Source organism: Scandinavium sp. (assembly GCF_036271055.1).
Lineage (GTDB): Bacteria > Pseudomonadota > Gammaproteobacteria > Enterobacterales > Enterobacteriaceae > Scandinavium.
This window is the reverse complement of sequence record NZ_DATBBJ010000027.1, coordinates 230687-278908: the sequence shown is the minus strand read 5'-3', so window position 1 is coordinate 278908 and position 48222 is coordinate 230687. Positions and strand designations below refer to the sequence as shown.

The window sequence follows — 48222 nt, the reverse complement described above, 5'->3', positions numbered from 1 at the left end:
ACTAAAAGACATCCGTATCAGCAGTAGCGAGGGAAAGCTGATTATCAGCGCGAAACAGGAAATCATTCTGACCAGCGGTGGTGGCTATATCCGCATTGCGGACGGAACAGTGGAGTGTGCGGCACCGGATAAGATAATTGAGCGTGGTGCGGTGTGGCAGAAGTTTGGTGGGCGAAGTATGAGCCAGGCGGCACAGTGCTGGGAGAGCAGCGAATTTGAAATGGGGCCTGAAGTAATGTGGCCCTATTCTGATAAACCTGTCGCAGGCCAGAAAATCAGCCTGACGCACAGCGATGGCACCGTGCAGGAGTTAATGACCTCTGCATCTGGTCGTGGGGAAAAACAGAGTGTAATGGATCCTGCGTCAATACAGATAAACTTGAAGGATGAGGACTAACGGATGAGTGAGACCACTGAAAATAATAACGTCCTGCTGGGCTACGATAAGTTCGGTCATCCCCTCTATAAGGTCATTGCTACTCCAAAAGACAAGGAGCAATGGCTCAAACTTTATAAGATGCCGGACAGAGTCATCCCGGTTGTGTTTCTACCGGGGGTGATGGGGAGTAATCTGATGAACCCCGATGACAATCAACCCGTCTGGACCGTCAACGGGGAGGCAAGCATGCTACCCTGGATGGGAAGAGGGCCAGCGAAAAGAAAAAAATTACTGGATCCCACCAAAACCGTTGTCGATCCCAGCGGGAAAATTGAGACCGAAAGCCCTGAAGAATATCTGCTTTTTAAATCCCGCCGGGAGAGGGGCTGGGGCGAAGTGGGGGCGATGAGCTACGGCACCTTCCTGCCTTGGCTCCAGGGGGCGCTGAACGATAACCAAACAATGTTAAAAAATAAGACCAGTAAAAATGGTAGCCTGACCTTGCGTGAGAGGCTGCTGGATAAAGCATTGGGGGCAGAAATCGGTGAGAGTAACCTAACCCCAGCGGAAGTGGCATTAAGCTATCAGTACCTTTTTCCGGTCCATGCGGTGGGTTACAACTGGCTGCAGTCGAATGTGGATTCTGCAAAAGCGCTGGTCGAGCGTATTGATAAGATCATTAACGATTACAAAGCCAGCGGGCGCAAATGCGAAAAGGTTATTCTTGTGACCCATTCGATGGGGGGGCTAGTCTCCCGCTACTATTCGGAACTGCTGAAAGGTAATTACGGGCAGAAAAATATCCTGGGCATTGTGCACGGGGTGATGCCGGATCGTGGTGCCCCAATGGCCTATAAGCGGATGAAAGCCGGTGAGGCGGGGCCGATAGGTTTGGTGATTGGCAGCAGCGGCGCTGAAATGACCCCTGTACTGGCGCAATCGCCGGGCCCTCTACAGCTCCTGCCTGGCAACGGATATGGTATGGGTTGGTTTCACGTTGAGGGTCTTCAGCAGCCGTTGCCCCAGACAGATCCGTACACGGAAATCTACACTAAGAGATCGGAGTGGTGGGGTTTATGCGAGGAACGCTTTATTAATCCAGAGAATAAAAGCGGGGATAAGGTATTGCTGGAACAAGATTGGAGACGTTTCAAAAATATTATTAACAATCATGTCAGTAAGTTTATAGATAAACTTAATGGGCATTACCATGAACATACCTATGCCTTTTATGGAAATGACGGGAAGAAATACCCCTCGTATGCAGAACTGCACTGGAAGGACATAAGTGGAAAACATACCCCGGAAGCTTACCGTTCGCAGGTCAGCGAGCAGGGGGAAGTCTTCTACCCGGCAGACAAATTTAACAAGACCATCCGTTATGCAACGCTGGAAACGCCCGACCAGGGTTATGTTACCCGCAAATATGAATTATTGCCCCCGGCGGAAGACGGCGACGGTACAGTACCGGTAAGGGCGGCGGTGATCAGCTCTCCTGGGTTAAAGGCTCAATTGGGGGTGGGCGTTGACCATGAGGGTGCGTATAAATCTGACAACACCATGGATGCGCGCTGGTTTACCCTGCGGTCAATTATCAGAATTGCACAACAGGTAAAGAATACGGGGCTGGCATATCGTGAATAATATAAAGAGCAAAGCCATCATCCTCGCTGCTTTAATTGCAGCGGGTTATGGGGGGTATCAATATTTTCGTCCTTACAATCCATCATCGCAGACACTGACGTCAGCACAGCAGGTAGCCATGAACAAAATTAACTCTGAAATGAAACCCTACTGCGTCGGACGCTATATGCTCGATCTGCCATCTTCCTTTACGGCTTATAATGACGCGGCGTCTCTGGATAAAAATATCTGGGCGGCGGTGATTTCCCGACCAGAAGATATGTATAAAACCTATCTGGCAACAAAGAAGATGTATCATCCGGGTTTTGTGCAGTTAATCACATTGCGTGAAAAGACTCTGCGAGAAAGCGAAACTATTGATGCTCAGGATATGCCCTTTTTGAAAAAGGTCTGGCCGTTGCCGGATGGTATGGACGGTGTGATTTTTGAAAGAAATGAAAATGAAGGCGCTGCGGATGCAATGCGTATTCTGGAAGGGTATCTGTATACTAACGGCGTAGTCATTAAGCTACAAAAACAGACTGTCAATGATTCAGCGTCACGTTATGAAAGGCAACGCAATGGTGATCCAATTCAGAACTATGTCGCAAGTAATGTCAGCCAGATGCAGTCGCTGATGGTGAGGATTAGCGGTAGGGATAATGACGTCATTCCGACAAAGCCTGGCTCCTGTATCACCCATGCGTTTATTGCCACCGACCCGATGGCAAGGGATCGGGAGGATATTAACATAGGACTCATCAGTAATACTTTCGACAATATACGCGTTTCGGTTTCCAATGATAACTTTACGCGTGAAGAAAACACGGTGCTGGACAGAATGGGAGAAATAAAAAGCAATATTTCCCGTTCACGGGGGGAAATAGAAAGAAAAGGGGCATTTAGTGTTAACGGGCTGCAGGCTCAGGAGTTTCTGGCAACAGGCTTGCAGGAAGACAACAATGAACCACGATATCAATTTGAAATGTATATCAATGAAATGACGGCCAGTTACAAGACTCCGGGTTTTATGCTGATCCTGGATAATCAGCGCATGTCACCAACCTCCTACAGCAAGGAGGAAATTATCGCCTTCTGGGACACGATCAGCCGTAGTGTACGCCTGCGCCCCGGAGCGTTTTAACCGGTCGGAAAGGATGGCAGATAAATAACAGGGAGGCTTCACAATGGATAAAATAAAACGGAATGTCATTTTTTTGCTGTTTGGGTCGCGCTGGGGGTCGGGGTATATCAGTATTTCCGTCCTTACAACCCTTCGCCACAAACACTGACGTCAGCACAGCAGGTAGCCATGAACAAAATAAACTCTGAAATGAAACCTTGCTGCGTCGGACGCTATATGTTCGATCTGCCATCATCCTTTACGGCTTATAATGACTCTGCTCCGTTGGATAAAAATATTTGGGCGGCGGTAATATCCAGACCAGAGGATATATATGTCACCTATCTGATGACAAAGAAAATGTATCGACCTGCATTTACTCAACTGATTCAGCGTCGCGAAAAAGAACTCAGCCAATTGACATTAAAAATATGCCATATTTGAAAAAAGCATGGGTTTTAAAGGATGGAATGGATGGGGTCATTTTTTAAAGAAATGAAACTACAGGTTCTAACGATATGGGAAGGATTCTGGAAGGATACTTATATAGTGACGGGGTAGTCATTAAGCTACAAAAGCAAACTACCAATGACTCATCTCCTCGCTACGAAGAAATGCGAGACGGAGATCCTGTAATAAATGATATTGCTAAAGATGTTAGTCAAATACAGTCATTAATGACAAGAGTTCGTGGTCGAAAAAGCGATGATACTCCGACAACGTCTGGTTCCTGTATTACAGACGCTTTTATTATGGTTGATAATACAGAAGCAGGTAGAGAGAAAAATTCGGAGCTGTTGGTCAGCCCCAACTTGACAATATTAGACTTTTTGCTGAAACGGATAACTTTATTCGCGAAAAAATACTGCTCTGGAAAGAGTTAGTGGTTTGTCCAGCCTTCTGCTGCAAGGGCATATAGAAAAGAAGGGGACCATGAATATTAATGGTCTTAACGCTGAGGAGTTGTTGCTTGTCGGAGTGCAACCATCAAAAGATCAACCGCGTTATGGATTTAGTTTATTTATTAACGAAATGACTTCAAGTTATAAAACTCCAAACTTCATACTAAACCTAAACAACGAAAGCAATCCTCCTACTTCATCAAGTAAAGAGGAGATAATCGCTTTCTGGGATGAAATCGTTCGTACTATTTGTTTACGGCCAGGGGCTTTCAAATAAAATTTTGCTAATAGGATATATTATGTCTGGAATGGTTTGTTTAGGCGATGCAACTACGCATGGCGGTAAAGTGACTACAGCATCGTCTACGATGTTTATTAATGGGTTACAGGTGGCTTTGGTCGGAGATATGGTCTCTTGTCCGGAACATGGTTTTAACGCGATAAAAGAAGGTGACCCAACCTCATCAGAAAATGGACGACAGATTGTTGTTAATAACTGCCTTTGCGCCTGCGGATGTCGTGTGATCAGCTCTCAACCTAAAACGACAATCGAGTCATAATATGGGCTGGCCTATACCTGAGATTCCCAGACAATATGTGATTGCAAAGCCACGCTATTGGTTTTGGTTCATGATGTTGCTATTGATGCTGGCTGTAGGGGCACTTTTTAGCTTGCTGATTTTCAATGTTACTACTTACGTTCAGGCATTGTTGTATGGTGCGCTACCGGCGCTATTTCTCTGGTTTTGTTTGTTTGGGATTGTATTAAACCGCTATGAACAATCTGTGGCCGGAAGTGTGAGCTGGGATGCCGAGACAAAGCAAACCAAAAAGCATTGGCAACACTGGAGTCGCAGGCAATTGGCGATCGTTGGCAATGTCCTTCTTTCGCCAGAAGAACATGGAATGGATGATTTATTGGGGGATATTGCTGATATACCAGCTTATCCTGAAAAGGCACGACCGTTATTCGGTTCACCTCAAACGCTCTCGACATTGCTTAATAACATCGATCAACAACTCGAGCAGCAACACCCTCACTATCGTCAGTTTCTGCAAACTATTTATGTCCTCGCCGCCAATAGTGCCACTGGTGTTAGCATCGAAAAGTCAGTTTTTGAACAATGGGATTTAGTGTCTGAACGAATTGATTCCATTGAGGATATTCAATCGTTTTATGATGCTGAGAACAGCGATGGGTTATTCCTGATACTGTGTTTTCAGCATTGGCCTGGTGGTGAATCCAGAGAATACAGTGAGCTTATTTCAGCGCAATTGATAGCTTCCACTGTATTTGCTCGCCAGCATGCGATGCCAGTGATAGCTGGGTTAGGACGCATGATGCCGCTGGAAGCAAAAAAGCTTAGTCATGATTTGGACATGTTATTTGAATATAACCAGCTGAATAAGCAGAAATTACAATATGTCTGGCTGTCAGGGGATGTAGAGAAAACGCCTGTTGAAATCATGCAATATGCCGAGCAGCATCAATGGTCGCTACCTGTGAAGAAACCTCTGTATTCGATTGATTACTCTTTTGGGCCAGCAGGAGGGCTGATTTTTCCTCTGTCTTTAGCGATGTTAAGCGAAGCCGCCAGGAAAACAGGGAAAGATCAGTTGATCATTTATCAAACGCCGCAGCAAACAGGGACACTTTGCTTGATCAGTCAGGAGCTTTATTCATGACCCAAGAAAAAACAGAACAACCAACTCGCCACGGCTTTTGGGGCTATTTGATCCTGATCATAGGATTAGCTGGGATAAGTGCATTAATTCTGTTTGTTAACCAGGAAGCATTGGAGAGAAAAGGTTTTTCATTCCGGTTGATTTGGTCAGTCTGGGGGGGGATATTTTCTGTCCTGCTGTGCGGATTGGTCATTTCTCCTTTTTGGTGGCGTTGGAAAAACAGAAAAAAACAGGTTGTCTATCAACCAACATCGTCAACAAAAAATATCGCACCCTCAGCCCAGAGTCATCGTCTAAAAAACCGCTACGCTGATCTGAAACAGCACCTCCGCCGCCGCTACAACCTCTTCTGGCGTCGCAAGGTTCGCCTGCTGCTGGTTACCGGTGACGACGCTGCCATTGAGCAACTGGTGCCGGGCCTGCAGGAACAGCAGTGGCTGGAAGGCAACCGTACCGTTCTGATTTACGGCGGCAGCCTGACGGCGGAGCCGGACCGCGAAAAATACACCGCATTGCGTAAACTGCGTCGCGGGCGTCCACTGGACGGCATTGTCCGGGTAATGCCGCACTCGCTGAACCTGACGCCACGGATGAGCGATAACGATTTACGCGGGCTGGAAAAAATCAGCGAACTGCTGCATTACGCCGCGCCGGTCTGGTTGTGGCAGTTGTGTGACAGTGACTGGTCGCAGGCGAAACGTACAGAGCAGGCGACAGGTGCCGCCTTCCCGCTGCGTGCTGCGCCTGAAGATATTAGCAACCAACTGGAAAAACTACTGCCTGGGTTGCGCGCGCAGGGCATAAGCCAGGTGCTCGAAAACAACAACCACGACTTCCTGTTACGTCTGGGGCAGAGCCTGAAAGAAGGCGGCATCGCCCGCTGGGTTCAGCAACTGACGCCCTGGCTGCATGCCTCTCAGCAGCGTATTGCGCTGCGCGGTCTGATGTTCAGCTTGTCGGAAAGCAACGCGGCTGAAGTGTCTGAGTCAAAATCAGGTATCGCGACCGATGCCCATGACCCGCAAAATTATGTACCTGAATCACAACGTCATGCTGTGACCCTGCCGGCGACCTGGCAGGGGATTGTCAATGACTGTACCCGCATCTGCGGTCGGCGGGTTGGCATGGCCTGGGAGCAGACGCTGGCCTGGACGTTGATGGCCATTATCGGCGTGTGGGGCGCGGGGATGTTGCTGTCATTTGCTGTGAACCGCCTGCAGATTGCGTCGGTCGCGGAGCAGGCCCACGCTCTGGTCGAACATCCTTCTGTTTCGGATTTCCAGTTGACCGCCCTGCATACCTTGCGCAATGACGCCGGCCGTCTGCAGCACCGTGCTCAGGATGGCTCTCCGTGGTATCAGCGTTTCGGCCTTGATCATAACGCGCAACTGCTGAACGCAATGCTGCCGTGGTATGGCGTGGCAAATAACCGCCTGATACGTGACCCGGCGAATGCTGCACTGACCCAAAAACTCAGTGCGCTGGCTAATTCCGCGCCTAACAGCGACCAGCGTGCCGCACTGGCAAAGCCGGGTTATGACCAGCTGAAGGCCTGGATGATGATGTCCCGTCCGGATAAAGCCGACGGCGCGTTTTATGCCAGCACAATGAAGACCTTACAACCTGTCCGCCAGGGTATCTCCACCGGTCTGTGGCAGAGCCTGTCCCCGGACCTGTGGGCGTTCTATATCAGCGAACTGCCGAAACAGCCGCAGTGGAAAATCACCCCGGATGCGCAACTGGTGAGCCAGAGCCGTCAGGTCTTGTTGCAGCAGATTGGTCGCCGCAATGCCGAAAGTACCCTGTATGAAAACATGCTCAAATCGGTGCGCCGCAACTTTGCCGATGTGTCTCTGGAAGACATGACTAACGGGACCGATGCGCGTCGCCTGTTCACCACCGACGAAGTGGTGCCGGGGATGTTTACCCGTCAGGCGTGGGAAGGCGGTATTCAGCAGGCGATTGATAAAGCAGCGAACTCCCGCCGGGACGAAATTGACTGGGTGCTGAGTGATTCCCGCAAAGCCGTCTCTGCCGACCTGTCGCCGGAAGCACTGAAAGCGCGTCTGACACAGCGTTACTTCACCGACTTCGCTGGCAGCTGGCTCAGTTTCCTCAACAGCCTGCACTGGAATCCGGCGCACAACATTGCCGATGTGACTGACCAGCTGACGCTGATGAGTGATGTGCGCCAGTCGCCGATGATTGCCCTGATGAACACGCTGGCGTGGCAGGGGCAGACAGGGCAGAAGGGCGAAGGGCTCTCGGACTCTATTATCAAATCGGCCAAAGGACTGATTGGCAATAAAGACAAACCGGCTATCGACCAGAGTGCGACCGGGCCGCAGGGGCCGCTGGATGAGTCCTTCGGGCCATTGTTGACTCTGATGGGCAAAAACAACGCCAGCAACGTGATGTCGGCAGACAACTCGCTGAGTCTGCAAACGTACCTGACCCGTATCACCCGTGTACGCCTGCGTCTTCAGCAGGTGGCGGGTGCCTCTGACCCGCAGGAGATGATGCAGTCCCTGGCGCAGACCGTGTTCCAGGGGAAAAGCGTCGACCTGACCGATACCCAGCAGTACGGCAGTCTGGTGGCGGCAAGTCTGGGCGAAGAGTGGAGTGGCTTTGGCAACACCATGTTTGTGCAGCCGCTGACCCAGGCCTGGGAAACGGTGCTGCAGCCGTCCGCGGCCAGCCTCAATGACCGCTGGAGCCGCTCTGTGGTGGCGAACTGGCACACGGCGTTTGATGGTCGTTTCCCGTTTGCGGCCAGCAAAAGTGATGCATCCCTGCCGATGCTGGCCGAGTTTGTGCGTAAGGACAGTGGCCGTATCGACCGCTTCCTGAGTGCTGAACTCAGTGGTGTACTGCACAAAGAGGGCAGCCAGTGGGTGCCGGACAGTGCCCACAGTCAGGGGCTGACCTTTAATCCGGTGTTTCTGAAGGCGGTTAATCAACTGAGCCAGTTGTCCGACATTCTGTTTACCGACGGAACCCAGGGCATCAGCTTTGAACTGCAGGCGCGTCCGGTGCCGCAGGTGGTGGAAACCCAGCTGACCATCGACGGACAGCAACTGCATTACTTCAACCAGATGACCGACTGGCAGTCCTTCCGCTGGCCGGGCGATACCTTTAAACCGGGCACCATGCTGACCTGGACCTCAACCAGTGCCGGCGCACGCCTGTTTGGTGACTACAGCGGGACCTGGGGCTTTATACGCTGGCTGGAGCAGGGCAAGCGCGTACAGCTTGACCGCAGCCAGTGGATGATGAGCTTCACCGCGCCGGACGGACGTACCCTGCAGTGGGTGCTGCGCTCACAGCTGGGCAAAGGCCCGCTGGCGCTGTTGTCGCTGCGAGGATTTACGTTGCCGGACCAGATATTCATGGTGGATGCAGCCGCCAACGCGCAGGCGATGGCGGCCAGAACGAACGATGACGGAATGGACGGGCTTGAGTAATGACCACACTGCATAATTTAGTCTCTGCCTGTCAGGCTGATGACACTCAGTTGCGACAGCAGGCACAGGCACGTACTGAAAACTGGCGTCACTGGCTTGCGTCGCTAAGCGATGCCACCCCGACCGGAGAAGACCCCGGTTATGACGATGATTTTCAGCGTATTCGCGAAGAGGTCAACAAACTCTCCGGTATCGATACCGGGCTGATTTGCCAGCTGGCGGAAAAGCTGCTGACCACTGCGGCGAAAGATATCCGGGTTGCCACCTATTACTGCTGGGCCCGTCTGCATCAGGACGGTGAGGCTGGCTTCGCGGAGGGGCTTGAACTGCTGGCCGGATTGTTGCAGCGCTACGGGGCACAGCTTCACCCGCAACGTGACCGCAGCCGTAAGGCCGCACTGGAATGGCTGGCAGGCTCACGTGTTCTCGACAGCCTGTCACTGTACCCGGAAGTGGTGCGCGAGGATGCACAGCATACCGCCGGGGCACTGTTGCTCATCAGTGACAGCCTGGATGCTGAACCGGAAGAGACGCGACCGGAGCTGAATGCCCTGTACGCCGCGCTGGAATCCCGTCTGATGAAAGCCGGCGGTGTCGATGCCGTGGTGCCGCAGAACGCCGGAGGCAATGCGCAGACCTCACATGTGACCGACAGGGATGCACCGGTCCTGAGTCGTATAACCTCCGGACAGGATTTACTGGCCCAGGCGCGCACTCTGACGGAGTACCTGCGTGAACAACCAGACGGCTGGCTGGCCGCCCATCGGTTAATGCAAAGTCTGCGGCATGACACCCTGAGCGCCATTCCGGCGCCGGATGCGGAGGGGAAAACCCGCATTGAGCCGCCCCGGGCCGACCAGCGGGCAATGCTCAAACGCCTGTATCTGCAACAGAGCTGGTCAGAAATTCTGGAGCAGGCAGACAGTACCTTCTCACGCGGCGCCAACCATCTCTGGCTGGACCTGCAGTGGTACAGCTGGCAGGCGCTGAAAAAATCAGGAAAGGATGTGCTGGCCGACATCATCGCCGCCGACCTGAAAGGGCTGCTTCGCCGCCTTACCGGACTGGAAACCCTGGCCTTTAACGACGGCACGCCGTTTGCTGATGAGGTCACGCTCAACTGGATTAAACAGGATGTGCTGGACGATATGCCCGGCTGGCGTGATGAACCGGTAAACGCAGCCAGTGCGACGGACAGTGACATTCTGGCGCTGGAGCCGGAAGCGCTGGAAAAGGCAGACAGCGAGGGTCTTGATGCCACACTCAAATGGCTGCAGACCCGTCCCGGTACCGATTCCGCGAAGGATAAATGGCTGCTGCGTCTGTTGATGGCCCGCGTGGCAGAGCAGAAAGGCAAAAACGAACTGGCGCTGCATCTGCTGGGTGAACTCGACAGTGCGGCGCAGGGTATCACGCTTACGCAGTGGACCCCGGCGTTGCTGTTTGAAGTCAAATCACGCCGTCTCAGACTGCTGCGCATGAAAGCCACCCGCAATGACAGCGACAAAACCCGGCTGCAGCCGGAAATGGACCAGTTGCTTGCAGGACTGATAGCCCTCGATCCGGCCAGTAGTGCCGTGCTGTGCGGTTAATCGCACGCTACTGTTACCGCTAAAACAACAATAATCAGGTATTTATGGATGACTTAACCCTGCGTTATTACGACGCCGAAATGCGCTACCTGCTTGAAGCCGGTGAAGAGTTTGCCCGGGCACACCCGGAGCAGGCCGCAATGCTCAACCTTGATAAAGCGGGTGCACGTGACCCGTATGTGGAACGTCTTTTTGAGGGCTTTGCCTTCCTGATGGGGCGGCTTCGCGAGAAGCTCGATGATGACCTGCCGGAGCTGACTGAAGGGCTGGTCAGCCTGCTGTGGCCGCATTACTTGCGTACTATTCCGTCAATGTCAGTGGTGGAGTTCACTCCTGACTGGCGTGAAATGAAAGAGCAGATGCGCATTGCCAAAGGTTTCGAAGTTAACTCGCGGCCGATTGGTGAGAAGGGCACGCGTTGCCGTTACACCACTACCAAAGAGATTAATCTTCAGCCGCTGTCGCTGGATCAGGCTCGTCTGACCACCGACCCGGAAGGACGCTCGGTAGTGACGCTGCGCTTTAACTGCAGCCACCTTGCCGACTGGAGCCGTGTCGACCTCAGCAATATCCCGTTCTACTTCAACGCTGATGCGCCGCTGGCCTGCGCCATGCATGAAGCCTTCACGATGAATACCGACCGCTTATGGCTGCGGATGCCGGGCGATGTGGACAGAAGACCGCTGAAGGGGCATTTCACTGCCCTCGGGTTTGGTGATGATGACAGCCTGTGGCCGAAGGGCAGCAGCAGCTTCAGTGGCTACCAGCTGCTGCTGGAGTACTTCACCTTCCGTGAGAAATTCATGTTCACCGGGCTGCGTGGCCTGGAGACGGTCATCTTCCCAGAGGAGCTTCCGTGGTTTGAAATCGACGTGGTGCTGACAGAGCGCTGGGAGCATGATTTCAGCTTTACCGAGAAGCACCTGCGTCTCAACTGCGTGCCGGTGATAAATCTCTTCCCGCTGGAATCTGACCCGCTGACGCTCAACTCGCTGCAGACCGAATACATGCTGCGCCCGATGCGTGTGCAGGATGGGCATACCGAGATTTATGCCGTCGATTCGGTGATGTCCTCCAGCCAGCACACCTACGTGCCGTTCTCCAGTTTCCGCCATAAAGGCGGGATGATGCGCCACGATGCGCCGGAGTATTATTACCATACCCGCGTGCGTCGCGGACCGTCCGGGCTGCACAACACCTGGCTTATCCTCGGCGGCGAAGCCTTTGATGACCACACCGTACCGGAAGATGAAAGCCTGTCGCTGACGCTCACCGGCACCAACGGTCAGCTACCCCGCCGCGCGCTACAAAGCACGGTGCTCGATACGGTGATGAAAACCACCTCGGCCAGTATTGCCGTACGTAACCTTTGTGCGCCGACGCTGCCGTGTTACCCGCCTGCGCAGGACCGTTTTCACTGGCGCGTACTGAGCCATCTGGGCAGTGGGTTTCTGTCGATGATGGACAATGCCGACGTACTGCGCGGCACGCTGGCGCTGTATGAGTGGACGGACAGTGAAATGAACCGCCGCCGCCTCGAAGCGATTATCGATGTGAAGCACAGTGAAACTGAACGTTTTGAACAGGGGTATCTGGTGCGTGGCGTACAGATTGAGGTGACGCTGGACAGTCACGGTTTTGCCGGCAAGGGCGATATCTGCCTGTTCGGCGAGATGCTGAGCCGTTTCTTCGCCCTCTACACCGACATCTATCTGTTTAACCGCCTGATTATCATCCTGCAACCGACCGGAGAGCGCCTCGAATGGGAAGAGAAGCACAATCGCCGCATTCCCGGCTGAGCCCGCGACTGGAGGCGGAACTTAACCGGATCAACTTTTACCGCTTCTGCCAGTTGCTGGAGAAGCAAAATCCGGGTAAGCCCCTGATGGGCTCAACCAGTCATCCGACGGACGATGCGGTGCGCTTTGCACCGCATCCGGGGATGGGTTTTCCGGTCAGTGAACTTAAAGCCGTCGAATACGATGAAGATGACGACAGCAAGCCGCCGGTCATCCGCACGACCTTCATGGGGATGTATGGCGTTGATTCTCCGCTGCCGACCGCGTATCTCGATGACATTACCCAGCGTCGGGAAGGGCATGAAGCGCTGCAGGGTTTTCTGGATATCTTCAGCCACCGCATCCTGACCCAGTTTTACCGTATCTGGCGTAAATACTCCTATCCGGCAACGTTCGAACCCGGTGGCACCGACAGCATTTCCCAGTCGCTGCTGGGTCTGGTGGGGCTGGGTATTCCCGGTACCGCAGAGCATATCGCCACCCCGGTATCACGCTTTTTGTCGCTGCTGGGCGTACTGCAGCAGCCGGGAAAAACGCAGGAAGGGATGCAGGCGCTGGTGACATTACTGGCCCCGGGCACCCGGGTCCGGGTCAGTCCGTACTGCCTGCGCCCTATTGAAGTCAGCAAACCGCTGGGATTCTTCGGCGATGATGATTTTGTGCTCGATGGCAACACGCCGCTCGGCGATGAAGCGATGGATGCCAACAGCCAACTGCTGGTTGCCCTGAGCACCGATGACGAGCGGGAAGCCCTGGGCTGGAAACCGGACGGCCTGCTGTATCAGGACTTTCTGGTGATGCTGCGGGTCTATCTCGGCTGGCGCTTTAAGGCAAAAATCACCCTCACCACCACCACCCGTCTGCTGGCGGTTCCGCCGCTTGGCGAAGGGCCGTTCTGGTTGGGGATGAACGGCGTGCTGGGTGCCGAAAGCGACGCGCTGGCGGATGATATTCCACCGACCTTTACGACGGAACTGGGCTACTACACCGGAATGGAGCCTGCCACACCACAACAAGGAAACCGACGTGTTACGTACAAGTTTGACTAAAAATACACGCTGGCTGTTACCGCTGCTGGCCATAAGTCTGTCCGGCTGCGGCCTGACACAGAGCGTCAGCGATGGCACCAAATCGGCCTTTACCGCCGTGTTCTACAAGAAAATTAAAGTACTCCATCTGGACTTCACCGCCCGTGAGGCGCTGAACACCGATGCCCGCGAAAGCAACTCGCTCTCGGAGCCGGTGGTGGTACGTGTCTATCAACTGAAAGACCGTAAGACGTTTGACAAAACGGTCTATCAGCAACTGCTCAAGGATGGCGACACTATTCTGAAAGCAGACCTGCTGGCGACCCGCGACGTGGTGGTGAAACCGGGCGGAGATGCGACTCTCGACATGCCGATGGAAGCTGACGCGCAGTTCGTCGCGGTCGTCGGGCTGTTCCGTCATCCGGATATGGTGAATAACACCTGGAAGCAGATTATCCAGCGTGAAGACCTTGACCCGGATAAACCGCGTATTCTGGAAGCCGGGAACAATCACCTGACATTGCAACCGCTCAAGGATGACTGATGCCACAGGGACACAACACACCCTCATTGTATGAAATGCTGGCCGGCAATTTCACCGGTGGTCTCGACCTGCACCAGGTCAGCGAGCAGAACCAGGTCATCATGTCGGTGCTCGACAACATGCAGCGGATCCTTAATTGCCGTGCGGGTACGCTGGCGCATATTCCTGATTTTGGCTTGCCGGATATGACGACTATTTTGCAGGGGCTTCCAGGCACCGCGCATCAATTGATGCGCGTGCTTTCAGACGTCCTGCTTAAATATGAGCCGCGTCTTAAAAGAATTGACGTGGTGATGCAGGAGCAGTCGATCCCCGGCGAACTACGCTACGCCATTGATGCCGAACTGAAAGGCATCGGACTGGTGCGTTACGGCACTGAGTTTATGCCGGAAGGGCGGGTACTGATTCGCCATATGCGTCAACAGAACTATCTCGATCCGCATAGCCATTTATAAGATTTCAGCGGCAGGAAAACATGTCAGCAAAAGCACGGTTTCTAAAAAAACTTCAGGAAAACCAGCCCCGCAGCGGTGCATTTCGTTCCCGGTATGAGGCGGATATCGCTGAGTTTTGTGAACGAATGGAGCAGTTGCGGGGACAAATGGCCGAATGGCTTACAGACACTGGGATCCAGATTGAAAATAGTGTCGTCCCTGTCGTTGAGTTACTTGTGGGCGGAACACCGTTTAACGTGCCGGGGGTTGTCCTTGTCTGGGAAAGCAGAAAGATAAAGTTCACCCCGCTGTTTTTATACGGGCAGGGTGTGACCGGCTGCGTGGAAGCGAGTCTCTTTGCCGAGGGAGATACGTGGGCGCAGTGCCGTTTGTTTATGCGATCAACCGAGAATAGCGGCTGGACATGGCAAAAAATGGGCCCCGTCCAAGGCCAAAGAAGAGTATTCAGTGAGGATGCTTTTTTCGACATGATTGACGGGCTCCTGGCTTAATCCCTGCTCACTTGTGCTGTCGGTGCCTGGCAGGATGAGGCCAGAGAAAGAATCAGAAAACCCTGGAAGCGTAAGGTTATAATATTGCCCCCGGGATCCAGCACAACGGCATTCTTTACCGGATAGCGTAGACGGACGAAAGCAGGGTCAGGAGGACGACATCTTTTTATATTTTTATCTGGGGGCGGGATTCTGGTCTTTGTCTCTGGTTGTTTCACTATTTTTTGATTTCTTTACTGCATGCCTGGTTGCGGCATTGTCAGTGAGTTCATTTTTTGTACATTTTATGAAAGAAGGGAAAACGGATATGTTCGGGAAAAAGAATACGGAAAAAGAGACAATTCGCCTTACTACTGCATCAGCAGTACCACCTGCAGCGACGGTTTCAATATCGAATAATAACGAAACAGACAATACCTGCCAGAACACGGTCATTGCACGAGATGTCTGCGTTGAAGGCAATATTCGCACAACCGGGCTGGTCTATATTTACGGTGAATTTAAAGGTGATATCCACGCAGCGGACGGCCAGATACATGTTATGCGCAGCGGCAAAGTAACGGGGAATATCACGGCACCAGTGCTGATTGTTGACGGGCAGGTAGTCGGTGAATGTTGCGTTGAAAAAGTTGATATTTGCAGACACGGCAATGTGCAGGGTGTGCTCCAGTATTCCACGCTATCGGTGGCAACCGGTGGAGTATTTACGGGGCGAGCAGAACAATTGTGTGAAACGCAGGTTCAGGAAACAAATGTCGTAGATTTTGCCCTCGAGATTGACCCGCGCGAACTCCATTCAGCCAACGAGCAATAATCTGCAAAAATGCAGCTGAGCTGTTCGTGATTTTATTTTTTAATTTTCAGGGATATGAAGATGTTTGATACCGATTCCCGGCACATCCGAACCGGCGCTGATCCTCGCTCGTTGCCTGATTTTTCCGCACTTCGCGAGGAGATGGGCAAGCTGACACACCCCGCGCGGCCTGATGTGAATTGGGCGCAGGTAGAACGCTTATCGCTGGCGCTATTTAAGCAAAATGGCGTGGAACTGCAAACAGCCGCCTGGTACACGCTTGCTCGTAGCTATCTTGCGCGAGTCAATGGTATGAATGAAGGCCTGACAATTCTTAATGCCCTTTTAAGCCATCAGTGGGTACAGCTTTGGCCGCAACAGACTCACGCTCGCGCTGAAATTATCAGCGGTCTGAGTCAACGCCTGCAAAAGACGTTTCGCACGCTGACTCTGGACCATGATGACCTGCATCCGCTGTACGAAGCTGAGACGTTGTTGCGTTCGCTGGATGACATTCTCGGGCGTCAGGAGCTTAAACAGGTCTGTCAGTTGGCCCCTCTTACTCAGCAAATTACGGCTGCCACGACACGTCTCGAAAACAGCGCTCCGCAAAGCATGACAGCGCCAGCCATTGCTTTACCGGAACAGGCGCTGGTGGAGCAGGGCGCTGCGCGTTCCCATCCTGCTGAAAACAGACTGGTTTACGTGATACGCCCGGAACCAGAGGTCAATGTCGAGGTGATACACGATGTGCCACCCCCACCCAAACGCTGGCCCATTTTTGTGGCAGGCATGTTGGCAGCATTCCTGGTGAGTGGGGTGACCTGGTGGGTCAATGGCTGGCTGCACAAAACGGATGTGGCGGTGCAGGCGCTGACAGACTCTGTAGCGCCATTGCCCCGGACGTTAACCGCCGATGAACTCCAGACGCTGCAACGCTCGGATAAACTCCCGCAGGATGCAAACAGTTGGTTGAAACAGGCATCGGCGCAACTTGAAGCCATGGCTGCCTTACCGTATGACTGGCAGCAGCAATATGCCGGGCAACTGATCACGCAGGCGGAAATGTTGTGGCCGGGCAATGTGCAGGTCGCAGAGATGAAATCTGAGTGGCAAAAGAAAATGGCGATGGAGACTCTGCCCGACAGCGCGTTGAATGGCTGGCATGACGGGATGCAGCAGTTACAGGCTTTGTCCGACAAACTGAATGCGCTGGACGGTCAGAAGGGCAAATACATCACCGTCAGCGAGTTAAAATCGGCCGTTTTTGGCATGATCACCAGTTTTCGGCAAACGGTGCCAGTCGAAGAACAGCTCCGACAAACTCAAGATCAGGCTACCCCTGGGCAGATACAGCAACTGGAAAAGCATATCAGTGGGTTAAGTGTCGCCGTGGGGAATGTAAAGCAATCTTCTTCTGAGAAATAATGCTCCACTGCATTGCAGATGAAAAAAGGGGTTAGCCTTTCGGTTAACCCCTTTTTTTATCTGAAAATTTGGTCGGCACGGAGAGATTTGAACTCTCGACCCTCAACACCCCATGCTGATGCGCTACCAGGCTGCGCTACGTGCCGATGCAGGAAAATTATACTACCGTTTCCCAGACTGAATGCAAGACGGTTTTCACCAAGTGATTCATAAATAATCAATCAGTTAGCGATGAACCGTTTCTCTTCGGTCAACACCTGAAGCAGCAAGCTGAGCTGCGGTTTTTGGTTGTCAATTTTCTCATCGTTGCGATCCCACGTGCGGTAATTACCGTTGTGATTCAGCACGACGGTCACCTGTGGAGTCGTGATTGCCAAATCGGTGCTGCTCGCCGCAGTAACCCAGTTATGTCGGCGTGTGGCGCTGAACAAGTCCTGGCCTTGTGAGTATTCATTCGCAGGCGTGCTGACGTGTAACAGGCGTTGCATCAACGTTGTCATCACATCTTTATGATCGGTCAGCGTAGATATTTTCTGGGCAGGCGTACCTGGCCAGTGAACGATCAACGGAACCTGAAGCTGTGAACGTGACCAGTCAAAATCAGCGCCTTGTTTATCCAGCGGCACACCGTGTGCGGCTGTGATGATGACCACCGTTTTATCGAGTTTGCCCGATTCTTTCAGGGCAGTCAGCACCCGATCAATTTGCTTATCGACATCAGCCGCGGCACGCGCGTAGCGACGATTAAAACTTTGCTTCTGACTATCAGCAAGCGTGGTGCCATTGAAGGAAATCCACGAGAACCAACGGTTTTCTTCCTGCGCGTAACTTCCCAGCCAGCTAATCCACTGGCTTGCAGTATCCGCATCTTTCTGAGATTTAGACGGCGGCAAGGAGAAATCTGAGAGCAGTGCCTGTCGGTACATCGGGCTGCTGAAACCATCAGACGAGAATAACCCAAGCTGATAACCCTGCTGGTTTAGCGAGGAAATCAATGCCGCAGGCACACGCGCAGACAGCACGCCATCCATATAGCTTGGGGAAATACCGTAGAACAGCCCGAAAATTCCGCTGTCAGCGGCATTACCGGCGCTCATATGTTGGGTGAAATTGATGTTCTGCTGGGCGAAATCGCTCAGCGCAGGCATCTGTTTTTCAAAGCGTGAATAGTTGAGCGCGTCAACGGTGATCAGCAGCACATTCTGTCCTGTGCCCAGATCGCGGAAGCGCAGGTCACTTAACGGATACTGCACAGATACGGCTTCCGGATCGCCTTGTTCCACCAAACGACGCTGATAATCTTGTGCATCCAGCAGACCGTGTTTTTCCAGAAAACGACGCGCGGTCATTGGATACGAGAGCGGTAAATTCGCGCGCTGCATGGTGATGGGGCGATAGAAATTCGCATCGGCCCAAATGTACATCACATGGGTAGCGACAAACGCGGTAAACAGAAACCATGCCACGGGCCGCGCATAATGGCGGCGGCGTGTAAGACTGCGCAGCTTTTGCCAGCTCCAGGTGGCGAATAACATCTCAATCAACAGGATAACCGGCACGCTGATAAACATCAGCTGCCAGTCACGAGCCATCTCATTCTGATCGGGGTTGATGACCAGTTCCCAGACCACGGGATTGAGGTGCAGGTGGAAGCGGGTAAAGACTTCGCTGTCGATGAGCAACAGCGTCATGCCGACGGTAGCAAGGATGGCGGATAAGAACCGCATCAGCCTCTGCGACATGACAATAAACGTGAGCGGGAAGAGGATCAGCAGGTAAGTGGCAAACACCAAAAAGCTGAAATGCCCGACGAGGCTGATATACGAGTACACGCGACCCGAAAGCGTCGTCGGCCAGTCGGCGACAAACAGATAACGGCTACCGAGAACTGCGGCCAGCAGAATGTTGAACAGGGCAAACCAGTGCCCCCAACTGACCATCTGGGACACTTTTTCTCGATAGGGCTGACGATGAGTCACCATAAACTGTTTGTCGTCTTCCTGTAGTCGCTTAGTGCGCCGAATCGTCGCTAATAGAGGATTGCAGCGCCTGAGCAAACGAGCGAGCAATCGCCGAACGCTGGGCTGGCGCGACGCTTGTGTTAATCAGGTTAGTCACCATATTGCCCAACACCATCAGTGAAAGGTCGGTCGGTGTCTTATGTTTTTCGAGCACGTTGGCAAGCTCTGTCAGCAGTTGTTCAACGTGTTCATCACTGTAGCGGGAGATTTGCGGCATAAATCCAGAATCTGTTTGTTCATGAAAGGGCAACATATTACCGTAGCAGCAGCTTTTTTTCCGCTTTTTTTCGCCTTTACACAGTTGCGTCTGCGGTGGTTGAATACCGTCGAGTCTAAAAGGAGAGTTTAACATGAGTCTGGATATCAACCAGATTGCCCTGCACCAGATGATCAAGCGTGATGAACAAAATCTTGAGCTGGTGTTGCGCGATAGCCTGCTGGAGCCAACGGCAACGGTCGAAGAGATGATGGCCGAGCTGCATCGTGCCTACAGTGCGAAGAACAAAGCCTATGGTATGTTCACTGAAGAAAGTGAGCTCGCCCAGTCTCTGCGCCTGCATCGTCAGGGTGAGGAAGATTTCCTGGCCTTTAGCCGTGCGGCCACCGGTCGTTTGCGCGACGAACTGGCGAAATACCCGTTTGCCGACGGTGGCATCGTGCTGTTTTGCCATTATCGTTATCTGGCGGTGGAATATCTGCTGGTGGCGGTGCTCAATAACCTGAGCAGCATGCGTGTGAACGAACAACTGGATATTAGCTCTACGCACTATCTGGACATCAACCACGCCGATATCGTTGCGCGCATTGATTTGACCGAGTGGGAAACCAATCCGGAATCGAGCCGTTATCTGACATTCCTGAGAGGGCGTGTCGGGCGCAAAGTATCCGATTTCTTTATGGATTTCCTTGGCGCGGGAGAAGGGCTGAATGCCAAAGCACAAAACCGGGGTCTGTTGCAGGCGGTGGACGATTTTACGGCCGAAGCCCAGCTCGACAAATCGGAACGCCAAAACGTTCGCCAGCAGGTGTACACCTACTGTAACGAGCAGTTGCAGGCCGGGGAAGAGATTGAACTGGAGTCGCTGTCCAAAGAGCTGTCAGGCGTCAGTGAAGTCAGTTTCCATGAGTTCACCGCAGATAAAGGCTATGAACTGGAAGAGAGTTTCCCGGCGGATCGCAGCACATTGCGTCAGTTGACCAAATACGCCGGAAGCGGCGGTGGACTGACTATCAACTTCGATGCGTTGCTGCTCGGTGAACGAATTTTCTGGGATCCCGCGACGGACACACTGACCATCAAAGGCACACCGCCAAACTTGCGTGACCAGCTCACGCGCCGCACCAGCGGAAAATAAGCCATAAAAAAACCCCGCCGAAGCGGGGTTTTTCACAACTTGTCAGCGATTAAGCGCGAACGAAGTCGATGTGAGTCAGTTTTGGCTTGAACGGGTGACGCTGAACAGCCTGAACCTTCACTTTTTCTTCTTTGCCATCAACAAGAATGGTCAGAACTTCGCTGTAAAATTCAGCGTTATTCTGCTGGTTCCATACTTTGTCGTGATCCAGTTCCAGAGCAACAGGAGCTGCTTCGCCACCGTAAACGATAGCTGGGAACTTGTTGGCAAGACGCAGACGGCGGCTCGCACCCTTACCCTGCTCTTTACGTACTTCAGCGTTAATAGTAATCATTGACTTCTCTCTATATGTAATCCTGTTACAGGCGACCCAGCAACAGGCAAATGATCTGCTTTGCACATGCAAAAGCGGGCGGCATTATATCCCCCAATCCCTATTGGGGCAATGGAAACAACACCTCAGAACCGGCTAATTGCGGCTTTTCGCATTAAAGCAGGCTGATTTTCCCCTGGAATACGACCGGTCCGGAAGGGCCCGCCAGTTTCGATCCGCCAACAGGTTCGAGGCTTATCGCCAGCACCGAATGATTATCAAGCGAGTCTGAGCCCAGCCTGAATTCGTTGTGATCGCTATGGGTAATCAGGCCCAGCGAACGCGGTGGATTGTTGCCTTTAATCAGCCACAGCTGAAGATTCTTGCTCTGCGGCAGCGTCACGTTGAGCGCCGAAACCTGAATCAGCGACGCCGATTTATTCACGCTGACTACAAATTGTTCATTAGACTGCGCGCCACTCAGTACGGCAACGGGTTGCATCGGCGATGCTTGCTCCGGTTTCACCACATAGGTGAAGACCAGCACGCCAGCCAGTGCGGCGGCAAAAGCCCAGCCAAGCCAGGTTGCAGGGCGCAGGCGGGAAGGGGCTTTATGCAACGAATGAACATCCTGATGTAAACCGCGCTCGATACCCCGCCAGATTTCTGGCGCAGGTGTGACATCTTGTGTTGTCACGTCGATAGCGCTAAACGCTTTTTGCCAGCGGATAACCTGGGCAGCAAACTCAGCATCGTCAGCCAGACGTTTGTCGAGCCGCTTGCGTGTCATTTCATCCACCACGCCAAGCACGTATTCGGCCGCGAGAAGGTCATCATTTTCCTGAATGTTCATAGGCCCACACACTCCCTGAGATGTGCCAGCGCACGACGGATCCAGCTTTTCACGGTGCCTTCCGGTTGACTCATCGACAGCGCGATTTCGGTTTGCGACAGCCCACGGTAGTAAGCCAGCGCAATGCTTTGCCGCTGCTCCGACGGCAGGTGTTCAAGGCATTGCTGTAAGCGTCGGGCTTCCTGATGAATATCTTCCGCAGGCAGCGGTGCCTGAAAACTTTCTTCTGCTTCGGTAATATCCTCCACCGAGCAGCAGCGATTTTCATGTTTTCGCAGGTAATCAATGGCCCGATTGCGGGCGATATGGCTGAGCCAAATCTGTGGCTCGCTGCGCTGTTCGTCGTAATAGGTCGCCGACTGCCAGATTTGTATAAAGGTGTCGTGCAGGATTTCTTCTGCCCAGTCGCGACGCCGGACCATGCGCAAAATAATCCCAAACAGGCGGGGAGAAATCGTGTGATAGAGCTGCGCCAGGGCGTCTTTATCGCCACAGGCTATTTTCGTCATCAATCCGGCATGAATATGCGGCGCGTGGGTTGTCATCAGTGTCCCTGTTAAAGGTGCAGCCACACCACCGTGGCTGCACACAGTATAGGCAACGCTTTACGGCATCAGCACAGTATCGATCACATCAATGACGCCGTTACTCTGGTTAACGTCATACGTGGTGATATTGGCGATGTTACCGCGAGCATCTTTCAGCTGAATATTATGCGGCCCGTTCGCCATCACCCACAGCGAGCCTCCGTTAACGGTTTTCAGCTCCGCTTTACCGCCACCGGCTTTGATTTTTTTCTCCAGCGCTTTCATATCGTATTTACCCGCCACCACGTGATAGGTCAGAACGGCGGTGAGTTTTTGTTTATTTTCGGGTTTAAGCAGGGAGTCAACGGTCCCTGGAGGCAGTTTTTCGAAGGCCGTATTTGTGGGAGCAAAAACGGTAAACGGCCCGGTGCCCTCCAGTGTTGGCACCAGACCGGCTGCTTTCACTGCCGCGACGAGCGTGGTGTGATCTTTGGAGTTCACCGCATTTTGCACGATGTTTTTAGATGGATACATCGCCGCACCACCTACCATCACGGTGTCATTGTCCATCATTGCGGCCTGAGACACGCCGCTGAAAACCAGAGCAGAAAAAAGCAGAGATGGCAGAAATTGTTTCATTTTCACTTCCCTCATTCACGTTTTCGGATCGGGCTGATATGTGCCCTCAACTGTTAATACGAATGAGCGAAGAAAACGGATGCAAGAAAATGAAAATAATTAACGCAACTCGTTCGCCCGACGGAAACGGCCTTCATAATCAAAGACTTTTTCGCGCACTTGCCAGAAGTGTCCTTTCTTGCGGGCGACCACGAAATCGGGATGGCGCAGTAAAACCTGTTGGGCAAGAATGTCGGCTGGCGTTATCCAGCGCAGCGGAATACCGGGCGTGCGGGTATGCGGGCGCATAAACAACTGTTCAAAAGCGGTTTTCTGTGAGGGCGTTTGCAGACGGAAGCGCTCACTCACATCGGCACCGTCTTCGTCGAAATAGGTCACTTTCAGCCAAGGGCCTTTTTCATCGGAACCGTCCTGTAACATCATGCCGCTACAGCGCAATACCAGCGCGTCTTTCAGCTTCAGCGCCGCTTTCAGCATATCGTCCGGGTCGACGAGAATCGTGTCGCACTCGCGGCAGCGACGGGCGGCGATGTCATTTTCCGCATTACATTGCGGGCAGTTTTTAAAGCGGAAGCGGAAATCACATTGTTCACGATGGCCTTCGTCGTCTTCCAGCCAGCCCTGACAGCGGCGGCCAAAATGCTCGATAAGCGTGCCGTCCGAGGTGGTTTTCCCCCAGAACGTATTGGCGAAACCACAAGACGGGCAGAACACCTGCACCGGAACGTTGTCACTTTTGCCTTTTGGCGAGCCCACTTCCGGGGAGAACAAGTCATGCGGATTTCCGGCGTAATCAAGGATCAGGCAATCTGTCTTACCCGGCGATAAACGCAGCCCACGGCCCACAATTTGCTGATACAAGCTGACGGATTCGGTCGGGCGCAGGATCGCAATCAGGTCAACGTGCGGGGCGTCGAAGCCAGTGGTCAGTACGGCGACGTTCACCAGATAGCGAAACTGCTGCGCTTTAAACGCTTCAATCAGGCGGTCACGTTCCGGCGTAGGCGTTTCCCCTGTGATCAGTGCCGCGTCCTGTACGGGCAACAGGCCAGTGATTTCTTTGGCATGTTCGACGGTTGAGGCAAAAATCATCACTCCTTTGCGATCCTGCGAAAACTCAACAATCTGGCTGATGATGTGCGGCGTCACGCGCTGCTGTTTTTTCAGTTCGCGGTTCAGGTCCGCTTCACTAAACAGGCCGTTGCTTTGCACCTGTAGGCGGCTGAAATCGTACTGCACGACGGGCATGTCGAGTCGTTCCGGCGGCGTCAGGTAGCCGTGTTTAATCATATAGCGCAGCGGCAGTTCATAGATGCAGTCGCGAAACAGTGCCTTCTCATCACCACGCACCATACCGTGATAATGGAAGTGATAAATCCAGCCTTTGCCCAGCCGAAACGGCGTGGCGGTCAGCCCCAGCAGACGTAAGTAAGGGTTCACCTTTTTCAGATGCCCCAGGATTTGCTGATACTGGCTGTCATCGTCGTCGCTGATACGATGACATTCGTCGACAATCAACAGCGAAAATTCAGCCTGAAACTGTTCAAGATTACGCGCCACCGACTGCACGCTGCCAAATACCACTTTGCCATGACTTTCTTTACGTTTTAGCCCGGCCGCAAAAATGTCGGCCTCAAGCCCCAGTGCAAGGTATTTGGCGTGATTTTGCGCCACCAGTTCTTTGACGTGAGCAAGCACCAACACACGTCCACGCGCCAGACGGGCGAGCTCGGCGATCACCAGACTTTTCCCCGCACCAGTGGGCAGAACAATCACCGCGGGCTGTTGGTGTTGGCGAAAATGGGAGAGGGTGGCGTCCACCGCTTCCTGCTGATAGGGGCGAAGAGTAAAGGTCATGGTTCCGGCGTCATTAAATACAGACAAATAGTATGCCACGAATCTTTTCACTTGAGTGGCTTAGCAGGGCCGTTATACTTGAACCCTGATATCGCTTCATTTTCGGGCTATGCCCGACACCGCACTCTTACAGGCAAAAAATACTTCATGCGACTCGATAAGTTTATCGCTCAGCAACTCGGCATCAGTCGTGCCATTGCTGGGCGTGAGATTCGCGCCAGCCGCGTTACCGTGGACGGCGAGATTGTCAAACTCACCGCTTTTAAGCTCCTGCCGGAACACGATGTGGAATATGACGGAAATCCGTTGACCCAACAAAACGGCCCGCGCTACTTCATGCTCAACAAGCCTCAGGGTTATGTGTGCTCTACCGACGACCCGGATCATCCGACGGTGCTCTATTTCCTTGATGAGCCGGTTGCGCACAAGCTGCACGCCGCAGGACGCTTGGATATCGACACCACCGGCCTTGTGCTGATGACCGATGACGGACAGTGGTCGCACCGCATCACTTCGCCGCGCCATCACTGCGAGAAGACCTATCTGGTCACGCTGGAATCTCCGGTGTCCGATGACACGGCAGAACAATTCACCCGTGGCGTTCAGTTGCATAATGAGAAAGATCTCACGCAACCCGCTGTGCTGGAAGTCATCTCCCCGACGGAAGTGCGTCTGACCATTACCGAAGGCCGCTATCACCAGGTGAAACGCATGTTTGCGGCGGTGGGGAACCACGTGGTTGGCCTGCATCGCGAACGCATCGGTGAGATTAAGATGGATGACGACTTAGCGCCGGGCGAATACCGCGCGTTAACCGAAGAAGAAATCGCCAGTGTAGGTTTAGCGCCACGCTGACTTAAGGAGTGAATTTGTGACCACCAGGCAGCAATCATCGCTGGGAATTGTGTTCATCCTTGGCTTATTAGCCATGCTGATGCCGCTTTCAATTGATATGTATCTCCCGGCGCTGCCGGTTATCTCTGCGCAGTTCGGCGTTCCGGCGGGCAGCGCACAGATGACGCTCAGCACCTATATTCTGGGGTTCGCTTTTGGTCAGTTGCTGTATGGCCCAATGGCCGACAGCATAGGGCGTAAGCCGGTTATCCTCGGCGGGACGCTGGTGTTTGCCGCAGCAGCCGTGGCCTGTGCGTTGTCACAAACTATTGATCAGCTGATCATCATGCGCTTTTTCCACGGTCTGGCTGCCGCCGCCGCCAGCGTGGTGATTAACGCCCTGATGCGCGATATTTACCCGAAAGAAGAGTTCTCCCGCATGATGTCTTTCGTCATGCTGGTGACGACGATTGCACCGCTGGTGGCGCCGATGGTGGGTGGCGCAGTGCTGGTGTGGTTCAGCTGGCATACGATTTTCTGGATCCTGGCGATTGCCGCACTGCTGGCTTCTACGATGATCTTCTTCTTTATTGATGAAACGCTGCCGCCAGAGCGACGTCAGAAATTTCACATCCGTACCACCATCGGTAACTTTGCCTCTCTGTTCCGCCACAAACGAGTGCTGAGTTATATGCTGGCAAGCGGTTTTAGCTTCGCCGGGATGTTCTCATTCCTCAGCGCCGGGCCGTTTGTTTACATCGAACTGAACCACGTTTCCCCACAGCATTTTGGCTATTACTTTGCGCTGAACATCGTGTTCTTGTTCATCATGACCATCATTAACAGCCGTTTTGTTCGCCGGGTGGGGGCATTGAATATGTTCCGCATCGGGCTTTGGATCCAGCTCGCCATGGCTGTGTGGATGGTAGTTTGCGCCTTGTTCGGTGTCGGCTTCTGGTCGCTGGTGTTGGGCGTGGCGGCGTTTGTTGGCTGTGTATCGATGGTGTCATCCAATGGGATGGCGGTCATTCTTGATGAATTCCCGCATATGGCGGGAACTGCGTCGTCGCTGGCGGGTACTTTCCGCTTTGGTATTGGCGCTATTGTTGGCGCATTGCTGTCGATGGCCACCTTCACTACCGCGTGGCCGATGCTCTTTTCCATCGCCTTCTGCGCAACCTGCTCGATCCTGTTTTACCTCTACGCCAGCCGTCCTCGCAAAGCAACACGTTAAACCTCTTCTTAACATCAGCAACAGAGGCCGCATTCGGCCTCTTTGTTGATGTATATCAATCAGTAAGCGTTTCGTACTGCTCATCAATGTTTATTTTGTGTAAAATTAATTGATGTATAAAGTCACTGCTTTGTAGATAAAAAGGTTGTTTTAGATCACATAAACGGGTACATATAGCGCCGTTATGCCTCCTGGCATGCGAGTGACGATAAAAACGTACGTACCCTTTGCTGGATGCAGGACGATTTGTCAACAATGTGTTAATATGGATGTGAAATATTTGTGAAGCGTTTTGCTTCCGGGGAAATAGACGTGAATACACTGCAACTTTCTATCGTACACCGACTGCCTCAGAGCTATCGCTGGTTAACCGGTTTTGCAGGTTCAAGAGTTGAACCGATTCCGCAAAACGGTAACGCTGATGATAATTCATTGGTGGCACTAAAATTATTGAGCCCGGACGGTGAAACGGCGTGGCCCGTAATGCAGAAGCTGAGCCAGGCGTTAACCGATATCGAACTCTCCAGTTCCGTGCTGGAATGCGAAGGCGAGCCGTGCCTGTTTGTGAACATGCAGGACGAATTCGCGGCAACCTGTCGCCTGAAAAACTTCGGTGTAGCTATTGCTGAACCCTTCTCTGGAAACAACCCTTTCTGAGCGTTAGCTTAGCGTAATGAGCTGACGAGTATATTCATGCGCAGGGGTGGCAAACACGCGCTGACACTCTCCCTGTTCAACCACTTCCCCTTGTCGCAGCACAATCACTTGATGACACAATGAACGCACGACGTGCAGATCATGGCTGATAAAAATATAGGCCAGCTGGTACTTTTGCTGAAGTGATTTCAGCAACGCGAGAATTTGCGCCTGCACGGTCCGGTCCAGAGAGGAAGTCGGTTCATCGAGCACGATCAACTGAGGTTTCAGGATCAACGCGCGCGCAATGGCGATACGTTGACGCTGGCCGCCTGAAAACTCCGCCGGATAACGCCAGCGAGACTCAGGATCAAGACCGACTTCTTTCATCACTCTCACCACTTCGTCTTCACGCGCCACCGCAGAAAGTGCAGGCTGATGCACCCGCAGCCCTTCCTCGATAATTTGCAGTACGTTCAGTCGCGGGTTCAGTGATGAATTCGGATCCTGGAACACCACTTGAATACGATGACGCAGCGGTAGCATCTGTTTGCGCGAACGACCCTGGATCTTCTGTCCATCAAACGTGATGTCACCCGCCGAGGCGATCAGCCGCAGCAGCGCCAGACCGGTCGTGCTTTTCCCTGATCCTGATTCTCCCACCAGACCCAGCGTTTCACCGGTTTTCAGGGTGAAGTTAATGCCGTTCACCACTTTATTTTCAGCGACCACGCGACGGAAAATGCCTTCTCGAATCGGGAAAGCCACTTGCAGGTTTTCAACGTGCAATAACGGCGTACTCTCCGGCGGGAGGGGAACTGGCGAGCCTGTCGGTTCGCTGTCGAGCAATTTGATGGTGTAAGGATGCTGCGGTTGGGCGAAAAGCGTCGCGGCAGCGTTCTGCTCCACGCATCGCCCGTTCTGCATCACCGCCACGTTATCCGCTAGTTTGCGCACGATGCTCAGGTTATGGGTAATAAACAGCAGACCCATGTTGAGCTCTTCACGCAGTTCGCGCAGCAGTTGCAGAATTTGTGCCTGCACCGAAACATCCAGCGCGGTGGTCGGTTCGTCGGCGATTAATAATTCAGGGCGCGTCAGCAGCGCCATCGCGATCATCACACGTTGGCGTTCGCCGCCGGATAGCTGATGCGGGTAATCGCTCAGACGCAGGCGAGCGTTGCGGATCCCAACGCGATCCAGACAGGTGAGAATTTCGCCCCGCGCCGCTTCTTTGCGCATTCCTCGGTGAATCGACAGCACCTCATACAGCTGTTTTTCCAGGGTGTGCAGAGGATTGAGTGACACCATCGGTTCCTGAAAAATCATCGCAATGCGATTCCCCCTGATCCCGCGTAATACTCGTTCGTCAGCGTGTAACAGCGATTCACCGTGAAAACGAATATCACCAGTCGGGTAGCTCACGGGTGGGGTAGGCAGCAGCCGTAAAACAGATAAAGCCGACACGCTTTTACCGGAGCCAGATTCTCCCACCAACGCCAGCGTTTCCCCGGCTTCCACCTGGAGTGACAATTCGCTGACCACGGTACGGGTTTCGCCGCGAGCGGTGAAGGCAACAGAGAGATTATCGATAGCCAGCAACGGAGTTGTCATGTCACACCACCTTGCTCGGGTCGAAGGCGTCGCGCACGGCTTCACCAATGAAAATCAGCAACGACAACAACACCGCGACGGATAAAAAGGCGGTAATGCCGAGCCACGGTGCCTGCAAATTGTTTTTCCCCTGCAACAGTAATTCACCGAGCGACGGTGAGCCGAGCGGCAAACCAAAGCCGAGAAAATCGAGCGAGGTGAGGGTGGTGATTGAACTGCACAGAATAAACGGCAAAAACGTCAGGGTCGCCACCATCGCATTTGGCAACATATGGCGGAAGATAATGCCGCTGTCGCTCACACCCAGCGCTTGTGCGGCGCGAATGTAATCAAAATTACGCGTTCGCAAAAACTCCGCGCGCACCACGCCGACCAGGGTCATCCAGCCGAACAGCACAGTGATCGCCAGCAACCACCAGAAATCAGGCTGGATCACGCTCGAGAGCAGAATGATTAAAAACAGGGTCGGCATACCGGACCACACTTCAATAAAACGCTGGCCCCATAAATCAATTTTACCACCGTAATAGCCCTGTAATGCGCCCGCCAGCACGCCCATGACGCTGGAACAAAGCGTCAGCATCAGGCCGAACAGCAATGAAATGCGCGTGCCATAGAGAATTCTCGCCAGCACGTCACCGCCGTTGGCGTCGGTGCCAAGCCAGTTTTGTGCGGAAGGCGGGGAAGGGAACGGGCGATCGGTGGAGAAGTTAATGGATGTTGCGCCAAAGCGAACCGGTGCCCACAGCACACGCCCATGCTCGCTCAGCTGCTTTTGCAGCCATGGATCCTGATAATCCGCTGCGGTGGCAAACTGTCCACCGAAATCTTTCTCACTGTAGGTTTTAAGCGCCGGAAAATAGACTTCACCGTGATATTCAACGATCAGCGGGCGATCGTTGGCAATCAGTTCTGAACAGAGACTACAGACAAAGATGATCAGAAACAGCACCAGCGACCAAAAACCACGGCGGTTGTGACGAAAACGAGCCCAGCGGGCCTGATTGACAGAGCTTAAACGTGGCATCAGCGGCCCTCAAAATCGATGCGCGGATCGACCAGCGTATAGCTGATATCGCTGATGATATTCAGCAGCAGGCCAATCAGGGTGAAGATATACAGCGTGCCGAACATCACAGGGTAGTCGCGGGAAACGGTGGCTTCATAGCCGAGCAGCCCCAGCCCATTGAGCGAGAACATCACCTCAATCAGCAGTGAACCGGTGAAAAACATGCTGATAAAAGTGGCCGGGAAACCGGCGATCACCAGCAGCATGGCGTTGCGGAAAATATGTTTCCAGAGAATATTTTTCTCGCTCACGCCTTTGGCTCGCGCGGTGACTACATATTGCTTACGAATTTCATCAAGGAACGAGTTTTTGGTCAGCATCGTCAGCGCCGCAAAGCCGCCAATCACAGTTGCAAGCACCGGCAACGTGATGTGCCATAAATAATCGGTGATTTTTTGATACCACGGCAGGATGTCGAAGTTGGAAGAAACCAGTCCACGCAGCGGGAAAAGATCGTAGTAGCTGCCGCCTGCAAACAACACAATCAGCACAATAGCGAACAGAAACGCCGGGATTGCGTAGCCACTGATGATAAAGGCGCTGCTCCAGATATCGAACCGACTGCCGTTATTGACGGCTTTGCGGATGCCTAACGGAATCGACACCAGGTAGATAATCAGCGTGCTCCATAACCCGAGCGTGATGGAGACGGGCAAACTTTCTTTGATCAATTGCAGAACGGATGAACTGCGGAACAAGCTGTCGCCAAAGTCGAAGCGTACGTAGTTCCAGAGCATGTTGAAATAACGTTCATGCATCGGTTTGTCAAAGCCATAACGATGGGTGATTTCGGCGATCACTTCCGGATCCAGTCCGCGTCCACCTCGATACTGACTTTCATTAATATTGCCCACGCCAGTTCGCGCGTGGGAGGCGCCCATGCCTTCAGCACCACTGCCCGGCATCCCGCCTTTGTTACCGAATTCTATCGCTGCAATGGCCTGATCGACCGGGCCGCCAGGGGCAATTTGCACGATAAAAAAGTTGATGGTGATGATGGCCCACAACGTCGGGATAACCAACAGCAGCCGGCGAATCAGATAAGCGCCCATCTTGACTCCTTAACGCCGGGCTTCGGGCAGTTTCGCCGCTTTATTCACGTCGTACCACCAGTTTTCAAAGCCCAGCGAATAAACAGGGCGAACGGTCGGATGAGAGAATTTGTCCCAGTAGGCCATGCGATCGGAAGCCATAAACCACATCGGCAATTGGTAGTCATTCCAGGTTAACACGCGGTCAAGAGCGCGTCCAAGCGGCAGAAGTTTCGTTTTGTTGCCTTCCGCTTTAATCATTTGCGCGATGAGATTATCAATCACCGGGCTACTGACGCCGGGTCCGTTGTAGGATGAGTTGATGTACGCTGAAGCCCAGGAAATTTGCAGGTCGCTGCCGCTCGGCCAGGGCATTGCCCGAACCAGTCGCGGCATCATGTCGTAATCACGCGTGCGCATCCGATTGGTGACCTGTGAGATATCGACCTGACGAATGTCCATCGTGACGCCCAGGCGCTTTAAATTATGCTGGAAGGGCATCACCCACTGGTTATTGCCCGCAGAGGGCAGCAGCAACTCAAACTGCAATGGTTTCCCGGTCTTCGCGTTCACCCGCTGCTGGCCTTTCAGCACCCAGCCTGCTTCAGTGAGTATCTTGTCAGCTTTCAGCAAGTTGTCACGGTCAAAGCCGTTACCGTTTGATTTTGGTGGTACATAAATAGAGGTGAACACCTCTGGCGGCAGATCTTTTTTCATCGGCCCCAGGAGCATCAGCTCGTCGGCATCAGGATACCCGCGTGCCGCATATTCGGTATTCTGGAAATAGCTGTTAGTCCGGCTGTATGCACCATAGAACAGCGCCTTGTTCATCCATTCAAAATCAAAGGCCAGACCAATGGCTTCGCGGACTTTGCGATCAGAAAATACCGGGCGCTGAATGTTGAATGTCAGCCAACGAGTATCTTGCGCCGATTCGTTTTTCTCTTCTTCTTTGACGATGTAATGGTTGCTGAAATTTTTTCCGATGTAGCGGGTAGCCCAGTTTTTTGGGCTGCCTTCGGTCCGGAAATCGAAGGCTCCGGCTTTGAAAGCTTCAAACGCAACGTTATCGTCGAGGTAATAGTCGTAGCGGATGGTGTCGAAATTCCAGCGACCACGGTTTACCGGTAGGTTTGCTGCCCAGTAATCTTTCACCCGCGAGTAGACCACGTACTGTCCCATGCGCCATGAGGTGATTTTATAGGGACCGTTCGCCAGCGGTGGGGAAGAGAGCGGATCGCTGAGTTTGTGATTACGCCAAAATTTTTCAGGCATGACAGGCAGCGTAAACAGGCTCAGCATGTCTTCTTTGCCGGGCTTTGCCAGTTCAATGCGTACGGTCAGTGGCGCAATGGCTTTCACCGTTGTGCCTTTATAGATCAGGCGGAACTGCGGCACGCCTTCGGTCATGAATTTATGAAAGGTGAAGGCGACATCTTCTGCTGTGACTTTGCTACCATCATGAAAACGGGCATGAGGATTGATTGTGACTTCAGCCCAGGAGAAATCATCGGCGTAGCGAGCGATATCGGCAATCAAAGGATAATAGCTGCCGGGTTCGTCGTCCGAGGTGGTAAACAGCGAGTCGTAAAGTGAGCCAGTGCGCTCGGCGGCATTGCCACGCAGGGCAAAACGGTTGAAATTGTCGAAAGCACCCAGTGCTGAAAGCGTCACAGCGCCACCTTTCGGAGCAGCGGGGTTCACATAGTCGTAGTGACTAAAATTAACGGCGTATTTCGGCTCACCGATCACGGCAAACGCGTAGCTTTCCTTGATGGTTTGAGCCTGCGCCGTCAGGCTTAGCAGCGCGAGTATCAGCCAACCCATTCGCACAATTATCACCGATGTCTGCTCCTTCTGCGGTCATCTTCGGACTTCACTTATCTTGTTGAATAATAAGTGACGTTCAGCCCGTTGTGAAATAATTCTCGGGTTTTGCGTGGGCCTCTACCAGTTTTTCGAGCGTCATTGGGCGGCTTATCCAGTAGCCTTGCAGGAAATTGACCCCATGTTGACGTAGCCAATTGGCCTGTTCCTGCGTTTCCACGCCTTCTGCCACTGTCACCAAATCCATCTTTCTGGCGAGTGTCAGCACCGCATCAAGTACCGGAGAAGTCACGGTCTCGGTGCCGATCGCATTGACGAAACCACGATCGATTTTCAGGTAGTCAAACGAATAGCGCTCAAGATAGATAAGCGCACTGTGACCCGTGCCGAAGTCATCGATCGCAATCTCATAACCTTCGTGGTGGAGCCACTCAAATAGCGCGACGGCCTGGCGCTGGTTGAGCATATCGCGCTCGGTAATTTCCAGTACCAACTGGAAGTAGTTTGGCGGCAGCATTGCGCTCAGATCCCGCAGATCCTGCTGGAAACTTTCTGCCAGTAAATGGGCAGGGGCAATGTTGATCCCGAGTTTAGCGCCCGGTGGCAGCATACTTTGTAAAACCGGTGCATCTTTTGCGATAAGCTCAAACAGATGGCGGGTCAGCGGCACAATCAGCTGCTGTGCCTCAGCAAAGTTAATGAAGGCATCTGGGGGAATTTCGCCTGCGGTCGGATGTTTCCAGCGCATAAGCACTTCGACGCCGCGGATCTGCATATCTTCGGCATCAACCACCGGCTGATAAACCACATAGAATTGGTTACGCTTGATAGCTGTGGTGATCTCTTTGCCCGGACGTAATCGCACGGTCAACACGTAGTAGCAGAGCAGGCCAGCAAGTAACCCGCACATCACACCCATCAACAGAGCAAACTGCATGTTCTCTGCCGCCCAGCTATCGCCATACACATTCACCGTTAATGGCAAACCATTGATTTTAGCTGAACGGATTGGCGTGCCTTTAATTTGGTTTGCGGGTTGTGGATGCGGGCTAAACGTGGAAATCGCGGTGCCATTAGCGACGATCGCTATCCCGCTGAATTGATTCTGGCGCGATGAATAGAGGATCCACGGCATCAGGCTTGCGTTAATCGAGGTGAAAACGCCCCGGTTTGCCAGCAGTGGGCTACGGACCCACAGCGCAAATGCGGGGCGCTGAGGCATCATGGGAGTGCCGGGAAGGATCGCGATATCCAGCGTTTTGCTGACGTCAACCTGTGGCACCAGCTGTTTCATGGGCACGTTCATTTCACCCGTTGCCGACGAACACATCGCGTTATCGTCTACGACCAGCAGAAACGCGCGTACGTTGAGACTAAAGGCCGCGCGGGAAGTGAGTTCAGAGGCAACGTCGGCGCAGGGACTCATGGTCAACGGTTGCAATTTATCGACGGTATTGAGCAGTTCGCCGAAATAACCGTTCAGGTATTTCTGCAAATCATGAATGATGATATCGAACTGATCGGCGCGTTTATGATGGAAAATCATCAACTGAGCACTGCCTGCCAGCAGGGCGACCACCACTCCCAGCAACAGGCTGGAGAAGAGGATCTTGCGGCCAAGCGAGAAGTAACGCGTGAACATAGCTTCCTTTATCCGTGATATTTGAAACAGTAATTCAACGCTTTGGGACGCAGGGCTGCGTCTTTCCAGCATAGTCTATTTAGCCATCCTGGCAGGGCACGGACGGAGAAGAAAAAAAAAGCACTGCTTAGCAGTGCTTTTTTTCTGGTTCTTGCTGTCAGCCAAGGGAAAACCAACAGCAAGAAGGACATCAGGAACGGCTCAGGACACGTCGCGCTTCGTTGTAGCGCTTGTTCCAGTACGGCTCATCCATGTTTGAAATCGTCACACCACTGCTGGTGGATGCATGAACGAACTGGTTGTTGCCAATGTAGATGCCTACATGGCGACCTGTCGACCCGGCGCGGAACAACACTAAATCACCGGTACGCAACTGGTTGCGCTTAATCGACTTACCCATTTCCTGCTGCTCATAGGTAGAGCGAGGTAAATCCATACCAAACTGTTCGCGGAAGGTACGTTGTACAAATGCAGAACAATCGATACCACGTTTGGTTTCGCCACCGAGGCGATAGCGTACGCCTTTCCAGCTAGCGTACTGATCCATCAGGCGTGACTTAACGTCGAGATTACGCACCATGGATTCAAATTCATCCTGAGAGGCTTGCAGTGACGAAGGATCTTCGTTACCCACACCATGCGTCTCAGAATGCATATTCTTTGCGGTGTTTGTTGTACTACATGCGGAAAGAAGAACCGCGACTGCTACCGCGGGTATTGCCCGCAGGATGTATCTCAAAAATGGTTGAGATTTGACCATGTTATTTATTTTCCCTTGAAGTCCTTAACGATAAAAACCGTTATAAAAATGCCAACCGTGACGAGACTAAATACCTGCCACCAATGAGACAATTCCCGAAGCGCAAAAATGTGCAGTGCTGCACAAAATTATTCACCTTCTGAATAATTAATCTCTGGAAAGGCAAAACGAGAATGAGATTACCCTATCAAAACCGGGCTGGCTAGCGCTTTTGCCGGGTTTTTTTATAAGAAATTATGATAGCCAAAACGTAGGTTCATCTATGGGGAGAAATAGCGGTGAAAATGGTCGTTAAATAGCCAATTATCTCATTTTCAAGCAGATCCAGATGACAGACAAATGACTAAAATGAATATCTTTTGCTCAGAATGTTCTCAGGGATCTAAAACGATCCCTGATGACAAAGATTAATTTCAGTTAAAAACTTGTTTAAACTTTGTTCTGAGATGTTGGGAGATAGCGATCAAATAGCGCAATGGTTTTATCACTGAGCGACGTTAACAGGATCCATGGCATGCCAATCAGAACCGCTGTAAGGGAACCGACCGCAATATCCGTGAACCAATGAGCGCCGATCATTACGCGTGGGAAGGCAAAAACCACAAAAATAATCAGGGCGACGGCGAACGCTTTATGACCAAAATATCGCCACATAAAGGTGGCAAATATCAGCAGCATCATCCCATGATCGCCAGGGAAACTGTCTTTTGATGCGTCCTTAGTCGAAATATTTAGCAGATCGCTGACCCGATAAGCATCAGGGAAAAAGAGGGACGGACTGGCATGCTTAACCGGCATTAAATGCTGAGCAAGTTGATTGACGATCACCGCAGCAAGCAACATCACGATGCCGATGATCATGATGCGTCTACGTCCCTGGGCCTGCTCTTTGATCCAAAAACTGAGCATCAGACTGCCCATCGCCACCAACGAGCAACCGTCAAAGGCACGATTGTTGGTGATAGCCAGAAACCACACGTATGCACGACTTTCAATCAAACCATAATTAAAGAAGTGGAAGATGCTGGCATCCATGGGGAACCAAAAACCGTGGTTAATGGGCAAATACCAGCTCAAAAAGAGAGCCAGCCCGGCAATGTTCAGCAGCAAAATAAGGGGTAGTCGATTTTTCATAGCAGATTCTTTGGGGCAAATAACACAGGCAACATACCGATGTTAACTTAAACGAAGCTTCAACAGCGTGGACTGTAAAGCGTTCCAGTCAGTGTCACCGTCATTGATCAGTTCGATACGGCTGTCGGGTGGCGCAACGGACTGCGTTTCGATGTGGAAATCGGCACCCTGACGGTTAATGCGGACCAGACCTTCCGCAATGCGCATGACACCTTTCACACGGGAAACCGGTGCCAGTCGCGCCCATTCCAGTAATCCTATAGTATCAAACTGCGTGTTGGCGTCGAAAATCCAGCCGCAGGCATGGTATCCCTGACCACTGTTCATGCTGCGACGCCAGCGCTGATGCTCAGGCAAATTTAATGCAGCCAGGCCTTTATTCGACGGATGGCTGTGTGAATGTGCAGCGCTTGCTGACAATGGAGCCAGATTTCGGCGAGGCAAATCTAACAACGCGCCGTCGATTGCGCCCTGAGTGGCTGCTATACATTGGCGTTCGCCGCCATAGTTAGTCCACCAGGTATCGAAAGCCTGCTGGCTTTCAGGTGTCGCACGATCCTGTTTATTGGCGACGATAATATCGGCCGCAGCAAGTTGATCGCGGAAATTTTCGTTACTCACGACCTTCTCATCCAGCAACTGGCGCGGATCCAGAACACAAAGCGTGGCACGCAGATCGATCCAAGGTTCGTAAACCGCTGCGGTAAGCATATCGAGGATTTGTTTTGGGTGACCGAGGCCAGTGGGTTCGATCAGCAGACGATCCGGTTTACCCTGGCGCAGAAGCGTGTTGAGCCCGACTTGCATCGGTAAACCATTCACGCAGCACATGCATCCACCCGGTATTTCTTTCAGCAACGCACCGCTTTCAGCCAATAAAGCGCCGTCGATCCCGACTTCGCCGAATTCATTGACCAGTACCGCCCACTTCTCATCAACCGGTTTACTGGCCAGTAAATGGAGAATGGAGGTTGTTTTTCCGCTACCGAGGAAGCCGGTAATCAGGTTTGTAAGCGTCACGTTGTCCCCAGATTGATCAACTGTAATAGCGTAACAGATGCGCAATATCCTGGCGAAAAACGACCGAGAAGTGAAGTCCCATCGCGGACAGACGACTTATCTGTCCGCTAAACAGCAGGAACTGCTAAATATTCAGAGTAGAAATGATGGCCTGACGGGCTCCTTGATCGGCCAGTCGCTGCCATGCCTGTTGGATCTGACTGACGAAAACGGTGTTTTGCGGAAGATCAGTCGCGAAAATCTCGCTTAACGTGAGCAGGGCGGTGACGCGATCGGCTTCATCGCTGTTTGCCACGATAGCCTGAATTTTTTCGGCTAGCGGGTCGCGCACGTCAATCGCGTTTCCGCACTCATCTTTTCCGCTGACATAACGCATCCAGCCTGCGACGCCAAGCGCCAGCAACGACCAGTCGCTTCCCTGCTGAAGATGAATGCGGATGCCTTCCAGCATACGCTGAGGCAATTTCTGGCTCCCGTCCATGGCGATTTGCCAGGTGCGGTGCTTTAACGCCGGATTGGTAAAGCGCGTAATCAGACTGTCGGCATAGGCCTGCAGATCGACGCCAGTGATGCGCAGCGTAGGTGCTTGTTCCTGCATCATCAGGCGCAGCGCCGCACGGCGGAAATCACTGTCCTGCATACAGTCACTAATGTGCTCGTACCCGGCCAGATAACCAAGATAGGCGAGGAAAGAGTGGCTGCCATTCAGCATCCGGAGTTTCATTTGTTCCCATGGTAGAACGTCGCTCACCATCTGTACGCCAGCGATTTCCCATTCAGGGCGGCCCGCCACGAAATTATCCTCAACCACCCACTGGATGAATGGCTCGCAGCTAATCGCACAAGGATCGTAGACGCCAACGGCCTCTGTTATCTCAGCCAGTGATTCTTCGGTGGCGGCCGGAACAATTCTGTCGACCATGGTGCCAGGGAAGCTCACATGCTCGTCAATCCACTGCGCCAGCTCAGGTGAACGTTTGTTTGCCATACCCAGCACGGCATTTTTCACCACATGACCATTGTCGGGGATGTTATCGCAAGAGAGCACGGTAAATGGGGTCAGTCCGCGCTCGCGGCGCCGATGCAACGCTTCCACCAGAATACCTGGGGCAGAATGTGGCTCGAAAGGATTCTCCAGATCGTGAACGATCCTGGGTTGCGTAACATCCAGGCGTCCTGTTGCTGGATCAATGCAGTAGCCTTTTTCGGTAATGGTTAGCGAAACAATCGCCACCTGAGGTTCACAGAATTTCTCGATGATCGCCGCGAGAGAATCCAGCTTAGCGTTCAGACACTCATTCACTGCACCAATAATAATGGGCTGGTTACCGTCGGCACCTTTTTCAAGCACCGTATAAAGATTTCCCTGAGCGCGCAGTTGGCTCATCAGCACATCGCCGCTGAACAAGCTGATCTCACACAGTCCCCAGTCACCGCCTTTAGCATTCAACACACGGTCCGTCAGCAGCGCCTGGTGGGCACGATGAAAAGCCCCAAAGCCAAAATGCACGATCCGTGAGCGGAGCTGCTGTCGGTCATACTGAGGTTGTTGCACGTTGTCGGGCAGTGTGGCAGTGGCGATCGTCTTCATAATATAAACACCTGCTTAACCATTAATTAACAATGGGCAGTGTAAAGTTATATGACAGCAAATTGAATTGGTGTGCCGTATTTATCCGGGGAATGTGAGCTGGATCAATCAATGCTGGGGCGGAATTTGACCCTGCAAATGAAACATGTATGGTAGTCGTCATATCCATTACGATTATTGGTATAACAACTTAAGAGGGTGAGACAATGGAACAAACCTGGCGTTGGTATGGACCGAATGATCCGGTTTCTCTTGATGATGTGCGCCAGGCTGGCGCCACTGGGGTTGTGACCGCATTGCACCACATTCCAAACGGTCAGGTCTGGCCAGTGGAAGAGATCAAAGCGCGTCAGGCGCTGTTAGCTGAAAAAGGGCTGACCTGGTCCGTGGTTGAAAGTATTCCGGTGCACGAAGATATCAAAACACAGTCTGGCGAATGCAAAACCTGGATTGCCAATTATCAGCAGAGCATCCGCAATCTGGCGGCTTGTGGCATCGACACGGTTTGCTACAACTTCATGCCAATCCTTGACTGGACCCGTACTGACCTGGAATACCCGTTGCCAGACGGCTCAAAAGCACTGCGTTTCGATCAGATTGCGTTTGCCGCTTTCGAAATCCATATCCTCAAGCGTCCAGGCGCTGAAGCGGATTACAGCGCTGAAGAGCAGCAGCAGGCGCAGGACTACTTCAAAGCCATGAGCGCGGCGGAAGTTGAAAAACTGACCCGCAATATCATTGCTGGCCTGCCGGGTGCGGAAGAGGGTTACACGCTCGACCAGTTCCGCGCGCGTCTGGCTGAATACGATCACATCAGTAAAGATAATTTGCGTGAAAACATGGCGGTGTTCCTGCGCGCTATCGTGCCGGTTGCGGAAGAAGCGGGCGTTCGCCTGGCTGTTCATCCGGACGATCCACCGCGTCCTATTCTCGGCCTGCCGCGCATTGTTTCGACCATTGAAGACATGCAATGGCTGAAAGAGACCGTCAACAGCATCTATAACGGTTTCACCATGTGTACCGGTTCGTACGGCGTACGCGCCGATAACGACCTGGTGAAAATGATTGAAACCTTCGGCGACCGCATTCACTTCACCCATCTGCGTGCCACCTGTCGCGAAGGCAACCCGAAAACCTTCCACGAAGGCGCACACCTGAACGGCGACGTGAACATGGTGGCGGTGGTTGACGCGATCCTGTCCGAAGAGTCACGCCGTAAGAAAGCGGGCGATTTGCGTCCGATTCCGTTCCGTCCGGATCACGGGCATCAGATGCTGGACGATCTGAAAAAGAAAACCAATCCAGGCTATTCGGCGATTGGTCGTCTGAAAGGGATGGCAGAAGTGCGTGGCGTCGAGCTGGCGCTGAAAATGACCAAATACCCTGAACTGCTGTAGTACTGTGTAGCGGCATAAATATCAGACATAAAAAAGGGCAGCTCATTGAGCTGCCCTTTTTCGTTCCGGCTGAAATTAGTCAGCGCGGCCCATATAGCGGCATTCTTCAATATGAATGCGGATTTTTTCACCGGTAGTCAGGTATTCCGGCACCTGAATCACCAGGCCCGTGTTCAGCGTCGCAGGTTTAGTGCGTGAGCTGGCTGATGCACCTTTGATGCCCGGCGCAGTTTCCACGATTTCCAGGTCAACAGTCTGCGGCAGTTCAAGCGCCAGCAACTGGCTGTCCCATAGCAGGACCTGCATGTCTGGCATGCCGCCCTCAGGAATGAACTGAACTTCTTCTTCAATCTGATCTTTGGTGAAGGTGTACGGTGTGTAGTCTTCTTTATCCATGAACACGTATTCGTTGCCGTCGATATAAGAGAAGTCAACGAAACGGCGGGTCAGGGTCACGGTGTCGACGATATCATCGCCTTTAAAACGTTCTTCAACTTTCATGCCGGTGCGCACATCGGCAAAACGCATTTTGTACAGCGTTGCTGCGCCACGGGCGCTCGGTGACTGAATATCAATATTTTTCACAATCAGCAGTTTGCCGTTGTGATTCAGCACCATACCTTTTTTGATTTCATTCGCTCTTGGCATTGCAATAATCCTGTTTCAGGGAAGTCTAAAATATCGCGTAAAAGTACTCGTGCCGGGGCTTTCAGGCAAGTGGAATTCGCTGGTTTTGTGAAAAGGTGATAAGGTGCGTTTCCAGATAAATGCGAGAGTGAAAGATGGATTGCCGACCGGACTGTGGCGCTTGTTGTACCGCGCCTTCGATTTCCAGCCCAATCCCGGGAATGCCCAACGGCAAGCCCGCTAACACGCCATGCATTCAGCTTGATGAACACCTTCGCTGCAAAATCTTCGGCTCGCCACTGCGCCCCAAGGTGTGCGCCGGACTCCAGCCCTCAGCGGAGATGTGCGGTGCGTCACAACAGCAGGCCATGACATTTCTCATTCATCTGGAAACATTAACCGCGCCCTAAACGTCTTTGATGCGCCACAGCCCAAAACTGCTGATAACGCACATCACCAGTGCTATCCAGAACACCGCATGATAACTCCAGATTTCTGCCACTACACCCGCCATTGATCCGGCAATAATCCAGCCTACTCGAGTGGTGTTGCTGTATAGCGTAGTCGCTGCACCTGCCTGACCGGGCATTAAATCCTGAAAATAGAGCATCCCAATGCCGGCGAGAATACCGATGTAAATCGCGTTCAGCAGTTGCATGGCCAGAAGCAGTGCAGGGGAGTGAACGGTCAGCATACCAACATAGAATAGCAGCCCGGCAACCACCGCGATGCGCATCAGAAAACGCTTACCAAACCGTTTGGCGTAATAACCTGCGATAAGCATCGTCGGGATTTCCAGCCCGGCGGCGGTGCCCATCATCACACCCGCCAGCTTCTCCGGCAGATGCAGCTCATCGATAATGAATAATGGCATATTGATGATATAGAGGCTGTTGGTGCCCCACATCAGCGTACAAATGCCGAACAGCAGCAGTGCATCGCGGCGATTGGTGCGCGGCGCTTCTAAATGGGTGCCGGAAGCCGGGCGAATTTTGCGCATGCTCGGCAGCAGTAGCCATACCACTCCCCCACAAATCACGTATGCCACGGCTGCCGAAAGATACATGGTCGTGAAGCCGAATCCCATCGCCAATGCATATGCCACTGGCGGACCGATGACCCACGCCAGAGATACCTGAGCACGCAGAATGGAGCTGAACATGACCGCTTCACGGCCTGTTTTGTCGGCATGTTCACGGGCGAGAGCAAACATCTGTGGGTTTGATGTCGAGCCAAAACTGCTCAGGAATACGCCGACGAAAAGCAGAATGAAATAGTTACGGTTCCAGGCGAACAGTACGCAGGCCAGCACCCCGAGAACGCAGCAGAACACGATCAGTTTTTTGCGATCGCCCTGACGGTCTGAACGCCCGGCAAGGAACTGGCTGACCAGAATGCCGATCACCGCACTGCCGGTGAAGAAGAAGCCGACCATCGCCGGACGGACGTGGACTTCATTGGTCAGGAACAGGCTCAGCGTCGGGGTCTGTAATGCGCCCGCAATGCCTGTCAAAAAGGCGACCAGCAGGAAGGCCGATGAGGTCAGATCAAATCCCCGGTGAGGGGCTACTGCGGTAGTGTTAGACATGTTGGGCATCAGAAAGCAGGAAGACGCAGAAGTTTACTCGCGCTGGCAGAAAATAAATAGCGGGCGAATCAAGTTATGCATAAAAAATTAAAATGGCATTTCATAATGAGAATCACTTCTGGCTGACGTTGCTGAACGCAGCGGCTGAATGAGGCAGGTTGCTTCAGCAAATGTGGCAATAATGATAACAAAATGTGCAGTGGGTCTAACTTCTGCAATCGGAAAATCAACTTTCCTTGCACATTAATCCACCCTGACACAGACTCATTGAAACGTTTCAGCGTCATCTTTTCATCGTACCTCAGACAGGGTGACGCATTGTTTCTCATATTGGCTGAAACGATTCAATTCGGCGAGAGAGGAGAACCATGTTCCAGTTATCAGTTCAGGATATCCATCCCGGTCAACAGGCCGGTAATAAAGAAGAGGCGATCCGCCAGGTTGCATCAGCGCTGGTCAGCGCCGGTAACGTGGCTGACGGTTACGTCGACGGCATGCTAGCTCGCGAACAGCAAACATCTACGTTTCTTGGCAACGGCATCGCCATCCCTCACGGCACCACCGACACCCGCGACCAGGTACTGAAAACCGGCGTTCAGGTTTATCAGTTCCCACAGGGCGTGACCTGGGGCGAAGGGCAAACTGCGTATGTCGTGATCGGCATTGCTGCAAGCTCCGACGAGCATCTGGGTTTGCTGCGCCAACTGACACACGTGCTGAGCGATGATGAAGTCGCTGAACAGCTGAAAACCGCAACGACAGCAGAAGAACTGCGTGCGTTGCTGATGGGTGAAAAACAGAGCGAAGCGCTGAAACTCGACAACGACACCCTCACGCTGGATGTTGAGGCGAGCAGTCTGGTGACGTTGCAGGCGCTGAACGCTGCTCGTCTGAAAGAAGCCGCTGCTGTCGATGCTGCATTTGTGGCGCACGTCATTAATGATCAGCCGCTGAATCTGGGGCAGGGCATTTGGCTGAACGACAGTGCTGAAGGCAACCTCAAAAGTGCCGTCGCTGTCAGCCGTGCGACCACACCATTTACCGTCGAAGGACACTCCGCTGCGTTGCTGGTGACGGTAGCAATGGCGGATGAACAGCCCACTGCGGTGCTGCGTCGTCTGAGCACCCTGTTGCTCGACAATAAAGCTGAACGTCTGCTGAACGCCGATGCCGCGACGTTGCTGGCACTGCTGACCAGCGATGATGCACCAACCGAAGATTTGCTGAGCGCTGAATTTGTCGTCCGTAACGAACACGGTCTGCATGCACGCCCTGGCACCATGCTGGTGAATACTATCAAACAATTTAACAGTGAAATTACCGTCACTAACCTCGACGGCAGTGGAAAACCGGCTAACGGCCGCAGCCTGATGAAAGTCGTGGCGCTCGGCGTGAAGAAAGGCCATCGCCTGCGTTTCACCGCTCAAGGTGAAGATGCTCAGGTGGCATTGAGCGCCATTGGCGATGCCATTGCCTCCGGTCTTGGGGAGGGCGCGTAATGAGCAGACGTGTTGCCACAATCACCCTCAATCCGGCCTATGATCTCGTAGGGTTTACCCCGGAAGTTGAACGCGGCGAAGTGAACCTGGTGCGTACCACCGGTCTGCATGCGGCGGGTAAGGGCATTAACGTTGCGAAGGTGCTGAAAGATCTCGGCATTGATGTGACCGTTGGCGGTTTCCTCGGTAAAGACAACCAGGATGGCTTCCAGCAACTGTTCAGTGAACTCGGCATCGCCAACCGTTTCCAGGTGGTGCAGGGCCGTACCCGTATCAACGTCAAGCTGACGGAAAAAGATGGCGAAGTCACCGACTTTAACTTCTCAGGCTTTGATGTTACGCCATCCGATTGGGAGCGTTTTGTTACCGATTCCCTGAGCTGGCTTGGTCAGTTCGACATGGTTTGCGTCAGCGGCAGTTTGCCTGCGGGCGTGAGTCCTGAAGCCTTCACCGACTGGATGACGCGCCTGCGCAGCCAGTGCCCGTGCATCATCTTCGACAGCAGCCGTGAAGCGCTCGTTGCAGGTCTGAAAGCCGCGCCGTGGCTGGTGAAACCGAACCGTCGCGAGCTGGAAATCTGGGCCGGTCGCAAGCTGCCAGAAATGAAAGACGTGATTGAAGCCGCGCATGCACTGCGCGAACAAGGTATTGCTCATGTGGTGATTTCACTGGGTGCCGAAGGCGCACTGTGGGTCAACGCATCCGGCGAATGGATTGCAAAACCGCCGTCAGTAGAAGTGGTCAGCACCGTGGGCGCCGGGGATTCGATGGTCGGGGGCCTGATTTACGGCCTGCTGATGCGCGAATCCAGTGAACATACGTTACGCCTTGCGACAGCGGTTGCAGCACTGGCCGTAAGCCAAAGTAACGTAGGGATTACCGATCGTACCCAGTTGGCCGCGATGATGGCGCGTGTTGACTTACAACCCTTCAATTAACAGCAGGAGAGGCATAATGAAAACGCTGCTGATTATCGATTCCGGGCTCGGACAGGCTCGTGCTTACATGGCGAAAACCCTGTTGGGCGCGGCGGCTCAAAAAGCCCATTTAGAGATTATCGACAACCCGAACGACGCAGAACTGGCGATTGTTCTCGGCTCTGTGCTGCCCGCAGACAGCGCGCTGAACGGCAAACAGGTTTATCTCGGCGATGTAAACCGCGCCGTAGCACACCCGGAACTGTTCCTGAGCGAAGCCAAAGGCCACGCTATACCGTACGCATCGCCAGCGGCGATGGCTCCGGTGGCGAAAAGCGGTGCCAAACGTATCGTCGCAGTTACCGCGTGTCCGACTGGCGTGGCGCATACTTTTATGGCGGCGGAAGCGATTGAAACCGAAGCCAAAAAACGCGGCTGGTGGGTGAAGGTCGAAACCCGTGGCTCTGTTGGCGCAGGCAACGCGATTACGCCAGAAGAAGTGGCGGAAGCGGATCTGGTCATCGTCGCGGCGGATATTGAAGTGGATCTGGCGAAATTTGCCGGTAAGCCAATGTACCGCACTTCTACCGGTCTGGCGCTGAAGAAAACCTCGCAGGAACTGGATAAAGCGGTTGTGGAAGCGACGCCTTATCAGCCGACAGGCAATGCTCAGGCTGCGCAGGAAGGCAAGAAAAAAGGCGGTGCCTACAGCCACTTGTTGACTGGCGTGTCTTACATGCTGCCGATGGTAGTGGCGGGCGGTCTGTGTATCGCACTTTCGTTCGCATTCGGTATCACCGCATTTAAAGAAGAAGGCACGCTTGCTGCAGCACTGATGCAAATCGGTGGTGGTTCAGCCTTCGCGCTGATGGTGCCTGTTCTGGCAGGCTACATTGCCTTCTCTATCGCAGATCGTCCAGGTCTGACTCCTGGTCTTATCGGCGGTATGTTGGCGGTGAGCACTGGCTCTGGCTTTATCGGCGGTATTATCGCTGGTTTCCTGGCGGGCTATGTCGCGAAAATGATCAGCACTAAGCTGAAATTGCCGCCAAGCATGGAAGCGCTGAAACCGATTCTGATCATTCCGCTGCTTTCCAGTCTGGTTGTCGGTTTGGGTATGATTTACCTGATTGGTAAACCGGTTGCGGGCATTCTGGAAGGGCTGACGCACTGGCTACAAACTATGGGCACGGCGAATGCGGTTCTGCTCGGCGCAATCCTTGGCGGAATGATGTGTACCGACATGGGCGGCCCGGTGAACAAAGCGGCGTATGCGTTTGGTGTGGGTCTGTTGAGTACCCAAACTTACGCGCCGATGGCAGCCATTATGGCGGCAGGCATGGTGCCACCGCTGGCGCTTGGTCTGGCAACGATTGTCGCGCGTCGTAAATTCGACAAAGCGCAGCAGGAAGGCGGCAAAGCGGCACTGGTGCTCGGTCTGTGCTTTATCACCGAAGGTGCGATTCCGTTTGCCGCGCGTGACCCAATGCGTGTGCTGCCTTGCTGTATCGTGGGTGGTGCCATTACCGGTGCTATCTCGATGGCGATTGGCGCGAAATTGATGGCACCGCACGGCGGTCTGTTTGTGCTGCTGATCCCTGGCGCAATCACGCCGGTTCTCGGTTATCTGCTGGCGATTATCGCCGGTACGCTGGTGGCAGGTGTCTCTTACGCGGTGTTGAAACGCCCGGAAGCAGAGGTTGTGGCTAAAGCTGCATAAGGTAATCTGACGTTAAAAGGGCCGAGATTGTCGGCCCTTTTAGTTTGCAGACAAAGAAGGATAAAACGTGGTTTTTCCTTCTTTGTGGTTATCAGCCGAAAATCAATAAATTGATTTTCCTGGTTTTTATGTTGGTGTCATATGATAAACCTGCATTTGGATTCGGTTTGTCATCGACTTCAAAGGGCCGACATTGTCGGCCCTTTTTGCATTTATGCGGTTACTTCCGCCGTCTGCTGGGCTTTCAGCCACGCAATTTCTTCTGCCCAGATATCGGGATTCACGGTTTCCAGCACTAACGGAATACCGTCGAAACGGTTGTCCTGCATGATCCAACGGAACGCGTCATGGCCGATATTGCCTTCGCCGAGACTGTGATGACGGTCAACACGGCTACCGAACGTGCTTTTCGCGTCATTCAGATGCATACCACGCAGGTACTTAAAGCCCACAATGCGTTCGAATTCAGCGAAGGTTTTTTCGCACTCTTCTGCGCTACGCAGATCGTAGCCCGCCGCAAATGCATGGCAGGTGTCAATACACACGCCAACGCGAGATTTATCTTCCACGCCGTCAATAATGGCGGCCAGGTGTTCAAACTCAAACCCCAGATTGCTCCCCTGACCGGCGGTATTTTCAATAACAGCAGTGACGCCTTCGGTTTGCGACAGCGCGATGTTGATGGATTCGGCAATGCGCGCCAGGCAATCGTCGATTGGAATTTGCATCAGATGGCTGCCGGGATGGAAGTTCAGCAGCGTCAGCCCCAACTGTTGGCAACGGCTGAGTTCGTCCACGAAGGCTTCACGGGATTTTTCCAGCGCATCGGCGACAGGGTGACCGAGGTTAATCAGATAGCTGTCGTGCGGCAGGATTTGCGCAGGCGTGAAATGGTATTTTTCGCAGGCCGCTTTGAAATCGTCGATGACGTCGCTGGTCAACGGGGCCGCGCGCCACTGGCGCTGGTTCTTGGTGAACAGGGCAAATGCGGTGGCTTCAAGTTCTGCCGCGCGGATCGCGGCATTGGCGACACCGCCGGAGGCGCTTACGTGTGCTCCGATGTATTTCATAAAAAACTCCTGTTAAACCCGCCAAGGGGAAGTGCAGTGCAAGTGCTAATGATAGCGGGTTAACAGGAGAGTGATACAGCGCTTTATGCCATCAGGGCATGAACCGCGACGTTAATCATGCCGCCGCCGACGATAAGCCA

The 48222-nt window shown here is 53.0% G+C and carries 47 protein-coding genes and 1 tRNA gene (1 of these 48 running past the window's edge); 26 read left to right on the top strand and 22 right to left on the bottom strand.

What is annotated here, in order from left to right; translation table 11 throughout:
• The 17 genes from VH187_RS04255 to VH187_RS04175 all read left to right on the top strand — a co-directional run.
• The coding region (locus VH187_RS04255; RefSeq protein ID WP_329700226.1) for a DUF2345 domain-containing protein at positions 1-397 on the top strand (397 nt) is incomplete at its 5' end.
• Between the two features lie 3 nt (positions 398-400).
• Positions 401-2023 carry a lipase family alpha/beta hydrolase gene (locus VH187_RS04250; protein ID WP_329700225.1) on the top strand — a complete coding sequence of 541 codons (1623 nt, stop codon included), beginning with the start codon at positions 401-403 and terminating at the stop codon, positions 2021-2023.
• Positions 2016-3146, top strand: coding sequence for a T6SS immunity protein Tli4 family protein (locus VH187_RS04245; protein WP_329700224.1), 1131 nt, complete (start codon positions 2016-2018; stop codon positions 3144-3146). The genes VH187_RS04250 and VH187_RS04245 overlap by 8 nt, the downstream gene beginning before the upstream one ends.
• A 168-nt stretch (positions 3147-3314) precedes the next feature.
• Positions 3315-3569, top strand: coding sequence for a hypothetical protein (locus VH187_RS04240; RefSeq protein ID WP_329700223.1), 255 nt, complete (start codon positions 3315-3317; stop codon positions 3567-3569).
• A 74-nt stretch (positions 3570-3643) separates the two neighbouring features.
• Positions 3644-4009, top strand: a complete 366-nt coding sequence (locus VH187_RS04235; RefSeq protein WP_329700222.1) for a hypothetical protein — start codon at positions 3644-3646, stop codon at positions 4007-4009.
• Between the two features lie 4 nt (positions 4010-4013).
• Positions 4014-4304: a T6SS immunity protein Tli4 family protein gene (locus tag VH187_RS04230; RefSeq protein ID WP_329700221.1), complete on the top strand. Its 291-nt coding sequence runs from the start codon at positions 4014-4016 to the stop codon at positions 4302-4304.
• Positions 4305-4326: 22 nt separating this feature from the next.
• Positions 4327-4587, top strand: coding sequence for a PAAR domain-containing protein (locus VH187_RS04225; protein ID WP_414713901.1), 261 nt, complete (start codon positions 4327-4329; stop codon positions 4585-4587).
• Between the two features lies 1 nt (position 4588).
• Entirely contained in the window at positions 4589-5713 is a 1125-nt protein-coding gene (locus VH187_RS04220) for a hypothetical protein (protein ID WP_329700220.1), read from the top strand.
• Complete coding sequence (locus VH187_RS04215; RefSeq protein WP_329700219.1) at positions 5710-9177, top strand: ImcF-related family protein; 3468 nt, start codon at positions 5710-5712, stop codon at positions 9175-9177. Before VH187_RS04220 ends, VH187_RS04215 begins: the two co-directional genes overlap by 4 nt.
• Complete coding sequence (gene tssA / locus VH187_RS04210) at positions 9177-10769, top strand: type VI secretion system protein TssA (protein WP_329700218.1); 1593 nt, start codon at positions 9177-9179, stop codon at positions 10767-10769. The genes VH187_RS04215 and tssA overlap by 1 nt, the downstream gene beginning before the upstream one ends.
• A gap of 44 nt (positions 10770-10813) precedes the next feature.
• Positions 10814-12568: a type VI secretion system baseplate subunit TssF gene (tssF, locus tag VH187_RS04205; RefSeq protein ID WP_329700217.1), complete on the top strand. Its 1755-nt coding sequence runs from the start codon at positions 10814-10816 to the stop codon at positions 12566-12568.
• Positions 12532-13617, top strand: coding sequence for a type VI secretion system baseplate subunit TssG (gene tssG / locus VH187_RS04200; RefSeq protein ID WP_329700216.1), 1086 nt, complete (start codon positions 12532-12534; stop codon positions 13615-13617). Before tssF ends, tssG begins: the two co-directional genes overlap by 37 nt.
• Positions 13595-14140, top strand: coding sequence for a type VI secretion system lipoprotein TssJ (gene tssJ, locus VH187_RS04195; protein ID WP_329700215.1), 546 nt, complete (start codon positions 13595-13597; stop codon positions 14138-14140). The genes tssG and tssJ overlap by 23 nt, the downstream gene beginning before the upstream one ends.
• Entirely contained in the window at positions 14140-14595 is a 456-nt protein-coding gene (tssE, locus tag VH187_RS04190) for a type VI secretion system baseplate subunit TssE (protein ID WP_329700214.1), read from the top strand. Before tssJ ends, tssE begins: the two co-directional genes overlap by 1 nt.
• A gap of 20 nt (positions 14596-14615) precedes the next feature.
• Positions 14616-15086 (top strand): hypothetical protein, encoded by a 471-nt coding sequence (locus VH187_RS04185; protein ID WP_329700213.1) that lies wholly within the window; start codon positions 14616-14618, stop codon positions 15084-15086.
• Between the two features lie 199 nt (positions 15087-15285).
• The gene (locus VH187_RS04180) at positions 15286-15900 is read left to right on the top strand and encodes a bactofilin family protein (RefSeq protein WP_329700212.1); all 615 of its coding nucleotides are present in this window, start codon (positions 15286-15288) and stop codon (positions 15898-15900) included.
• Positions 15901-15960: 60 nt separating this feature from the next.
• Complete coding sequence (locus tag VH187_RS04175; RefSeq protein WP_329700211.1) at positions 15961-17307, top strand: VasL domain-containing protein; 1347 nt, start codon at positions 15961-15963, stop codon at positions 17305-17307.
• A gap of 69 nt (positions 17308-17376) precedes the next feature.
• Here the strand turns inward: VH187_RS04175 and VH187_RS04170 are convergent.
• The 3 genes from VH187_RS04170 to VH187_RS04160 form a co-directional block, all read right to left on the bottom strand.
• Positions 17377-17453 (bottom strand) — tRNA-Pro (locus VH187_RS04170).
• A gap of 75 nt (positions 17454-17528) precedes the next feature.
• Positions 17529-19289 (bottom strand): LPS biosynthesis-modulating metalloenzyme YejM, encoded by a 1761-nt coding sequence (gene yejM, locus VH187_RS04165; RefSeq protein ID WP_329700210.1) that lies wholly within the window; start codon positions 19287-19289, stop codon positions 17529-17531.
• A 28-nt stretch (positions 19290-19317) separates the two neighbouring features.
• On the bottom strand, positions 19318-19545 hold the full coding sequence (locus VH187_RS04160) for a YejL family protein (RefSeq protein WP_329700209.1): 228 nt from the start codon (positions 19543-19545) through the stop codon (positions 19318-19320).
• Positions 19546-19678: 133 nt separating this feature from the next.
• Here VH187_RS04160 and yejK point away from each other — a divergent pair, with 133 nt between their 5' ends.
• A complete protein-coding gene (gene yejK, locus VH187_RS04155) occupies positions 19679-20683 on the top strand; it encodes a nucleoid-associated protein YejK (protein ID WP_329700208.1) in 1005 nt (334 codons plus the stop codon).
• Positions 20684-20732: 49 nt separating this feature from the next.
• On the opposite strand, the gene rplY is transcribed toward yejK, so the two are convergent.
• From rplY to radD, 5 genes are all read right to left on the bottom strand, one after another.
• Positions 20733-21017, bottom strand: a complete 285-nt coding sequence (gene rplY / locus VH187_RS04150) for a 50S ribosomal protein L25 (protein ID WP_329700207.1) — start codon at positions 21015-21017, stop codon at positions 20733-20735.
• A 154-nt stretch (positions 21018-21171) separates the two neighbouring features.
• Positions 21172-21849, bottom strand: coding sequence for an anti-sigma factor (locus tag VH187_RS04145; protein ID WP_329700206.1), 678 nt, complete (start codon positions 21847-21849; stop codon positions 21172-21174).
• Positions 21846-22394: a sigma-70 family RNA polymerase sigma factor gene (locus VH187_RS04140; protein ID WP_329700205.1), complete on the bottom strand. Its 549-nt coding sequence runs from the start codon at positions 22392-22394 to the stop codon at positions 21846-21848. Before VH187_RS04140 ends, VH187_RS04145 begins: the two co-directional genes overlap by 4 nt.
• A 60-nt stretch (positions 22395-22454) precedes the next feature.
• Positions 22455-23015: a fasciclin domain-containing protein gene (locus VH187_RS04135; RefSeq protein ID WP_329700204.1), complete on the bottom strand. Its 561-nt coding sequence runs from the start codon at positions 23013-23015 to the stop codon at positions 22455-22457.
• 99 nt (positions 23016-23114) lie between these two features.
• Positions 23115-24872 carry a DNA repair helicase RadD gene (radD, locus tag VH187_RS04130; protein ID WP_329700242.1) on the bottom strand — a complete coding sequence of 586 codons (1758 nt, stop codon included), beginning with the start codon at positions 24870-24872 and terminating at the stop codon, positions 23115-23117.
• A 147-nt stretch (positions 24873-25019) separates the two neighbouring features.
• Here radD and rsuA point away from each other — a divergent pair, with 147 nt between their 5' ends.
• From rsuA to VH187_RS04115, 3 genes are all read left to right on the top strand, one after another.
• Entirely contained in the window at positions 25020-25727 is a 708-nt protein-coding gene (gene rsuA, locus VH187_RS04125; protein WP_329700203.1) for a 16S rRNA pseudouridine(516) synthase RsuA, read from the top strand.
• 16 nt (positions 25728-25743) lie between these two features.
• Complete coding sequence (locus tag VH187_RS04120) at positions 25744-26940, top strand: Bcr/CflA family multidrug efflux MFS transporter (RefSeq protein ID WP_329700202.1); 1197 nt, start codon at positions 25744-25746, stop codon at positions 26938-26940.
• A 312-nt stretch (positions 26941-27252) separates the two neighbouring features.
• On the top strand, positions 27253-27597 hold the full coding sequence (locus VH187_RS04115) for a YejG family protein (RefSeq protein ID WP_329700201.1): 345 nt from the start codon (positions 27253-27255) through the stop codon (positions 27595-27597).
• Positions 27598-27600: 3 nt separating this feature from the next.
• Here VH187_RS04115 and yejF read toward each other — a convergent pair whose 3' ends face one another.
• From yejF to VH187_RS04070, 9 genes are all read right to left on the bottom strand, one after another.
• Positions 27601-29190, bottom strand: a complete 1590-nt coding sequence (gene yejF, locus VH187_RS04110) for a microcin C ABC transporter ATP-binding protein YejF (RefSeq protein WP_329700200.1) — start codon at positions 29188-29190, stop codon at positions 27601-27603.
• 1 nt (position 29191) lies between these two features.
• Positions 29192-30217: a microcin C ABC transporter permease gene (locus tag VH187_RS04105; RefSeq protein ID WP_329700199.1), complete on the bottom strand. Its 1026-nt coding sequence runs from the start codon at positions 30215-30217 to the stop codon at positions 29192-29194.
• Positions 30217-31311, bottom strand: coding sequence for a microcin C ABC transporter permease YejB (locus tag VH187_RS04100; RefSeq protein ID WP_329700198.1), 1095 nt, complete (start codon positions 31309-31311; stop codon positions 30217-30219). Before VH187_RS04100 ends, VH187_RS04105 begins: the two co-directional genes overlap by 1 nt.
• Before the next feature lie 9 nt (positions 31312-31320).
• A complete protein-coding gene (locus tag VH187_RS04095; protein ID WP_414713904.1) occupies positions 31321-33117 on the bottom strand; it encodes an extracellular solute-binding protein in 1797 nt (598 codons plus the stop codon).
• Between the two features lie 79 nt (positions 33118-33196).
• Complete coding sequence (locus tag VH187_RS04090) at positions 33197-34759, bottom strand: cyclic di-GMP phosphodiesterase (RefSeq protein ID WP_329700197.1); 1563 nt, start codon at positions 34757-34759, stop codon at positions 33197-33199.
• A 190-nt stretch (positions 34760-34949) separates the two neighbouring features.
• Entirely contained in the window at positions 34950-35519 is a 570-nt protein-coding gene (gene mepS / locus VH187_RS04085; protein WP_329700196.1) for a bifunctional murein DD-endopeptidase/murein LD-carboxypeptidase, read from the bottom strand.
• 429 nt (positions 35520-35948) lie between these two features.
• Positions 35949-36653 (bottom strand): phosphatase PAP2 family protein, encoded by a 705-nt coding sequence (locus tag VH187_RS04080; protein ID WP_329700195.1) that lies wholly within the window; start codon positions 36651-36653, stop codon positions 35949-35951.
• A 42-nt stretch (positions 36654-36695) separates the two neighbouring features.
• Positions 36696-37673, bottom strand: coding sequence for a CobW family GTP-binding protein (locus VH187_RS04075; RefSeq protein ID WP_329700194.1), 978 nt, complete (start codon positions 37671-37673; stop codon positions 36696-36698).
• A gap of 124 nt (positions 37674-37797) precedes the next feature.
• Positions 37798-39264 carry a mannitol dehydrogenase family protein gene (locus tag VH187_RS04070; protein WP_329700193.1) on the bottom strand — a complete coding sequence of 489 codons (1467 nt, stop codon included), beginning with the start codon at positions 39262-39264 and terminating at the stop codon, positions 37798-37800.
• Positions 39265-39470: 206 nt separating this feature from the next.
• Between VH187_RS04070 and uxuA the strand changes: the two genes are divergently transcribed.
• Positions 39471-40661 carry a mannonate dehydratase gene (gene uxuA / locus VH187_RS04065; RefSeq protein ID WP_329700192.1) on the top strand — a complete coding sequence of 397 codons (1191 nt, stop codon included), beginning with the start codon at positions 39471-39473 and terminating at the stop codon, positions 40659-40661.
• Positions 40662-40736: 75 nt separating this feature from the next.
• Here the strand turns inward: uxuA and yeiP are convergent, their stop codons facing one another.
• Together yeiP and VH187_RS04055 are read right to left on the bottom strand one after the other, a co-directional pair.
• Complete coding sequence (gene yeiP / locus VH187_RS04060) at positions 40737-41309, bottom strand: elongation factor P-like protein YeiP (RefSeq protein ID WP_329700191.1); 573 nt, start codon at positions 41307-41309, stop codon at positions 40737-40739.
• Positions 41310-41370: 61 nt separating this feature from the next.
• Positions 41371-41544, bottom strand: coding sequence for a hypothetical protein (locus tag VH187_RS04055; RefSeq protein ID WP_329700244.1), 174 nt, complete (start codon positions 41542-41544; stop codon positions 41371-41373).
• Here VH187_RS04055 and VH187_RS04050 point away from each other — a divergent pair.
• Complete coding sequence (locus VH187_RS04050) at positions 41489-41698, top strand: YkgJ family cysteine cluster protein (protein WP_329700240.1); 210 nt, start codon at positions 41489-41491, stop codon at positions 41696-41698. The genes VH187_RS04055 and VH187_RS04050 overlap by 56 nt on opposite strands.
• On the opposite strand, the gene setB is transcribed toward VH187_RS04050, so the two are convergent.
• Positions 41695-42876 (bottom strand): sugar efflux transporter SetB, encoded by a 1182-nt coding sequence (gene setB, locus VH187_RS04045; protein ID WP_329700190.1) that lies wholly within the window; start codon positions 42874-42876, stop codon positions 41695-41697. The two genes, VH187_RS04050 and setB, sit on opposite strands and share 4 nt — an antisense overlap.
• A gap of 368 nt (positions 42877-43244) precedes the next feature.
• Here setB and fruB point away from each other — a divergent pair, with 368 nt between their 5' ends.
• From fruB to fruA, 3 genes are read left to right on the top strand one after another with little or no spacing between them, the layout of a single operon-like run.
• Positions 43245-44375, top strand: coding sequence for a fused PTS fructose transporter subunit IIA/HPr protein (gene fruB / locus VH187_RS04040; protein WP_329700189.1), 1131 nt, complete (start codon positions 43245-43247; stop codon positions 44373-44375).
• Positions 44375-45313 (top strand): 1-phosphofructokinase, encoded by a 939-nt coding sequence (gene fruK / locus VH187_RS04035; protein WP_329700188.1) that lies wholly within the window; start codon positions 44375-44377, stop codon positions 45311-45313. Before fruB ends, fruK begins: the two co-directional genes overlap by 1 nt.
• Before the next feature lie 16 nt (positions 45314-45329).
• Positions 45330-47012, top strand: a complete 1683-nt coding sequence (gene fruA / locus VH187_RS04030; RefSeq protein ID WP_329700187.1) for a PTS fructose transporter subunit IIBC — start codon at positions 45330-45332, stop codon at positions 47010-47012.
• Positions 47013-47224: 212 nt separating this feature from the next.
• Here fruA and nfo read toward each other — a convergent pair whose 3' ends face one another.
• Both nfo and VH187_RS04020 read right to left on the bottom strand, forming a co-directional pair.
• Positions 47225-48082 carry a deoxyribonuclease IV gene (gene nfo / locus VH187_RS04025; RefSeq protein ID WP_329700186.1) on the bottom strand — a complete coding sequence of 286 codons (858 nt, stop codon included), beginning with the start codon at positions 48080-48082 and terminating at the stop codon, positions 47225-47227.
• 83 nt (positions 48083-48165) lie between these two features.
• Positions 48166-48222: the final stretch of a YeiH family protein gene (locus VH187_RS04020; protein WP_329700185.1), read on the bottom strand. It continues 993 nt past the right edge of the window; the window shows 57 of its 1050 coding nt (coding positions 994-1050); the start codon falls outside the window, past its right edge; it ends in the stop codon at positions 48166-48168.

Bases quoted from the DNA above. Each gene is read 5' to 3' on its own strand.
- VH187_RS04250 (WP_329700225.1), top strand. From the start codon at position 401: ATGAGTGAGACCACTGAAAATAATAACGTCCTGCTGGGCTACGATAAG.
- VH187_RS04240 (WP_329700223.1), top strand. From the start codon at position 3,315: ATGAACAAAATAAACTCTGAAATGAAACCTTGCTGCGTCGGACGCTAT.
- VH187_RS04235 (WP_329700222.1), top strand. From the start codon at position 3,644: ATGGGAAGGATTCTGGAAGGATACTTATATAGTGACGGGGTAGTCATT.
- VH187_RS04225 (WP_414713901.1), top strand. From the start codon at position 4,327: ATGTCTGGAATGGTTTGTTTAGGCGATGCAACTACGCATGGCGGTAAA.
- VH187_RS04220 (WP_329700220.1), top strand. From the start codon at position 4,589: ATGGGCTGGCCTATACCTGAGATTCCCAGACAATATGTGATTGCAAAG.
- VH187_RS04215 (WP_329700219.1), top strand. From the start codon at position 5,710: ATGACCCAAGAAAAAACAGAACAACCAACTCGCCACGGCTTTTGGGGC.
- tssA (WP_329700218.1), top strand. From the start codon at position 9,177: ATGACCACACTGCATAATTTAGTCTCTGCCTGTCAGGCTGATGACACT.
- tssF (WP_329700217.1), top strand. From the start codon at position 10,814: ATGGATGACTTAACCCTGCGTTATTACGACGCCGAAATGCGCTACCTG.
- tssG (WP_329700216.1), top strand. From the start codon at position 12,532: ATGGGAAGAGAAGCACAATCGCCGCATTCCCGGCTGAGCCCGCGACTG.
- tssE (WP_329700214.1), top strand. From the start codon at position 14,140: ATGCCACAGGGACACAACACACCCTCATTGTATGAAATGCTGGCCGGC.
- VH187_RS04185 (WP_329700213.1), top strand. From the start codon at position 14,616: ATGTCAGCAAAAGCACGGTTTCTAAAAAAACTTCAGGAAAACCAGCCC.
- VH187_RS04175 (WP_329700211.1), top strand. From the start codon at position 15,961: ATGTTTGATACCGATTCCCGGCACATCCGAACCGGCGCTGATCCTCGC.
- yejM (WP_329700210.1), bottom strand. From the start codon at position 19,289: ATGGTGACTCATCGTCAGCCCTATCGAGAAAAAGTGTCCCAGATGGTC.
- VH187_RS04160 (WP_329700209.1), bottom strand. From the start codon at position 19,545: ATGCCGCAAATCTCCCGCTACAGTGATGAACACGTTGAACAACTGCTG.
- yejK (WP_329700208.1), top strand. From the start codon at position 19,679: ATGAGTCTGGATATCAACCAGATTGCCCTGCACCAGATGATCAAGCGT.
- rplY (WP_329700207.1), bottom strand. From the start codon at position 21,017: ATGATTACTATTAACGCTGAAGTACGTAAAGAGCAGGGTAAGGGTGCG.
- VH187_RS04145 (WP_329700206.1), bottom strand. From the start codon at position 21,849: ATGAACATTCAGGAAAATGATGACCTTCTCGCGGCCGAATACGTGCTT.
- VH187_RS04140 (WP_329700205.1), bottom strand. From the start codon at position 22,394: ATGACAACCCACGCGCCGCATATTCATGCCGGATTGATGACGAAAATA.
- VH187_RS04135 (WP_329700204.1), bottom strand. From the start codon at position 23,015: ATGAAACAATTTCTGCCATCTCTGCTTTTTTCTGCTCTGGTTTTCAGC.
- radD (WP_329700242.1), bottom strand. From the start codon at position 24,872: ATGACCTTTACTCTTCGCCCCTATCAGCAGGAAGCGGTGGACGCCACC.
- rsuA (WP_329700203.1), top strand. From the start codon at position 25,020: ATGCGACTCGATAAGTTTATCGCTCAGCAACTCGGCATCAGTCGTGCC.
- yejF (WP_329700200.1), bottom strand. From the start codon at position 29,190: ATGACAACTCCGTTGCTGGCTATCGATAATCTCTCTGTTGCCTTCACC.
- VH187_RS04105 (WP_329700199.1), bottom strand. From the start codon at position 30,217: ATGCCACGTTTAAGCTCTGTCAATCAGGCCCGCTGGGCTCGTTTTCGT.
- VH187_RS04100 (WP_329700198.1), bottom strand. From the start codon at position 31,311: ATGGGCGCTTATCTGATTCGCCGGCTGCTGTTGGTTATCCCGACGTTG.
- VH187_RS04095 (WP_414713904.1), bottom strand. From the start codon at position 33,117: ATGGGTTGGCTGATACTCGCGCTGCTAAGCCTGACGGCGCAGGCTCAA.
- VH187_RS04090 (WP_329700197.1), bottom strand. From the start codon at position 34,759: ATGTTCACGCGTTACTTCTCGCTTGGCCGCAAGATCCTCTTCTCCAGC.
- mepS (WP_329700196.1), bottom strand. From the start codon at position 35,519: ATGGTCAAATCTCAACCATTTTTGAGATACATCCTGCGGGCAATACCC.
- VH187_RS04080 (WP_329700195.1), bottom strand. From the start codon at position 36,653: ATGAAAAATCGACTACCCCTTATTTTGCTGCTGAACATTGCCGGGCTG.
- VH187_RS04070 (WP_329700193.1), bottom strand. From the start codon at position 39,264: ATGAAGACGATCGCCACTGCCACACTGCCCGACAACGTGCAACAACCT.
- uxuA (WP_329700192.1), top strand. From the start codon at position 39,471: ATGGAACAAACCTGGCGTTGGTATGGACCGAATGATCCGGTTTCTCTT.
- yeiP (WP_329700191.1), bottom strand. From the start codon at position 41,309: ATGCCAAGAGCGAATGAAATCAAAAAAGGTATGGTGCTGAATCACAAC.
- VH187_RS04055 (WP_329700244.1), bottom strand. From the start codon at position 41,544: ATGCATGGCGTGTTAGCGGGCTTGCCGTTGGGCATTCCCGGGATTGGG.
- setB (WP_329700190.1), bottom strand. From the start codon at position 42,876: ATGTCTAACACTACCGCAGTAGCCCCTCACCGGGGATTTGATCTGACC.
- fruB (WP_329700189.1), top strand. From the start codon at position 43,245: ATGTTCCAGTTATCAGTTCAGGATATCCATCCCGGTCAACAGGCCGGT.
- fruK (WP_329700188.1), top strand. From the start codon at position 44,375: ATGAGCAGACGTGTTGCCACAATCACCCTCAATCCGGCCTATGATCTC.
- fruA (WP_329700187.1), top strand. From the start codon at position 45,330: ATGAAAACGCTGCTGATTATCGATTCCGGGCTCGGACAGGCTCGTGCT.
- nfo (WP_329700186.1), bottom strand. From the start codon at position 48,082: ATGAAATACATCGGAGCACACGTAAGCGCCTCCGGCGGTGTCGCCAAT.